57 protein-coding genes and 2 tRNA genes (1 of these 59 cut by a window edge) are annotated in these 56,722 nt (G+C 75.4%); 23 read left to right on the top strand and 36 right to left on the bottom strand.

All coding sequences use genetic code 11. The features are described from left to right. The 6 genes from aroA to MY526_RS08815 all read left to right on the top strand — a co-directional run. Positions 1-484 carry the 3' end of a 3-phosphoshikimate 1-carboxyvinyltransferase gene (gene aroA / locus MY526_RS08840; protein WP_436692749.1) on the top strand. Its footprint begins 785 nt before the window's first position, so only the last 484 of its 1,269 coding nucleotides appear in the window; its start codon lies beyond the left edge, outside the window; its stop codon occupies positions 482-484. Between the two features lie 88 nt (positions 485-572). Further along, positions 573-1,589, top strand: a complete 1,017-nt coding sequence (rsgA, locus tag MY526_RS08835) for a ribosome small subunit-dependent GTPase A (RefSeq protein WP_436692750.1) — start codon at positions 573-575, stop codon at positions 1,587-1,589. Positions 1,590-1,657: 68 nt separating this feature from the next. Then, complete coding sequence (locus tag MY526_RS08830) at positions 1,658-2,365, top strand: GntR family transcriptional regulator (RefSeq protein WP_436692752.1); 708 nt, start codon at positions 1,658-1,660, stop codon at positions 2,363-2,365. Positions 2,366-2,458: 93 nt separating this feature from the next. Beyond that, positions 2,459-4,291, top strand: coding sequence for an allophanate hydrolase (atzF, locus tag MY526_RS08825; protein ID WP_436692754.1), 1,833 nt, complete (start codon positions 2,459-2,461; stop codon positions 4,289-4,291). A gap of 45 nt (positions 4,292-4,336) precedes the next feature. Beyond that, positions 4,337-5,032, top strand: coding sequence for a cysteine hydrolase family protein (locus MY526_RS08820; RefSeq protein ID WP_436703726.1), 696 nt, complete (start codon positions 4,337-4,339; stop codon positions 5,030-5,032). A gap of 16 nt (positions 5,033-5,048) precedes the next feature. Beyond that, positions 5,049-6,713 (top strand): hypothetical protein, encoded by a 1,665-nt coding sequence (locus tag MY526_RS08815; RefSeq protein WP_436692757.1) that lies wholly within the window; start codon positions 5,049-5,051, stop codon positions 6,711-6,713. Positions 6,714-6,749: 36 nt separating this feature from the next. Here MY526_RS08815 and MY526_RS08810 read toward each other — a convergent pair whose 3' ends face one another. Further along, positions 6,750-7,286: a DUF2087 domain-containing protein gene (locus MY526_RS08810; RefSeq protein ID WP_436692759.1), complete on the bottom strand. Its 537-nt coding sequence runs from the start codon at positions 7,284-7,286 to the stop codon at positions 6,750-6,752. Between the two features lie 90 nt (positions 7,287-7,376). Here MY526_RS08810 and hisN point away from each other — a divergent pair, with 90 nt between their 5' ends. Further along, entirely contained in the window at positions 7,377-8,180 is an 804-nt protein-coding gene (hisN, locus tag MY526_RS08805) for a histidinol-phosphatase (protein ID WP_436692761.1), read from the top strand. 43 nt (positions 8,181-8,223) lie between these two features. Here the strand turns inward: hisN and MY526_RS08800 are convergent, their stop codons facing one another. From MY526_RS08800 to MY526_RS08785, 4 genes are all read right to left on the bottom strand, one after another. Next, positions 8,224-8,415, bottom strand: coding sequence for a hypothetical protein (locus tag MY526_RS08800; protein WP_436692763.1), 192 nt, complete (start codon positions 8,413-8,415; stop codon positions 8,224-8,226). An 85-nt stretch (positions 8,416-8,500) separates the two neighbouring features. Further along, a complete protein-coding gene (locus MY526_RS08795) occupies positions 8,501-9,877 on the bottom strand; it encodes a xylulokinase (protein ID WP_436692765.1) in 1,377 nt (458 codons plus the stop codon). Beyond that, on the bottom strand, positions 9,874-10,380 hold the full coding sequence (locus tag MY526_RS08790; protein ID WP_436692767.1) for an XdhC family protein: 507 nt from the start codon (positions 10,378-10,380) through the stop codon (positions 9,874-9,876). The genes MY526_RS08795 and MY526_RS08790 overlap by 4 nt, the downstream gene beginning before the upstream one ends. Beyond that, positions 10,377-11,393, bottom strand: coding sequence for an aldo/keto reductase (locus MY526_RS08785; protein WP_436703725.1), 1,017 nt, complete (start codon positions 11,391-11,393; stop codon positions 10,377-10,379). The genes MY526_RS08790 and MY526_RS08785 overlap by 4 nt, the downstream gene beginning before the upstream one ends. A gap of 153 nt (positions 11,394-11,546) precedes the next feature. Here MY526_RS08785 and MY526_RS08780 point away from each other — a divergent pair, with 153 nt between their 5' ends. Together MY526_RS08780 and MY526_RS08775 are read left to right on the top strand one after the other, a co-directional pair. Continuing rightward, a complete protein-coding gene (locus MY526_RS08780) occupies positions 11,547-12,941 on the top strand; it encodes a cystathionine beta-synthase (RefSeq protein WP_436692769.1) in 1,395 nt (464 codons plus the stop codon). Further along, entirely contained in the window at positions 12,938-14,086 is a 1,149-nt protein-coding gene (locus MY526_RS08775; RefSeq protein WP_436703724.1) for a cystathionine gamma-synthase, read from the top strand. Before MY526_RS08780 ends, MY526_RS08775 begins: the two co-directional genes overlap by 4 nt. A gap of 36 nt (positions 14,087-14,122) precedes the next feature. Here the strand turns inward: MY526_RS08775 and map are convergent, their stop codons facing one another. Then, the gene (map, locus tag MY526_RS08770) at positions 14,123-14,893 is read right to left on the bottom strand and encodes a type I methionyl aminopeptidase (RefSeq protein WP_436692773.1); all 771 of its coding nucleotides are present in this window, start codon (positions 14,891-14,893) and stop codon (positions 14,123-14,125) included. A 182-nt stretch (positions 14,894-15,075) separates the two neighbouring features. On the opposite strand from map, the gene MY526_RS08765 reads away from it, so the two are divergent. Beyond that, a complete protein-coding gene (locus tag MY526_RS08765) occupies positions 15,076-15,585 on the top strand; it encodes a VOC family protein (protein ID WP_436692775.1) in 510 nt (169 codons plus the stop codon). A gap of 20 nt (positions 15,586-15,605) precedes the next feature. Here MY526_RS08765 and MY526_RS08760 read toward each other — a convergent pair whose 3' ends face one another. The 4 genes from MY526_RS08760 to MY526_RS08745 all read right to left on the bottom strand — a co-directional run bounded on the left by MY526_RS08760 (position 15,606) and on the right by MY526_RS08745 (position 17,627). Next, the gene (locus tag MY526_RS08760; protein WP_436703723.1) at positions 15,606-16,127 is read right to left on the bottom strand and encodes an N-acetyltransferase; all 522 of its coding nucleotides are present in this window, start codon (positions 16,125-16,127) and stop codon (positions 15,606-15,608) included. Between the two features lie 5 nt (positions 16,128-16,132). Beyond that, entirely contained in the window at positions 16,133-17,101 is a 969-nt protein-coding gene (locus MY526_RS08755; RefSeq protein WP_436703722.1) for a cytochrome P450, read from the bottom strand. A 5-nt stretch (positions 17,102-17,106) separates the two neighbouring features. After that, positions 17,107-17,415, bottom strand: coding sequence for a hypothetical protein (locus MY526_RS08750; RefSeq protein ID WP_436703721.1), 309 nt, complete (start codon positions 17,413-17,415; stop codon positions 17,107-17,109). Positions 17,416-17,553: 138 nt separating this feature from the next. Continuing rightward, a tRNA-Met gene (locus MY526_RS08745) sits at positions 17,554-17,627 on the bottom strand. A 104-nt stretch (positions 17,628-17,731) separates the two neighbouring features. Here MY526_RS08745 and MY526_RS08740 point away from each other — a divergent pair. After that, the gene (locus MY526_RS08740; protein ID WP_436692780.1) at positions 17,732-18,097 is read left to right on the top strand and encodes a hypothetical protein; all 366 of its coding nucleotides are present in this window, start codon (positions 17,732-17,734) and stop codon (positions 18,095-18,097) included. Between the two features lie 56 nt (positions 18,098-18,153). On the opposite strand, the gene MY526_RS08735 is transcribed toward MY526_RS08740, so the two are convergent. Together MY526_RS08735 and MY526_RS08730 are read right to left on the bottom strand one after the other, a co-directional pair. Then, complete coding sequence (locus tag MY526_RS08735) at positions 18,154-18,351, bottom strand: class I SAM-dependent methyltransferase (protein ID WP_436703720.1); 198 nt, start codon at positions 18,349-18,351, stop codon at positions 18,154-18,156. Between the two features lie 144 nt (positions 18,352-18,495). Further along, positions 18,496-19,014, bottom strand: a complete 519-nt coding sequence (locus MY526_RS08730) for a GNAT family N-acetyltransferase (protein WP_436703719.1) — start codon at positions 19,012-19,014, stop codon at positions 18,496-18,498. 215 nt (positions 19,015-19,229) lie between these two features. Between MY526_RS08730 and MY526_RS08725 the strand changes: the two genes are divergently transcribed. From MY526_RS08725 to MY526_RS08715, 3 genes are read left to right on the top strand one after another with little or no spacing between them, the layout of a single operon-like run. Then, complete coding sequence (locus tag MY526_RS08725) at positions 19,230-19,550, top strand: hypothetical protein (RefSeq protein ID WP_436703718.1); 321 nt, start codon at positions 19,230-19,232, stop codon at positions 19,548-19,550. Between the two features lie 5 nt (positions 19,551-19,555). After that, positions 19,556-20,023: a hypothetical protein gene (locus tag MY526_RS08720; RefSeq protein WP_436703763.1), complete on the top strand. Its 468-nt coding sequence runs from the start codon at positions 19,556-19,558 to the stop codon at positions 20,021-20,023. After that, entirely contained in the window at positions 19,969-20,298 is a 330-nt protein-coding gene (locus MY526_RS08715; RefSeq protein WP_436703760.1) for a hypothetical protein, read from the top strand. The genes MY526_RS08720 and MY526_RS08715 overlap by 55 nt, the downstream gene beginning before the upstream one ends. A gap of 52 nt (positions 20,299-20,350) precedes the next feature. Here MY526_RS08715 and MY526_RS08710 read toward each other — a convergent pair whose 3' ends face one another. Next, the gene (locus MY526_RS08710) at positions 20,351-20,578 is read right to left on the bottom strand and encodes a hypothetical protein (protein WP_436692788.1); all 228 of its coding nucleotides are present in this window, start codon (positions 20,576-20,578) and stop codon (positions 20,351-20,353) included. Positions 20,579-20,800: 222 nt separating this feature from the next. Here MY526_RS08710 and MY526_RS08705 point away from each other — a divergent pair, with 222 nt between their 5' ends. Then, positions 20,801-22,579, top strand: a complete 1,779-nt coding sequence (locus MY526_RS08705; protein ID WP_436703717.1) for an alpha/beta fold hydrolase — start codon at positions 20,801-20,803, stop codon at positions 22,577-22,579. Here MY526_RS08705 and MY526_RS08700 read toward each other — a convergent pair. The 4 genes from MY526_RS08700 to MY526_RS08685 form a co-directional block, all read right to left on the bottom strand. After that, positions 22,551-22,691 carry a hypothetical protein gene (locus MY526_RS08700; protein ID WP_436692791.1) on the bottom strand — a complete coding sequence of 47 codons (141 nt, stop codon included), beginning with the start codon at positions 22,689-22,691 and terminating at the stop codon, positions 22,551-22,553. The genes MY526_RS08705 and MY526_RS08700 overlap by 29 nt on opposite strands. A 232-nt stretch (positions 22,692-22,923) precedes the next feature. Beyond that, positions 22,924-22,997 (bottom strand) — tRNA-Met (locus tag MY526_RS08695). Between the two features lie 97 nt (positions 22,998-23,094). Beyond that, positions 23,095-26,025 (bottom strand): UPF0182 family membrane protein, encoded by a 2,931-nt coding sequence (locus MY526_RS08690; RefSeq protein ID WP_436692840.1) that lies wholly within the window; start codon positions 26,023-26,025, stop codon positions 23,095-23,097. A gap of 223 nt (positions 26,026-26,248) precedes the next feature. After that, on the bottom strand, positions 26,249-27,271 hold the full coding sequence (locus tag MY526_RS08685; protein WP_436703716.1) for a YlbL family protein: 1,023 nt from the start codon (positions 27,269-27,271) through the stop codon (positions 26,249-26,251). 146 nt (positions 27,272-27,417) lie between these two features. Between MY526_RS08685 and MY526_RS08680 the strand changes: the two genes are divergently transcribed. After that, positions 27,418-28,776: a zinc-dependent metalloprotease gene (locus tag MY526_RS08680; RefSeq protein WP_436703715.1), complete on the top strand. Its 1,359-nt coding sequence runs from the start codon at positions 27,418-27,420 to the stop codon at positions 28,774-28,776. Positions 28,777-28,788: 12 nt separating this feature from the next. On the opposite strand, the gene MY526_RS08675 is transcribed toward MY526_RS08680, so the two are convergent. Next, a complete protein-coding gene (locus tag MY526_RS08675; RefSeq protein WP_436692796.1) occupies positions 28,789-29,445 on the bottom strand; it encodes a M48 metallopeptidase family protein in 657 nt (218 codons plus the stop codon). Positions 29,446-29,820: 375 nt separating this feature from the next. Between MY526_RS08675 and MY526_RS08670 the strand changes: the two genes are divergently transcribed. The 3 genes from MY526_RS08670 to MY526_RS08660 all read left to right on the top strand — a co-directional run bounded on the left by MY526_RS08670 (position 29,821) and on the right by MY526_RS08660 (position 32,636). Next, positions 29,821-29,973, top strand: a complete 153-nt coding sequence (locus MY526_RS08670) for a DUF5679 domain-containing protein (protein WP_012950213.1) — start codon at positions 29,821-29,823, stop codon at positions 29,971-29,973. A gap of 131 nt (positions 29,974-30,104) precedes the next feature. Further along, positions 30,105-31,190, top strand: a complete 1,086-nt coding sequence (locus MY526_RS08665; protein WP_436692799.1) for a ThiF family adenylyltransferase — start codon at positions 30,105-30,107, stop codon at positions 31,188-31,190. A 123-nt stretch (positions 31,191-31,313) separates the two neighbouring features. Next, positions 31,314-32,636, top strand: a complete 1,323-nt coding sequence (locus MY526_RS08660) for an ABC1 kinase family protein (RefSeq protein WP_436692801.1) — start codon at positions 31,314-31,316, stop codon at positions 32,634-32,636. Between the two features lie 59 nt (positions 32,637-32,695). On the opposite strand, the gene MY526_RS08655 is transcribed toward MY526_RS08660, so the two are convergent. From MY526_RS08655 to MY526_RS08635, 5 genes are all read right to left on the bottom strand, one after another. Continuing rightward, complete coding sequence (locus tag MY526_RS08655; protein ID WP_436692803.1) at positions 32,696-32,908, bottom strand: hypothetical protein; 213 nt, start codon at positions 32,906-32,908, stop codon at positions 32,696-32,698. A gap of 141 nt (positions 32,909-33,049) precedes the next feature. Continuing rightward, positions 33,050-33,214 (bottom strand): hypothetical protein, encoded by a 165-nt coding sequence (locus MY526_RS08650; protein WP_436692804.1) that lies wholly within the window; start codon positions 33,212-33,214, stop codon positions 33,050-33,052. A gap of 88 nt (positions 33,215-33,302) precedes the next feature. Then, entirely contained in the window at positions 33,303-33,527 is a 225-nt protein-coding gene (locus MY526_RS08645; protein WP_436703714.1) for a WhiB family transcriptional regulator, read from the bottom strand. Positions 33,528-33,784: 257 nt separating this feature from the next. Next, positions 33,785-34,096 (bottom strand): hypothetical protein, encoded by a 312-nt coding sequence (locus tag MY526_RS08640; protein WP_436692807.1) that lies wholly within the window; start codon positions 34,094-34,096, stop codon positions 33,785-33,787. A gap of 184 nt (positions 34,097-34,280) precedes the next feature. Then, on the bottom strand, positions 34,281-36,296 hold the full coding sequence (locus MY526_RS08635; RefSeq protein ID WP_436703713.1) for an ATP-dependent helicase: 2,016 nt from the start codon (positions 36,294-36,296) through the stop codon (positions 34,281-34,283). Between the two features lie 143 nt (positions 36,297-36,439). On the opposite strand from MY526_RS08635, the gene MY526_RS08630 reads away from it, so the two are divergent. The 3 genes from MY526_RS08630 to MY526_RS08620 all read left to right on the top strand — a co-directional run bounded on the left by MY526_RS08630 (position 36,440) and on the right by MY526_RS08620 (position 38,039). Beyond that, complete coding sequence (locus tag MY526_RS08630) at positions 36,440-36,703, top strand: mycoredoxin (RefSeq protein ID WP_436692811.1); 264 nt, start codon at positions 36,440-36,442, stop codon at positions 36,701-36,703. A 143-nt stretch (positions 36,704-36,846) separates the two neighbouring features. Continuing rightward, a complete protein-coding gene (locus MY526_RS08625; RefSeq protein ID WP_436703712.1) occupies positions 36,847-37,338 on the top strand; it encodes an ANTAR domain-containing protein in 492 nt (163 codons plus the stop codon). Between the two features lie 95 nt (positions 37,339-37,433). Continuing rightward, on the top strand, positions 37,434-38,039 hold the full coding sequence (locus MY526_RS08620) for a uridine kinase (RefSeq protein ID WP_436703711.1): 606 nt from the start codon (positions 37,434-37,436) through the stop codon (positions 38,037-38,039). On the opposite strand, the gene nudC is transcribed toward MY526_RS08620, so the two are convergent. From nudC to MY526_RS08590, 6 genes are all read right to left on the bottom strand, one after another. After that, positions 38,005-38,976, bottom strand: coding sequence for an NAD(+) diphosphatase (gene nudC, locus MY526_RS08615; protein WP_436692816.1), 972 nt, complete (start codon positions 38,974-38,976; stop codon positions 38,005-38,007). The genes MY526_RS08620 and nudC overlap by 35 nt on opposite strands. Then, positions 38,973-40,343, bottom strand: coding sequence for a M16 family metallopeptidase (locus tag MY526_RS08610; RefSeq protein ID WP_436692818.1), 1,371 nt, complete (start codon positions 40,341-40,343; stop codon positions 38,973-38,975). Before MY526_RS08610 ends, nudC begins: the two co-directional genes overlap by 4 nt. Beyond that, positions 40,340-41,650 (bottom strand): M16 family metallopeptidase, encoded by a 1,311-nt coding sequence (locus MY526_RS08605; RefSeq protein WP_436692820.1) that lies wholly within the window; start codon positions 41,648-41,650, stop codon positions 40,340-40,342. The genes MY526_RS08610 and MY526_RS08605 overlap by 4 nt, the downstream gene beginning before the upstream one ends. A gap of 141 nt (positions 41,651-41,791) precedes the next feature. Continuing rightward, on the bottom strand, positions 41,792-42,475 hold the full coding sequence (locus tag MY526_RS08600; RefSeq protein ID WP_436703710.1) for a hypothetical protein: 684 nt from the start codon (positions 42,473-42,475) through the stop codon (positions 41,792-41,794). A 90-nt stretch (positions 42,476-42,565) separates the two neighbouring features. Continuing rightward, entirely contained in the window at positions 42,566-43,450 is an 885-nt protein-coding gene (locus MY526_RS08595) for a DUF2510 domain-containing protein (protein WP_436703709.1), read from the bottom strand. A 35-nt stretch (positions 43,451-43,485) separates the two neighbouring features. Further along, positions 43,486-44,907: a M20/M25/M40 family metallo-hydrolase gene (locus MY526_RS08590; RefSeq protein WP_436703708.1), complete on the bottom strand. Its 1,422-nt coding sequence runs from the start codon at positions 44,905-44,907 to the stop codon at positions 43,486-43,488. A 57-nt stretch (positions 44,908-44,964) separates the two neighbouring features. Here MY526_RS08590 and MY526_RS08585 point away from each other — a divergent pair, with 57 nt between their 5' ends. Continuing rightward, a complete protein-coding gene (locus MY526_RS08585; protein ID WP_436703707.1) occupies positions 44,965-45,801 on the top strand; it encodes an alpha/beta fold hydrolase in 837 nt (278 codons plus the stop codon). A gap of 3 nt (positions 45,802-45,804) precedes the next feature. On the opposite strand, the gene MY526_RS08580 is transcribed toward MY526_RS08585, so the two are convergent. The 7 genes from MY526_RS08580 to MY526_RS08550 form a co-directional block, all read right to left on the bottom strand. Then, positions 45,805-49,116 carry an ATP-dependent helicase gene (locus MY526_RS08580; RefSeq protein WP_436692827.1) on the bottom strand — a complete coding sequence of 1,104 codons (3,312 nt, stop codon included), beginning with the start codon at positions 49,114-49,116 and terminating at the stop codon, positions 45,805-45,807. Next, complete coding sequence (locus tag MY526_RS08575; protein WP_436703706.1) at positions 49,113-52,298, bottom strand: ATP-dependent helicase; 3,186 nt, start codon at positions 52,296-52,298, stop codon at positions 49,113-49,115. The genes MY526_RS08580 and MY526_RS08575 overlap by 4 nt, the downstream gene beginning before the upstream one ends. 61 nt (positions 52,299-52,359) lie before the next feature. Further along, positions 52,360-52,692, bottom strand: a complete 333-nt coding sequence (locus MY526_RS08570; RefSeq protein WP_436692831.1) for an MGMT family protein — start codon at positions 52,690-52,692, stop codon at positions 52,360-52,362. Then, positions 52,689-53,702 (bottom strand): hypothetical protein, encoded by a 1,014-nt coding sequence (locus tag MY526_RS08565; RefSeq protein WP_436703705.1) that lies wholly within the window; start codon positions 53,700-53,702, stop codon positions 52,689-52,691. The genes MY526_RS08570 and MY526_RS08565 overlap by 4 nt, the downstream gene beginning before the upstream one ends. A 90-nt stretch (positions 53,703-53,792) precedes the next feature. Further along, positions 53,793-54,377 carry a TIGR03086 family metal-binding protein gene (locus MY526_RS08560; protein WP_436692835.1) on the bottom strand — a complete coding sequence of 195 codons (585 nt, stop codon included), beginning with the start codon at positions 54,375-54,377 and terminating at the stop codon, positions 53,793-53,795. A 124-nt stretch (positions 54,378-54,501) separates the two neighbouring features. Further along, on the bottom strand, positions 54,502-55,662 hold the full coding sequence (moeZ, locus tag MY526_RS08555) for an adenylyltransferase/sulfurtransferase MoeZ (protein ID WP_436692837.1): 1,161 nt from the start codon (positions 55,660-55,662) through the stop codon (positions 54,502-54,504). 174 nt (positions 55,663-55,836) lie between these two features. Next, a partial coding sequence (locus MY526_RS08550; protein ID WP_436703704.1) for a DUF3152 domain-containing protein occupies positions 55,837-56,722 on the bottom strand: 886 nt, incomplete at its 5' end.

The raw sequence follows: 56,722 nt of genomic DNA, 5'->3' as shown, positions 1-56,722 counted from the left end.
GACCACCCAGCCGGGGGCTCAGCTGGACCGGCTGCTGGCGGAGATGGGCGCCTCGGTGACGCGGACCGCCGAGGGGCTGCAGGTCACCGGTGGCGGCGCGGTCCGTCCGCTGGTCGCCGACCTGGGCCAGGTCGGCGAGCTGACCCCGGTGCTGGCCGCGCTGTGCGCGCTGGCCGACGGCCCCTCCCGGCTGACCGGCATCGGCCACCTGCGCGGGCACGAGACCGACCGGCTGCAGGCCCTCGACGAGGTGCTCACCGCGGTCGGCGCCGGCGTCGAGCAGCTGCCCGACGGGCTCGTCGTCACCCCCGGCCCGCGCCGGGCGGCCCGCCTGGACTCCTACGCCGACCACCGGATGGTCATGGCCGCGGCCGTCCTGGGGCTGGCGATCGAGGGCGTCGAGGTCGCCGACCCCGGCGCGGTGACCAAGACGCTGCCGGACTTCACCGACCGGTGGGCTGCGATGCTGGGAGCCGGGCACTGAGCCGCGCGATGACGACGGGCGAGCGGGCACCGCAGGGAGATGCCCGTCGCCGGCAGGGAGTGAGCATCGCAGCGGCCGGAGTCGAGCCGTGAGCCGACGCCACGACTCGCGCTCGGACGAGGACGACATCCGGTTCCGGCCCAACCCACGGGGTTCGCGGCCGCGCACCCGGACCCGCCCCAGCCACGACGACGCCGTCCCCGGCCTGGTGGTCGCCGTCGACCGCGGCCGGATGACGGTGCGGGTCGACGGGCCGGACGGCGGTCCGGTCGAGGTCACCGCGATGCGCGCCCGCGAGCTGGGCCGGCACGGGGTGGTCGTCGGCGACCGCGTGCGGATCGTGGGCGACACCAGCGGCCGTCCCGACACCCTCGCGCGGATCGTGGTCATCGAGGACCGGACGACCTCGCTGCGGCGCACCGCCGACGACACCGACCCCACCGAGCGGGTGGTGGTGGCCAACGCCGACCACCTGGTCGTCGTCACCGCGGTCACCGACCCCGAGCCGGCGCTGGGCTTCCTCGACCGCTGCCTGGTCGCCGCCTACGCCGGCGGTCTGGAACCGCTGCTCTGCCTCACCAAGACCGACCTGGACAGCCCGCAGCCGCTGCTCGACCGCTACGCGGGGCTGGACGTCGACGCCGTCCCGATGTCCCGCGAGACGTCCCTGGACGATCTCCTGGCCCGCCTGCAGGGGCGCATGAGCGTCCTGGTCGGCCAGTCCGGAGTCGGCAAGTCGACACTGGTGAACCGGCTCGTGCCCGACGCTCTCCGCGCCACCGGCGAGGTCACCAGGGTCGGCAAGGGCAGGCACGTCTCGTCGTCCACGGTCCTGCTGGACCTGCCCGGCGGCGGCACGGTCATCGACACCCCGGGCATCCGCTCCTTCGGGCTGGCCCACGTCACCGCCGAGGACGTCGTGGCCGCGTTCGACGACGTCGCCGAGGCCGCGGCCGACTGCCCGCCGGGGTGCGGGCACACCGCCGAGGACCCCGACTGCGCCCTGGACACGTGGGCCGACGCCGGCCCCCCGGCCCGCCGGGAGCGGCTGGAGAGCCTGCGCCGGCTGCTGGACGCCGTCGGCCAGCTCGGCCCCGGCTACTGACCAGGGCTTCCTACACTGGGTGCACCGGCCGGTCCCCGCCCGCGCCGGGCACACAGACGGGAGCTCCCGTGCAGCTGGACCACCTGGCCGGCGAGGCGCTGCTCGCGTCCGGGGCCCGGCTGCCCGCCGAGGCCGGCATCGAGCAGCCCAGCCTCGTCGAGCTGGCCACGGACCGGCTGCGGGCCGAGATCCTCTCCGGCGCCCTCGCGCCCGGCGAGCGCATCGTCGAGGACCAGATCCGGCGGCGCTACGGGATCAGCCGGGGGCCGCTGCGAGAGGCGCTCCGGCTGCTGGTCCAGCAGGGTCTGATCGAGCACCTGCCCCGCCGGGGCGCACGGGTGTGCGACTGGTCGCCGACCGACATCCGGCAGCTGTTCGGCATCCGGCACGTCCTGGAGCGGCACGCCGTCGCGAGCGCCCTCCCGCTGAGTGCCGAGGCCGGGGACCCCCTGGCCACCGTGCGGGACCGGCTGGCCGACATGCGCGCGGCCGAGGAGCGCGGGGACCGCCTGACGAAGGACGACGCGCATCGGGCGTTCCACGCCGCGGTCGTCGGTCTCGCCGGCAACCGGCAGCTCGAGCTGGCCCTGGCGCCGGTGCTCCTGAAACTGCAGCTGCCGATGGCGGTCAACCTGCGCCGGGAGGCCGAGCTGCACTCCCCCGGCCAGGGCCTGGACCGGCACGCGGCCATCCTGGCGGCGCTGGAGTCCGACGACGTCGACACCGTGCTCGAGGCGCTGGACCGGCACGGGGAGCTCACCTACCTGCCGCTGTGACCACCGCCCGCGGACGGCGCTGAGGACTCGCACATCCAGCCGTAACCCCGCGGGCACTGCGATCGAAACACTCGATTGTCGACAATCGACCGCATGCTCCAGGCGTCGTCCGGACCACGACCGGGCCCCACGATCGGGGCGCTGCTGACCCGCCTGCGCAGCGGCGCCACCTCCCCCACCGCGGTGGTCGACGAGGTCGCCGACGTCCTCGCCGCACGCGGGGACGACGGCGTCTGGATCAGCACGTACGACCGCTCCGCGCTCCGGGCCCGGGCAGCGCAGCTGGAAGCCGACCCCGCGGCGCGCGAGCTGCCGCTGTACGGCGTCCCCTTCGCGGTGAAGGACAACCTCGACGTCGCGGGGCTGCTCACCACCTGCGGCTGCCCGGAGTACGCCTACGTCCCGGACACCACCGCACGGGTCCTCACCCGGTTGCTCGACGCCGGCGCCGTCCTGGTGGGCAAGACCAACCTCGACCAGTTCGCGACCGGGCTCAACGGCACCCGCTCGCCCTACGGCATCCCGGCCAACGTGCACGGCGGCGACCTGATCCCGGGTGGCTCGAGCTCCGGGTCGGCGCTCGCGGTGGCCACCGGGCAGGTCCCCTTCGCGGTGGCCACCGACACGGCCGGCTCCGGCCGGGTGCCCGCCGCGCTCAACGGGATCCTCGGCGTCAAGCCGTCCCGCGGGCTGCTCAGCACCACCGGGCTGGTGCCCGCCTGCCGGTCCCTGGACTGCGTCAGCATCATGGCCACCGCCGTCGACGACGTCCGCCGGGTGCTCGACGCCGCGGCCGCCGTCGACGCCGCCGACCCCTGGTCACGGCCGCGGCAGCGCCGCTCGGTCCGCCGGCCCCGCATCGGCCTGCCACCCGCCGGCGACCTCGACTTCCTCGGCGACGAGCCGATGCGCCGGGCGCACACCGCGGCCCGGACCACGCTGCCGGCAGCGGGCGAGGTGGTCGAGGTGCCGCTCGACCCCTTCCTGCGGGCCGGCGACCTGCTCTACCAGGGCCCCTGGGTGGCCGAGCGACTCGCCGAGTTCGACCGCTTCCTCGCCGCGCACGCCGGCGCGGTGCACCCGGTCGTGGCCTCGGTCATCGAGGGCGGCCGGCGGTACACCGCCGTCGACGTCTTCCGCGCCCAGTACCGGCTGCAGGAGCTGCGGGCCGAGGTCGGCCGGCTGTTCGAGGACGTCGACGTCGTCGTCCTCCCGACGATCGCGACCACCTTCACCGTCGCCGAGGTACTGGCCGACCCGGTCGCCACCAACACCGCGCTGGGGCTGTACACGCACTGCGGCAACCTGCTCGACCTCTGCGCCGCCGCCGTGCCCGCCGGGTACACCGACGACGGCCGGCCGTGCAGCCTCATGGTCCTCGGGCCCGCCCTCGCCGACGACGTCGTCCTCGATGTGGCCGCGGGGCTGACCGGCGCCGCACCGACACCGGCCCCGGCACGGGTACCCACCGCGCCGACCGCCACCACCGAGCTGGCCGTCGTCGGCCACCACCTCGCCGGCCAGCCGCGCAACGGCGAGCTCGTCTCCCGCGGGGGCTCGCTGCTGGAGACCACCACGACGAGCGCGGACTACCGCCTGTTGCGCATCGGCGGCGCGGTCGCCGTCCCGGCGCTGCTGCGCACCGCGGCCCCCGGCGCGCGGATCGAGGTCGAGGTGTGGCAACTGCCCGCGGCTGCCCTCCCGGGGTTCCTGGCGGGACTTCCCGAGGTGCTGGCGCTCGGCCGGGTGCAGCTGGCCGACGGCCGGACGGTGTCCGGCCTGGTGAGCGACGCCTCGGTGCTCTCCGGCGCGACCGGCCACGACGTCACCGACATCACCGCGGCGGGCGGCTGGCGGCGCCACCTGGCCCGCGTGCCGGCGCCCGCCACCGCCCCGCTGCCACCGCTGGCCCTGCCCACCCCCTGAGCCGATCGCCGCTGCCTCTCCCGACCCCCGTCCCAGGAGCCTGCCGTGAGTCCATCCGTCACCGTCGCCGCCGACCCCGGTCCGTTCCCGCTGCCCGAGGCCCGGGTGGCACTCCTCGTCATCGACATGCAGCGGGACTTCCTGCTGCCCGGCGGCTTCGGGGAGAGCCTGGGCAACGACGTCACCCGGCTGCAGCGGATCGTCGCGCCCCTGGCCCGGCTGCTCGGTGCGGCCCGCGCAGCGGAGCTGTTGGTGGTGCACACCCGGGAGGGCCACCTGCCGGACCTCTCCGACTGCCCGCCGGCGAAGCTGAGGCGCGGCAACCCGAGCCAGCGGATCGGCGACCCGGGGCCCTACGGCCGGATCCTGGTCCGCGGCGAGTTCGGCCACGACATCGTCGACGAGCTCGCCCCGCTCCCGGGGGAGCCGGTGATCGACAAGCCGGGCAAGGGCGCCTTCCACGCGACCGGCCTGGCGGAGTTGCTGGACGGCCACGGCATCACCCACCTGCTGGTCACCGGCGTGACCACCGAGGTGTGCGTGCACACCACGGTCCGCGAGGCCAACGACCGCGGCTACGAGTGCCTGGTCGTCGCCGACTGCGTGGGCTCCTACTTCCCCGAGTTCCACCGCGTCGGCCTGCAGATGGTCAGCGCCCAGGGCGGGATCTTCGGCTGGGTCGCCGACTCCACCGCCGTCCTCCCCGCTCTCCTCGCGTCTCCCGCCCCCTCCCCCGTGTGAGTCAGGAGCCCCCGTCATGAGCACCGGAACCCCGGCACCGCCCACGTCCCCACCCGCCGTGACGGTCCCCTGGTGGACCCGAGGGGACACCAACGCCTTCTTCGGGCTGGCCTTCAACATCCTGGTGAACGTCCTCACCCTGACCGGGCTGATGATCGCGGTGGTCGGCCTGCCCGCCGGCGACGTCCTCGGCACGGTCCTGCCGGCCCTCGGCATCGCGCTGGTCCTGGGCAACGTCTACTACACGTACCTGGCCCGCCGGCTGTCCCGGCGCGAGGGCCGCACCGACGTAACGGCCCTTCCCTACGGGCCCAGCGTGCCGCACATGTTCATCGTCGTCTTCGTCATCATGCTGCCGATCTACCTGAGCACGAACGACCCGGTGCGGGCCTGGGAAGCGGGCCTCGCCTGGGCGTTCGTCATCGGCGTGATCGTCCTCATCGGCGCGTTCGTCGGCCCGATGATCCGCCGCTTCACCCCGCGCGCGGCGCTGCTCGGCACGCTGGCCGGCATCTCGCTGACCTTCATCTCGATGCGGCCGGCCGCCCAGATCTGGGAGTACGCCTGGATCGGCCTGCCCGTGCTCGCGATCATCCTCATCGGCTTCTTCACCGACGTCCGCCTGCCCGGGAACATCCCGGTGGGATTGGCGGCCCTGCTGGTGGGCACCGCGATCGGCTGGATCGGCGGCGCGATGTCGGTGCCCGACGTGACGGCGGCGGCCAAGGACATCGCGGTCGGGCTGCCCGACCTGCGCGTCGACATGCTGCTCCGCGGGCTGTCCGACCTCGCCCCGCTGCTGGCCACGGCGATCCCGCTCGGCGTCTACAACTTCACCGAGGCGATGAGCAACGTCGAGAGCGCCGCGGCCGCCGGGGACAGCTACAACCTGCGTAGCGTGCTGCTCGCCGACGGCACCGGGGCGATCGTCGGCTCCGCACTGGGCTCCCCGTTCCCACCGGCGGTCTACATCGGTCACCCGGGCTGGAAGGACGCCGGCGGGCGCGCCGGTTACTCGATGGCCAGCGGGGTGTTCATCGCGGTGCTGTGCTTCCTCGGCCTGTTCGGGTTGCTGTCGGCGCTGCTGCCGCTGCCGGCGATCGTGCCGATCCTGCTCTACATCGGCCTGCTCATCGGCGCCCAGGCGTTCCAGGCGGTGCCGCGCATCCACGCCGCCGCCGTGGTGATCGCGATCCTGCCCAACATGGCCTCCTGGGCCACCGGGCTGATCGACAACTCGCTGGCCGCGGCCGGGACGTCCGCAGCGGAGGTCGGCAACGAGGCCCTCGGCAACGCCGGGGTGGTCTACGGCGGGCTGAACACGTTCGGCCAGGGCGCGGTCCTGGCCGGCCTGGTGCTCGGGGCGCTGGTCACGTTCCTCATCGACAAGCGGTTCGTCGCCGCGGCCGCGGCGGCCGCCTGCGGCGCCGTCCTGAGCTTCATCGGCCTCGTCCACGCCCCGCAGGTCGACTGGGCGGCCAATCCGCCGGTCGCCCTCGGCTACCTGCTGTTCGGAGCGGTGTGCCTCGGCTACGGCCTGCTGGGCCGGAACCCTCAGCCGGTGACCGTGGCAGCCGAGCACGCCCCCACGCCCCCGGCCGCGGACGCCGCGCCCCTCGCCGACCCGACCGTGCCCGAGCCGCGGACGGTGCAGGGCGCGGCGACCGAGCCCACCGCCTGACCGGGAGCCTGCGCAGGCGCCCAGGAGGGGCCGTCCTCAGACGTCGACCCAGCCGCCGCTGCGCCAGTAGAGGCCGGCCTCGCGGGTGAGCAGCCCCTCGTCGACCAGGTGGCGGCGCAGCGCGGCCGTGTCGGGGTGCCAGACCGCGAGCAGCGCGTTGACCTCCCGCTCCGGGTACCGGACTCCGACGTCGAACACCCGCACCAGGTGCTCGAGCACCACCCGGCGCTTGCTCCGCTGGGCCGGGATCGAGACCAGCCGCCCGCCGCGCACGAACGCGGACAGGACGGCGTCCTCGGCTGGGTCGTCCGACAGCGGCTCGGGCGGCGGCGCGGACCGCGCGGCGGCCCGGGCGGCGGCGCCGAAACGGTCGGTCAGCAGCTCGAGGTCGTGCCGGTCACGGCGCACCAGGCCGGCGCGGGCCAGCCGCCGGGCGGCCAGGGCGACGTCCTTGAGGGTGAGCCCGCTGGCCTGCGCGACCTCCTCGATCGTCCCGGCACCGAGGGCGAGGGCGGCGACGACCTTGAGGCGGGCCGGGTCGGCGAGCAGGCCGGCGATCGTCGCGGCGTCCACGTCCTCGACGGTATCCGCGCGTGCCCGTATCGGGACGCCGCCGGATCAGCTGCGCGGTGTTCGACCGGCCGCCCGCTAGGTTCGGTGCCCATGACACCGGGCCGGGACTACACGGGGGACATGCACCTCGCGCACGTGCTCGCCGACCAGGCGGACTCCATCAGCCTCGACCGGTTCCGTGCGCTGGACCTCCAGGTCGACACGAAGCCGGACCTCACACCGGTCACCGACGCCGACCGGGCGGTCGAGGAGCAGCTGCGGATCACGCTGGCCCGCGCCCGCACCCGCGACGCGGTGCTGGGCGAGGAGATGGGCATGACCGGGCACGGCCCGCGGCGCTGGGTGCTCGACCCGATCGACGGGACGAAGAACTTCGTGCGGGGCGTGCCGGTGTGGGCCACGCTCATCGCGCTGTTCGACGGCGACGAGCCGGTGGTCGGCCTGGTCTCGGCGCCGGCGCTCAACCGCCGCTGGTGGGCGGCCAAGGGGGTCGGTGCCTGGACCGGACGGCGGCTGGAGTCGGCCAGCCGCTGCCGGGTCTCGAACGTGACCACGCTGGGCGACGCGAGCCTGTCCTACTCGAGCCTGTCGGGCTGGGAGGAGCGCGGCCTGCTCGGCGGCTTCCTCGACCTCACCCGGGCGATGTGGCGGACCCGCGCCTACGGCGACTTCTGGAGCTACGTGCTGCTGGCCGAGGGGGCGGTGGACATCGCCTGCGAGCCCGAGGTGTCGCTGTGGGACCTCGCCGCCCTCGACGTCATCGTGCGGGAGGCCGGCGGCCGGTTCACCGACCTGGCCGGCACCCCGGGCCCGGCCGGCGGCAGCGCGCTGGCCACCAACGGGGCGCTGCACGACGCCGCGCTCGGCCTGCTCCGCCAGCCGCACCCGGCCTGAGCCGGGGGGCGCCCGACCGGCCGGGAGCCGGCCGGGCGCCCGCTCAGTGACCGACCGGGCCGCTGCCGGTCCCCTGCCCGCGGCCGCCCTGGAACCGGCGCCGGGCCTCGTCGATCTTGGCCTTGGTCTTCGGGTCCTTCGCCAGCTGCTGGGCCTTCTCGGTCACCTGCCGGACGGCCTGCTTCCCCTTCGGGCTGTTGGCGAGCTGGGTGAGCTTGGTGAACATCGACGCCATGCGAACGCGTCTCCCTTCCGTTCGGCCGGGACCGTCGTCCGGTCCCGCTGCCCGTCCAACGGCGCGGGCGCTCCCGCCGTTCCGGTCACCCCGCGCGCCAGCGACGGGCGGCGTCCACCAGGGCCGGTGACGGCCGCGGCTCCACCGGCCGGCCGGGCTCCCGCCGCGGGACGACGTCCGCGCCGGTGCCCCGGGCGGCCAGCAGCGCCGCACCGACCGCGGACGCGCTGCGCAGGGGCAGGTACCGCACCGGGACCCCGAGGACGTCAGCGACCAGCTGCTGCACGACCGGCGCCCGGCCGCCGCCCCCGGTGAGCACGACCGGCCCGCCGCCGCCGAGCAGCTCCGCCGCCGCCCCCACGGCGAACACCACCCCCTCGACGGCCGCCCGGGCGAGATCGGCGCGGGTGGTGCCGGCCGAGAGCCCCGTCCAGCCGCCCCGGTCGGCCGGTCCCGCGACCCCGCCGCGCTCGCCGGTCAGGAACGGGCGGAACACCACTCCGCCGGCGCCCGGCGGCGCCGCCGCCGCGGCCTCGAACAGCTCGGCCGGCCGGAGGCCCAGGACGCCGGCGACCCACGACCACGCCAGCCCGCCGTTCTGCAGCGCGGCCATCGCGTACCAGCCGCCCTCGACGTCGGCGTAGCAGTGCACCGGCGGGTCGTCGGCCGGCGCCGGCGTCCGACCGGGCGCGAGCACCTGGACGCCGGTGCCCAGGTTCACCTGCCGGCCCGCCCGGGTGCCCGCCGCGAGCAGCGCCAGCGGCGTGTCGGCGCCGCCGACGACGATCGGCACCTCGCCGACCGCGAGCGCGGCCGTGCCGGCGACCTCGGCCGACGGCCGCACCTCCGGCAGCAGCACCGGGTCGATCCCGGCGGCGGCGCAGGCGGGCGGCGACCAGCCGTCGGCGACGACGTCCCACAGCAGGGTGGCCGAGGCGTCGCTGCGGTCGGTGACCCGGACCGCGTCCGGGACGAGGGCGGCCCGCAGGGCGTCCTTGGGCAGCAGCACCGCCTGCGCCCGCCGGAGCAGCTCCGGCCGGTGCGCGGCCAGCCAGGCGAGCACCGGGCCGGTCATGCCGGCGACCAGCGGGTTGGCCAGCGCGGCGCGGGCGTCGTCCGGCAGGGCGCGCCAGCGGGCCACCTCGGCGGCGGCGCGCGCGTCGGGCCACAGCACGGCCGGCGCGAGGGGGGTGCCGGCGGCGTCGACGAGGACGGTGCCGTGCATCTGCCCCGACAGCCCCAGGCCCCGCACCCGGCGCCCGGCGACGGCGGGCGCGATCCGTGCCAGCGCGGCGTCGAACGCGCGCCGCCAGAGAGCGGGGTCGGTCTCGGCCCAGCCCGGCCGAGGGCGGGCGAGGTCGTAGCCGGACTCCTCCTCCGCCACCACCGCCCCCGACTCGTCGAGCGCGACCAGCTTGAGCCCGCTGGTGCCGACGTCGGCACCCAGCAGGACGTCGCTCACCGGAGCCGGTGGACGGTGCCGCCGCTGCGGCCGTTCCGGTCGGCGAGCAGGCCCGCGAGGGTGCTGAGGGCGATCTCCGGCGGGGTGCGGGAGCCGATGTCCAACCCGATCGGCCGGTGCACCCGGGCGACCTCCTCCGGCGGCACCCCGAGCGCGGCGAGGGCCGCGACGTGCGGGCCCTCGTGCCGCGGGTTGCCCATCACGCCCACCCACCGCACCGGCCGGGCGAGCGCGTCGCGCAGCACCTCGCCGAGCTCGGGCCGGTGGTGGTCGGTGACCACGACGTCGGCGTGCTCGAGCTCGAGCAGCCCGTCCAGGTCGGCGAAGCCGGCCGCCTCGCCACGGGTCGGGTCGGGGTCGAGCACCAGCGTGCGGAAGCCGAGCTCCGGGCCCCAGCGCCGGAGCACCTCGGCGACCGGGGAGGCGAAGACGGCCACGAGGACCCGCCCCGTCGCCTCGGCGGACGGCGCACCGTGGGCCACCCCGCAGGTCGGGTCGCTCATCTCACCGGCTCCGGGCTGTCGCCGTAGGCGTACGACGAGTCCGGGTACCGCCCGCCGACCGCGGCCCCGGGGGGCGCGATCCGCGCCAGCCGGTCCAGCTCGTCGGGCGACAGCTCCAGGGCGACCGCGCCGACGTTCTCCTCCAGGTAGCGGCGGCGCTTCGTGCCCGGGATCGGCACCACGTCGTCCCCCTGCGCCAGCACCCACGCCAGCGCCAGCTGCCCGGGCGAGCACCCCTTCTCCTCCGCCATGGCGCGGACGGCGTCGACCAGTCGCAGGTTGGCCTCGAGCGCCTCCCCAGTGAACCGCGGGTGGCCGCGGCGCCAGTCGTCCTCGGCGAAGTCGTCGGGGCCGGTGATGGCCCCGGTGAGGAAGCCACGGCCCAGCGGGCTGAACGGCACGATGCCGATCCCGTGCTCGCGGGCCACGGCCAGGACCTCCCCCTCGACGTCGCGGGTCCACAGCGACCACTCGCTCTGCAGCGCCGCGATCGGGTGGACGGCGACCGCGCGGCGGACCGAGGCGGCGCTGGCCTCGGACAGCCCCAGGTACCGGACCTTGCCCTGCTGCACCAGCTCGGCCATCGCCCCGACGGTGTCCTCGATCGGCACCCGCGGGTCCACCCGGTGCTGGTAGTAGAGGTCGATCACGTCGACGCCGAGCCGGCGCAGGCTCGCCTCCGCGCAGGCGCGCACGTTCTCCGGGCGGCCGTCGATGTCCATGCCGCCGCGGTCGTTGCGGGACAGGGTGAACTTGGTGGCCAGCTGCACCTCGTCCCGCCGGCCGGCGATCGCCTCGCCCACGAGCTGCTCGTTGTGCCCGTCGCCGTAGACGTCCGCGGTGTCCAGCAGCGTGACGCCGAGGTCCAGGGCGCGGTGGAGGGTCGCGACCGACTCGTCCCGGTCGGCCGCGCCGTACATCTGGCTCATCCCCATGCAGCCCAGACCGAGGGTGGAGACGACCAGGCCGTCGCAGCCGAGGGTGCGGGTACCGACCTGAGGGTTCGCAGTCACCTGCGCATCCTCGCCCGGCCCCTCCCCCGTCGCCACCGCCCCGCAGGCCCGTCGGCGGGGCTGCGACGTGCGGGCGGTCGAGAAGTCCCCGCCGAGTGGTGGGATGGGAACGAGCCAGGGCACCGGAGGTCGGCGCCCGCGAGGAGGGTCCCCGTGCAGTACGCCGAGTCCGTGATCGACCTGGTCGGCAACACCCCGCTGGTCCGGCTGACGTCGGTGACCCGCGACCTCGGCCCGGACGCGCCCCTGGTGCTGGCGAAGGTCGAGTACCTCAACCCGGGCGGCTCGGTGAAGGACCGGATCGCCGTGCGCATGGTCGACGCCGCGGAGGCCAGCGGGGCGCTGGAGCCCGGCGGCACCATCGTCGAGCCGACCAGCGGCAACACCGGCATCGGGCTGGCGCTGGTCGCCCAGCAGCGCGGCTACCGGTGCGTCTTCGTCTGCCCCGACAAGGTCGGCCAGGACAAGATCAACGTGCTGCGCGCCTACGGCGCGGAGGTCGTCGTCTGCCCCACCGCCGTCGACCCCGCCGACCCGCGCTCGTACTACTCGGTGTCCGACCGGCTGGCCCGCGAGACCCCGGGCGGCTGGAAGCCCGACCAGTACTCCAACCCGGCCAACCCGCAGTCGCACTACGAGACGACCGGCCCCGAGATCTGGGCCCAGACCGACGGGCGGGTCACCCACTTCGTCACCGGCATGGGCACCGGCGGCACCATCAGCGGCACCGGGCGCTACCTCAAGGAGGCCTCCGGCGGACGGGTCCGGGTCATCGGCGCCGACCCGGAGGGCTCGGTCTACTCCGGCGGCACCGGCCGGCCGTACCTGGTGGAGGGCGTCGGCGAGGACTTCTGGCCCTCGACCTACGACCGCGGTATCGCCGACGAGGTCATCGCCGTCAGCGACGGCGACTCCTTCGCCATGACCCGGCGGCTGGCCCGCGAGGAGGGGTTGCTCGTCGGTGGCTCGTGCGGGATGGCGGTGGTCGCCGCGCTGCGCGTCGCCCGGGGGCTGTCGGGGGACGACGTCCTGGTCGTCCTGCTGCCCGACGGCGGCCGGGGCTACCTCGGCAAGATCTTCAGCGACACGTGGATGGCCGACTACGGCTTCCTCGACGCCGCGGGCGGCGAGACCGTCGGCGAGCTGCTGCGCACCAAGTCCGGGGAGACGCCGGAGCTGGTGCACACGCACCCGAACGAGACCGTCCGCGAGGCGATCGACATCCTGCGCGAGTACGGCGTGAGCCAGCTGCCGGTGGTCCGCGCCGAGCCGCCGGTGACCGCCGGCGAGGTGGTCGGCGCCGTCGACGAGAAGACGCTGCTCGACGCGCTGTTCGAGGGCCGCGCCCGGCTGGGTGACCGGGTGGAGAAGCACATGTCGGCGCCGCTGCCGATCATCGGCTCGGGCGAGGGGGTCGACGCCGCGGTGGCCGCGCTCGGCTCGGCCGACGCGCTGCTCGTGCACGTCGACGGCAAGCCGACCGGAGTGGTCACCCGGCAGGACGTGCTGGGTCACCTGGCCGGGCTGACACCTACGGTGGCCCCGTGAACGCGCCCTCCCCCGGCTTCAACACCCGAGCGATCCACGCCGGGCAGGAACCCGACCCGGCCACCGGCGCGGTCGTCGTCCCGGTGCACCTCACCACCACGTACAAGCAGGACGGCGTCGGCGGGCTGCGCGGCGGCTACGAGTACAGCCGCAGCGCCAACCCGACCCGGACGGCGCTGCAGGAGGCGCTGGCCGCCCTCGAGCAGGGCACGCACGGGATGGCGTTCGCCTCCGGGCTGGCCGCGGAGGACACCCTGCTGCGGACGGTCTGCGAGCCGGGCAGCCACGTGGTGCTGGGCGGGGACGCGTACGGCGGCACGTTCCGGCTGATCTCCAAGGTGGCCGCGCGCTGGGGGGTCGAGCACACGCCGGCCGACCTGAACGACGTCGACGCCCTGCGCGCGGCGATCCGGCCGACGACGCGGGTGATCTGGTGCGAGACGCCCACCAACCCGCTGCTCAACATCGCCGACATCGCGCTGCTGGCCGAGGTGGCGCACGCGGCGGGCGCGCTGCTCGTCGTCGACAACACCTTCGCCTCGCCCTACCTGCAGCAGCCGCTGACGCTCGGCGCCGACGTCGTCGTGCACTCGACGACGAAGTACCTGGGCGGGCACTCCGACGTCGTCGGCGGGGCGCTGGTCGTCGCCGACGCGGACCTGGCCGAGCAGCTGGCCTTCTCCCAGAACGCGATGGGCGGGGTCGCCGGCCCGTTCGACGCCTGGCTGGTGCTGCGCGGGATCAAGACCCTCGGCGTCCGCATGGACCGCCACCAGGCCAACGCCGCCCGCGTGGCGGACTTCCTGCTGGGCCACGCCGCCGTCGCGTCGGTGCTGTACCCCGGGCTGCCCGACCACCCCGGGCACGAGATCGCCGCGAAGCAGATGTCGGGCTTCGGCGGGATGCTGTCGTTCCGGCTGGCCGGTGGTGAGGAGGCGGCGCTGCGGGTCTGCGAGCGCGCGCAGCTGTTCACGCTGGCCGAGTCGCTCGGCGGCGTGGAGTCGCTGATCGAGCACCCGGGCCGCATGACCCACGCCAGCGCAGCCGGATCGCCGCTCGAGGTCCCCGCCGACCTGGTGCGGCTCTCGGTCGGCATCGAGGAGGTCGACGACCTGCTCGCCGACCTCCAGCAGGCGATGGACTGATCAGCGCGGCGGGGCGAGCCTCTGCCCGGGGCCGGTTCAGCGCGGGAGCGTGAGGATCCTGGGCCCGTCGTCGGTGACGGCGACGGTGTGCTCGACGTGGGCGGCGCGGCTGCCGTCGGCGCTCCGCAGCGTCCAGCCGTCGGCGTCGACGCGGTAGGCGTCGCTCCCGCCGGCCAGGAACCACGGCTCGATCGCGATCACCAGCCCGGGCTTCAGCGGCACCCCTCGGCCCGCCCGGCCCTCGTTGGGGACGCTCGGCGCCTCGTGCATCGTCCGCCCCACGCCGTGCCCACCCTGGTCGGTGTTGATCCCGCAGCCGCCCGCGCGTCCCGCGGCACCGATGGCCGCCGAGATGTCGCCCACGCGGTTGCCGACGACGGCCGCCGCGATGCCGGCCGCCAGCGCACGCTCCGTGGTCGCCACCAGGTCCAGGTCCTCCGCACGCGGCGTGCCCACCGGGAACGTGATCGCCGCGTCGCCCACCCAGCCGTCGAGGGTCGCGCCGGCGTCCACGCTCAGCAGGTCACCGTCGTCGAGCACCTCGGGCGTCGGGATGCCGTGCAGCGCGACGTCGTTCACCGAGAGGCACACCACACCGGGGAACGGAGGCGTGGTGGCCAGCGGGGCGTACCCCAGGAAGGGCGACCCGGCGCCGGCGTCGGCCAGGACGTCGCGCGCCACCGAATCGAGCTGCGTGAGCCGGACGCCGGGTGCGGCCGTCGCCCGCACGGCGGCCAGCATGTCGGCCACGACGGCGCCCGCCGCCCGCATCGCGTCCAGCTCGCCGGGTGTCCGCAGTTCGATCATGACGCCGCCGCCTTCCGGTCCGACCGTCCCGGTCTTAGCAGGTGGCGCAACGCACGATCGACACCGGCCGGGTGCCCGCCCGCCGGCGACACCGCGCCCACGGTCTGAGGTCGGCGGCGGGAAGCAGATCCACCACGTCGCGGTTGCGTCCGCCAGACGGCCCGACCGAGGAGGATCCGAGCGTGAGCACGACGGACAGCACCCGCGACCAGACCGCCCTCGAGCAGGAGCGCGCCCGCATCCGCGAGGCCCACCTGAAGCCGGCCGGCGAGCGACCGGCGTCGACCGCGCGGGGACTGCACCACACCGCCCTGATCAGCTCCGACGTCGAACGAACCGTCCGCTTCTACCAGGACGTCCTCGGCTTCCCGCTCACCGAGCTGATCGAGAACCGGGACTACCCGGGCTCCAGCCACTTCTTCTTCGACATCGGGCACGGCAACCTGCTGGCCTTCTTCGACTTCCCCGGCCTGGACGTCGGCCAGTACGCCGAGGTGCTCGGCGGCCTGCACCACATGGCCATCAGCGTCGATCCGAAGCACTGGCAGGAGCTCGTCGAGCGGCTGACCGACGCCGGCATCGCGCACGAGGTGCACAGCGGCGTCTCGGTCTACTTCCGCGACCCCGACGGCGCCCGCATCGAGCTCATCGCCGACCCGCTCGGCGAGATGTACGGCCACCACGTCCTCTGAGACCGGCGGCCGGAGCCGCGTCAGGCCTGGGGCGCGTCCACGAGGTCGGCGTAGTCGGGGTGCCGCTCGATCCAGCCGCGGATGAACGCACAGCGCGGGACCGCGCGCAGCCCGCGGGCCCGGACGTCGTCCAGCGCGCCGCGGGCCAGCGTGCCGCCCACCCCGTTGCCCTCCTGGTCCGGGTCGACCTCGGTGTGGGTGAACACCACCTGGTCGCCCTGCCGGCGGTAGGCGGCCAGGCCGAGGACACGGTCGCCGTCGCGGACCTCGTAGCGGTCGGCTCCGGGCACGTCCCGGACGGTGAGCTCCATGGTCGCGGCAACCGCCGCCGCGCCGGTGCTGTTCCGGGACCGGTCGGCCAGAGCCAGCGCTCCGGTCGGGCACTGCCCGACGGCGTCCCGGACGTCGGCCTCCTCTCCCGGCGCCACCTCCGGCCGCAGCACCCGGACGACGCCGTCGTCCCCGACCTCGAAGACGTGGGGCAGCAGGGCCTCGCAGCTCCCGGAGCCGACGCAGCGCTCGCGGTCGACGACGACGCGCACCGGTCTCAGCCCGCCAGCCGGGCCGGCAGCCGCTTGATGCCGTTGACGAACGACGAGCGCAGCCGGTCGGGCTCCCCGGTCACCTCCAGGTCGGGCAGCTGGTCGAACAGCGCGCGGAAGGTCACCGCGAGCTCGCGGCGGGCCAGGTGTGCGCCCAGGCAGAAGTGCGGCCCCTTGGAGCCGAAGCCGACGTGCGGGTTGGGGTCACGCGCCAGGTCGAGCACCTCCGGGTCGCGGAAGACCTCCGGATCGCGGTTCGCCGAGCCGTAGAGGAGCAGGAACTTGTCGCCGGCGGCGAACCGGTGGCCGTTGACCTCGCCGTCCCGCGTGGCCGTGCGCCGCATCCAGGTGACCGGGCTGGCCCAGCGCACGATCTCCTCGACGGCGGTGCGGTCCAGCCCGGGATCGGCTCTCCACCGCGCCCGCTGGTCGGGGTGCTCGTGCAGCGCGAGGACGCCCTGGGAGATGGCGTTGCGGGTGGTCTCGTTGCCCGCCACCAGCAGCAGGATGAAGAACGAGGCGATCTCCTGGTGGGAGAGCTTCTCGCCGTCGACCTCCGTGGTCACCAGCGCGGTGGTGAGGTCCTGCCGCGGGCGTTCCAGCCGCTCGGCGGCCAGCCGCTCCATGAGCCCGGCCAGCTCCATGCCGGCCAGCAGGAAGGCGTTGAGCGGGTCGTCCTGGTCCTCGATGAGATCGGGGTCCCCGCCGGACAGGATGATGGTCGACTGCGCCAGCACCATCGCCCGGTGCTCCTCGGGGATGCCCATCATGTCGCAGATGACCCGCAGCGGGATCGGCGCGGCGATGTCCGCCACGACGTCGATCGCGCCGCCGTTCGCCGCCGCCGTCCGCCGGGCCCGGGCCAGGACGTCGTCGACGACGCCGCGCACCGAGTCGAGCAGCTGCTCGAGCATCCGCGGGGTGAAGGCCTTCGAGACGATCCGGCGGATCTTCGCGTGGCGGGGGTCGTCCATGCTGATCAGCGACCCGTAGAACTCGTTGAGGTCGGCCGGGATGTCCTGGATGGAGACCGCCCCCGCCCGGAGCAGAAGACGGCGGGCTGCGAGCTGATCGCCTCGACGTCGGCGTAGCGGGTGACGGCGACGTAGCCCGGGCCCACCGGCAGCATCGGCATGACCGGCTCGGCGTAGAAGGCGAACGGCCGCTCCCGGCGCAGCGCCGCGAAGGTCGCGTACCGGACCGACGGCGGGCCGGCCCACCACTCCCGGTCGGAGAGGTCGACCGCGTCGAGGTCGACGGTTCCGGGTGCGGGGGTCTCGACGGACACGGGCGCTCCTCGTCGACGGTCAGCGGTGACCGTCAACGCTAGAGAGGCAGCCGGGCGAGGCACAACACTCCGTCGGCGCCGTCCCCGTCGAACGACAGAGGGCCCGGTCACCGTGGTGACCGGGCCCTCTGCCAGGAGTAGCGGGGACAGGATTTGAACCTGTGACCTCTGGGTTATGAGCCCAGCGAGCTACCGAGCTGCTCCACCCCGCGTCGCACCTCCACCATACACGCGTTCGGAACCGGTGCCGGAGCCGGCCGGTGCCGGAGCGCGCGCCTCACCGTCGGCACCCGCGTGGGCGCTTAGAGTCCCGGCCGTGAGCGCGGAGGTGGCGACCAGCAGCTTCCTCGGTGAGCCGCAGCCGGTGGAGGTGTTCCACGCCGGTGTGTGGTTCCCCGGCGAGCTGCTGGGCTGGCGGTTCGACGAGACGGGGACCTGCCGCGTGCGGGTGCGCTGCATCGTCGGCGGCCTCCGCCACACGGCCTGGACCTACCTGACCCACCTGCGCCTGCCCGAACCCCGGCCGGTCCCGGCCCCGTCGGTCGAGGTCCCCACCCCGGCCCGGCCCGCCGGCGACCCGGGGCCGCACCTGCTCCTGCCGCCGCGTGACCGGCACCCGCTGGGCGCCCCCCTCCCCCGCCCGCGCCGGGCCGGCCTGGTGGAGTGGCTCGGCACCGTCTGAGCCCGTCCGGCGCCGATCGCTCCGGCGGCGGGCTCACGATCTGCAGCCCGTACCGCCTAGTGGATCGCCGGGGCCGGCCGGCGCCAGGGGGGCGCGAACTCCGGCGAGTCGCTCCGCGCGATCGCCGACGCCAGCAACGTCCCCCCGGGCCGCAGGACCCGACGGACCTCCCGCAGGGCCGGGCGCGGATCGGCCAGGTGGCAGAGCCCGCAACGCGCCGTCGGCGCAGCCGACGTCCAGGACCCGCCGGACACCGAGCCCGACCAGCCGGGACGCGACCTCCGCGTAGAGGCTCACCGCGGAGCGGGCCCGGGCGACCGACATGCCCAGTTGACAGCGCTCCGGCGCCGAGTCGTAGTCGAAAGCCACGCCGCCCACATCGGACAGCCTGGCACCGCTCAGGCTCCTGTCGCTCCGGGGAGCGGTTTGCGCAGGTGGACGAGGTGCCCCGCACCGATGTCCTCGCGGCCGGTCTCGACGTACCCGGCCGCGGTGTACAGCCGCAGGTTGCTCCGCATCCGTTCGTGCGTGTACAGCCGCATCGCGGGCAGCCCGAGTCGGCGCGCCTCTGCCTCGGCGAAGGCCAGGAGCCGGCGCCCGAGGCCGCGCCCCTGGACGCGCGGATGGACCGCCACGTTGTCGATGCACAGAGTCCTGGGCTCGGGTCTCAGCACGACGAGTCCCTCCAGGCTGCCCGCGGGCGGCAGTTCCGCCAGGCCGGTCACGAACACCACTCCCTCGGCGAGGATGGCCGCGTGGTCGGCCGACAACGGCGCCGGGCGGGTGCCGATGATCGGCACCCAGGGCAGGTAGGCCGCCTCGACCACGTGCACGATCGCGGGCAGGTCGGCGGCCACTGCGGGACGCACCCAGCCGGCGGCCTGCGGTCCTCCACCGGTCATCGCCGCGACCGCCACCGCGGCAGGGCGCCGGCGAGTCCCTCGACGGACAGGACCAGAGGCAGGCCGACCACCGTCAGCGTGGGTGGTGTGATCTCGGATGGAGCAGGGATGGAGGTCATGGCTCGAGGATCTGACCGGTTGCTCGACCTGGCCCGACGAGGAGTTCGATCCCAAGGACCGGACCACGACGTCCGGCTCACCGTGCCCACGTCCACTGACTGCACAGACCCGTGCACGGAACGACCGGCCGCGCCGCCGCCGACGCCACCCGCGCCGCCTTCCTGACCGGCTTCACCACCGCGATGTGGGTCGCCACCGCCACCGCCGCCATCGTCCTCGCCGGCGTGCTCGCTGCCACGGCCCTACGTCGCGGCCGGCCGGAGATCTCGGCCGACCCCGAGGCGACCAGGTCCCGGACGGACACCGGTTCGCACTCCCGAGATCCGATCGACGCAGCCGACGCCGACGGCTCCACCGACGCGACCGGCCCGGCGTCGGCAGCACCCGACACCTCGCGGGGTGGCGCACTCAGCAGCGCCGGACAGAGGTGACCACCATGCCCGGCACGTCCACGCACCGCGTTCGCACCGTCCTCGGCCGGTCCGCAGGCTGGCTGGTCGTCGGACTCAGCACCCTCTACGCCGTGATCGCGGTCGGCATGGCGGTCACCGAGCTGCTCGCACTGCTCGGCGCCGCCCCCGACGCGAAGCCACGCGTGGTTCCGCCGCTGTTCGTGCCGCACGCGCTCACCGGCGCCGTCGCCCTGGTCACCGGGGCGGTCCCGCTCCAGCTCGGCCGCCCCAGCTCATCCGGCCATGCGCGGGCCCACCGCACCATCGGCTGCTGCTACCTGGCCGCGGCCTGGACCACCAGCGTCGCCGGCGCGGCGACCGCGGTCGTCTTCGACGTCGGCGTCGCCGGCCAGCCGGGTTCGCCGTCTGGTCCGCGTCGTGGTTCCCCACGACCACCATCGCGCTGCGGCACATCCGGGCCCGCCGCGTGCGCGCGCACCGCGACTGGATGATCCGCAGCTTCGCGCTCGCCTTCGTCTTCGTCACCTTCGACCCCGTTCGCCAGGCGCTCGAGAGCGCCGGGCTGCCCCGGACGGTGGTCTACCCGGTGGCCCTCGCCGGCTGCGCGATCGTCGACCTCGCCGCGGTCGAGGTGTGGCTCCGCCGTGATCGACCCGGCGCTCCCCCGAGCCGCGGGCGGCCGTACGCGACACCCCGGATGGCGGCGCGACCCTGCGAGCCGGACGGTAGGTGCGGCAGCGGCAGGAGCGCCCCTGCACCGACGTGACCGGGCCGAGGACCCATCCGTCACGTCGTCGGGTGTCGTGCAGCCGTCGGATCTAGCGGGTCACGGGAGGCCGAGGCTCCCGCCACCCCTGGAGGAACGACTGGCCGAGCGTGATGGCCGAACGCACCACGACGGTGGTCACGATGACGACGAACAAGAAGCCGCCGACGTTGCTGGGCCAGGGGTCGGTGAAGGAGGGCAGGGCGGTGAACGCGGCCAGGACCCCCACACCCAGGGACAGCCGGAGGGACCGGCTGCACCCCGTGATCCACCCCGGCATGGCGGCAGTGTAGGAGTGTGCGGAGCACCCGTGTAGTGGTGCACCACGGGTGAACCGCCGCCCTCGGATCGGGCCGACACCGGCACCGGCCCGGCGCCGGCCGCGCGGGATGCCGACGACACGCCGAGCAGGGCGTTGAGCCGTTCGGCAGGGACTCCCCGGGTCTTCGTTCCCTGATCCTCCTCCACCCCCCGCCGCCACCATGCCCGGACGGCGCCACGCGTGCGCAGCACCATCCGTCCGTTCCAGCCGGAGGCCACCCCCGTGCCCGAGTCCTCGTGTTCGCCGTCGATCGCCGCGCGCACCGCCCGCACGCATCTCCTCGACGGCCACCCGTGGCGGATCCTGCGCAGCGGCGTCGGCTCGCACGTCGTCCTGCTGCTGCCCGGCGGCGTCGGGCAGGCCGAAGCCGAGTTCCAGGTCATCCGGGCGCTCGAACCTCACGTGCAGGTCCTCGCCGTCACCTATCCCGCGCTGACGTCCATGGCGGCGATGGTCCGGGGCCTCATGCGGGTTCTGGACGCCGAGGGCCTGACGACGGTGGACGTGTGGGGGAACTCCTTCGGCGGGATGGTCGCGCAGGCGCTCGTCCGCGAGGCCCCGCACCGGGTGGGCAACCTCGTGCTCGGTCGGACCGCCGTCCCCGACCCCGCCCGCCGGCGACGGGCCCAGGCGCAGGCCCGGCTGCTGGGCGCCCTCCCAGATGCGGTCGTCCGGCGACTGGTCCGCGCCGCCTTCGCCCGCCGGATGCGCGACCTGCCGGACGACGAGCGAACCTCGTGGGTGTCGTACCTGGAGGACCACTTCCTCTCGGAGGCCAAGCAACGGATGGCCTCGCTGTCGGCCCTGGCCGCCGACTTCCACGCCCGCGCAGACATGACCGCCGACGACCTGGCCGGGCGGCCGGGGCGGGTGCTGCTGCTGGAAGCGGACGGGGACGAGCTCTACGGGGGCATGACCTCCCGGCTCCACGAGCTCTACCCCGCGGCCGCCGTCCACCGGCTGACCAGCGGTGGGCACGTCTCCGACGCCGCACGGGTGCGCGAGGAGGCCGCCGTGGTGGTCCGGTTCCTGGCGGATCCGGACTCCTTCCCGGCTCAGCTGCGGATCCGGTCCGACGGCGTCACCCTCGCCGCACGCCGGTTCGGCTCCGCCGGTGACGTCGTCGTGCTGCTGCACGGCGGGCCGGGGTGCCCGGACTACCTGGAGCCGGTCGCCCGGCACCTCGCCTCGAGGTTCCGAGCCCTCACGTTCGACCAGCGCGGGGTCGGGGCCTCCACCGCCAACGGCCGGTACGGCCTCGCCGACCACGTCGCGGATGTCGAGGCGATCCGCCGGTCGCTGGGCGCCGACGGCGTCCACCTCTTCGGCCACTCCTGGGGCGGTCTGCTCGCGCAGCTGTACCTGCGCCAGCACCCACAGCGGGTGCGCAGCCTCGTCCTCGCCAACTCCTCCGCCGGCGTCGGGGCCGAGTGGATCCGGATGCAGCGCGAGGTGATGGCCTACAACCGGCGTCAGAGCGGAGCAGCCGGATTCGCGGCCCTCGGGGCGGAGTCGCTGATCGCCCGGCTCCCGGGCCGGCTGGGCGACGCCGCCGGGCAGCGTGTGCTGGCGCGGATCTGGGCCAACTACTTCCCCGACCCGGCCACGGCACCGCCGGCCGACCGCTCCTGGCTCCGTGGCGCGCACGGCCGCCCCGCCCGGGCCACGGTGGCCGCGATCCGCACCGCGCCGGCGTCGGTGCTCGACGGTCCCGGCGCGAGGACCGACCTCCCCGTCCTGGTCGTGTACGGCCGGGACGACATCTACGGCTCCAGCGTGGACGCCGTCCGGCGGCGGTTCCCAGGGGCGCAGGACGTGGTCCTCGACGACTGCGGCCATGTTCCCTGGCTGCAGGCCAGCGACAGGTTCTCCGCCCTCCTCGACGCGTTCTACGCCGGCGTTCCACGCGGCCCGCACGCCGCGCCGACGCTCACGACAGGCCCCCGGCTCGAAGGCTGAGCGCGACGAGGGCACCGGCGGCGAGGGCGCCGCCGGGAGTGGCCAGAGCCAGCAGCGGCCGGCGCAGCCTCCGGAACTCGGCCACCACGTCCCGGTCCCTCTCCTCGATCATGCGGTGGAGCTGACGCGGGACGGTCAGCGAGCTGCCTGCGGCGAGACGCCTCGGCCAGCTCCACCGGAGAGAGCACGGCCGTCGCCTCCGCGACGACGTGCGCCGGGTCGACCGCAGAGGGGTGGCCCAGCCGATCCGGAGATTCGTCCGGAAACCGGCCCACGACGCAGCGAAGACCGGCGCGATCGCGCCGGTCTTCGCTGTCAGGGACCGGTTTCCGGACCCTGCTGAGTAGCGGGGGCAGGATTTGAACCTGCGACCTCTGGGTTATGAGCCCAGCGAGCTACCGAGCTGCTCCACCCCGCGTCGGTAGGACCAGCCTACCCCGCCCCGGCCCGGGTGTGCACCCGGCTCCGGGGTGTCCCCCACCACAGGAGGCGGGGTCCCCGCCCCCTGTGGTGGCTCAGCCGCCCGGCTCGGCGGCCGCGGCCCCCTGCGCGGTCTGGTAGGCGTCGACGGCGGCCTGGAGGTCCTCGAGCGCCTGGCCCTGCGCCGCGAAGTCACCCGAGCGCTGCGCGTTCTCGAGCGCCTGCAGCGCCGAGTTGATCGCGTCGACCGCCTGCTGCAGCGCGGACGCGTCCCCGCTGTCGGCCGGAGGCGGGGTGGTCGGGTCGGTGGGCGTGGGTTCCGTCGGCTGCTGCGGGGCCGGCGCGTCCCCGCTGTCGGTCGCCGACTCCCCCGCCCCGGCGCCGAACACCTGGTCCAGCGCCTCGGCCAGGGTGTCCGCGTAGCCGACCCGGTCGCCGTAGTTGACCAGCACCTTCTGCAGCAGCGGGAAGGAGTTCTCCCCCGTGCCCTCCACGTACAGCGGCTCGACGTAGAGCAGTCCGTCCTCGCCGATCGGCAGCGTCAGCAGGTTGCCGAACACCGCCCGCGACTCCTGGCTGTTGAACAGGGTGAGGTCCGGTCGCACCTGGTTGTTCGTGATGAACGACTGCTGGACCTGCTGCGGACCGCGGAAGGGCGTGTTACCCGGCAGGCGCAGCACCTGGATCTCCCCGTAGGTCTCCGGGTCGCTCGACGCGGAGATGAAGGAGGACAGGTTCTCCCGGCGGAACGCGTTCAGGGCGCTGGTGAGCTGGAAGCTCGCCGCCTCGTCGCCGGGCCGCTGCGCCAGGATGTAGTACGGCGGCTGCGCCTCCTGGGTCTCCTGCGTCGGGTCGGCCGGCACCTGCCAGCGGTCGTTCTGGTTGTAGAAGTCGACCGGGTCGCTGACGTGGTAGCGGGTCAGGATGTCCCGCTGCAGCTTGAACAGGTCCTCCGGGTACCGGACGTGGCCGACGAGCTCCTCGCTCATCGCGTCGCGCTCCTCGATGACGCCGGGGAACGCCTTCATGTAGGTCGCGAGGACCGGGTCCTCCTCGTCCCAGGCGTACAGGTGCACGGTGCCGTCATAGGCGTTCACCGTGGCCTTCACCGAGTTGCGGATGTAGTTGAACTGCTCGTTGGGCAGCGCCGTCGTCCCGGTGCCGGTCAGCGCGTCGGACGTCGCCTCGCCCAGCTCCATCGGCTCGGAGTACGGGTAGGAGTCCGACGTCGTGTAGCCGTCGAGCACCCAGACGATCTGGCCGTCGATCACTGCCGGGTACGGGTCCCCGTCGACCTCCAGGAACGGCGCGGCCTTCTCCACGCGGTCCCGCGGGTCGCGCACGTAGAGCACCCGCGACGCGTCGTTCACCGCGCTGGAGAGCAGGAAGTTCCGCTCCCGGTAGTAGATCGCGAAGGTCAGCTGCCGGAAGAAGCTGCCGATCGCGACGCCGCCGCCGCCGTCGTAGGTGTTGTTGATCTGCCCCTCGTCGGAGCCGTCCTCGGGCTGGTCGAACTCGCGCGGGGTGGCCCCCTCCGGCGCGCCCACGACGGAGTAGTCGTCGATCAGCTCGCCGTAGTAGATGCGCGTCTGCTCGACGTCGATGGTGCCGACCGTGGGCAGGTCCCGGGTGGTGAAGTTGGGCTCGCCGCCCTCCTGGCCGGCGACCACCTCGTTGGCCGGCGCGGCCACGAACCCGTTGCCGTGGGTGTAGACGGTGTGCCGGTTGATCCAGGTGTCCTGGTTCTCCGACAGGGCGTCGCTGTTGAGCTCGCGGACGGCGACGACGTAGTCCCGGGTCTCCCCGTCGATCGTGTACCGGTCGATGTCGAGCTTCTCGGGGAAGCCGTAGACGTTGCGGATCTGCTGGCGCGCGGTGAACGTGTCGGACAGGACGTTGGGGTCCAGCAGCCGGGCGTTGGGGATCGTCTCGGTGTCGTTGCGCAGGGCGGCGAGCGCCGCGTCGGTGTCGACCTCCTCGCCGGTGCTCTCCTGGGCGTAGTTCACGTACTCGACCTCGGTGAGGTCGTAGGCCGCCCGGGTCGAGGCGGTCGCCCGCTCGATGTAGTCCGACTCCCGCTGGTCGGCGCTGGGCCGGACGACGAACTGCTGCACGATCGCCGGGTAGGCCACGCCGATGACCAGGCTGGAGAGCAGCAGCAGCACCAGCGCGGCGGCCGGCAGCCGGAAGTTGCGGACGGCGACGTTGGCGAAGAACGCGATCGCGCAGACCGCCGCGGCGAAGACCAGGATCGTCTTGGCGGGCAGCAGCGCGTTGACGTCGGTGTAGCTGGCGCCGCTGAACAGCTCGCCCCGGTCGGAGTAGACCAGGCCGTAACGGTCCAGCCAGTAGGCCAGCGACTTGAGCGCCACGAAGAGCCCGAGCAGCACCGACAGCTGGACCATCGCCGCCGACGTGAGCTTCTGACCCGGCGTCTGCAGCCGCAGCCCGCCGAACACGTAGTGGGTCAGCAGCGAGCCGATCAGCGACAGCAGCACGATGGCGAAGCCGAAGCCCAGCAGCAGCCGGTAGAAGGGGTAGTCGAAGACGAAGAAGGAGATGTCCAGGCCGAACTGGGGGTCGGTCTGGCCGAAGTCGGTGGCGTTCCGGAAGGTCAGCCACGTCTCCCAGTTGCCCTGCGCGGTGAACCCGGCGAACAGGCCCAGCACGACGCCGACCGCGGTGAGCACCAGGGTGCGGCGCGGCTCGAGCGACTGGCGGTAGCGCTCCAGGTTCTGCTGTTCCAGCGACATCGGCCGGAACGTGGGCCGGAACCGGTAGGCGAGGTAGATCGCCAGCGCCGTCAGGCCGCCGGTGGCGATCCCGGCGACGGCGAACAGCAGCGCGCGGGTCTGCAGTTCGGTCCAGAAGACCTCGGTGAAGCCGGTCTCGTCGAACCAGAGGTAGTCGACGTAGACGTTGGTCAAGGTCCCGATGGCCGTGAACAGCACCAGCAGCACGGCGATGGCCCCGATGACCACCTTCGCGCGCCGCGAGAGCGTCGGCACGGACACGGGGGGCCGCATGGCCACGAGCGGTCTCCTTCAGTTGCGGTCGTGGCGGGCAGCCACGTTCGTTCCCGGCCGCGGACGGCCGGGAGGACGCGGACGGGCGCTCCCGGCAACCGGTCCGGTCAACCCAGACCAACGCGCGGGACCGCACCGGGTTCCCGGTGTCCGCTCCACCCGACAGCTTCCCCCACGCGGGCCCGGCGGTGCGGCTGCCGGGGCCCACGGCGGGGCCGCGGCGTCAGCAGGACTCCGGCGTCCGCCCCGCCCGGAGGTCCTCGAGCGCCTGGAGGGCGTCGTCCAGCGTGGCCACCCGGGCCACGGGCAGGCCCGGCTGCGGTGCGGCCAGCGCGTCGGCGCAGTTGCCGGCGGGCACGAGGAACAGCTCGGCGCCGATCTCCCGGGCGGCGACCATCTTCAGCTGCACGCCGCCGATCGGGCCGACCTCGCCGGCGGCGTCGATGGTGCCGGTGCCGGCCACGGCCGCGCCGCCGGTGAGGTCGGTGTCCCCGACGAGGTCGAGGATCCCGAGGGCCAGCATCAGGCCGGCCGACGGGCCGCCGACGTCCTCCACCCGGATGTCGACGTCGAACGGCGCCGAGGGCTGCTCGCGGATCAGCACGCCGAGCAGCGAGCCCGCGCGCTGGTCGGCCGCCCGCGTGGTGATCGTGGTGGTCCCCGGCTCCCCGAGCCGGGTGTAGGCGACCGGTACCGAGGACCCGCCGGGGATCGAGGCCAGGACGGCGTCCAGCGTCGCGGCGTCCGGCGTCGCCCGGCCGTCGACGCTCTCGATCGCGTCGCCCTCCTCGAGCCGGCCCTCCGACGGCGAGTCGTCGGCCAGCCCGCGCACGACCACCTTCACCGGGTAGTCCAGCGTCGACAGGGCGGCGGCCTCGGCGGCCTCCTCGGAGGTGAGGAACGCCTGCCGGTTGGCCTCGCGGGTCTCCTCCTCGGTGCGGTCGGAGGGATAGACCGACTCCTCCGGGACGACGCTGACCTCGTCGTCGAACCAGCCCTGCACCGCCTCGACCAGGCTCAGCCCGGCACGGCTGACACCGACCGTGGTGAGCGTCAGCTGCCCGTCGACGTCGTTGCGCTCCCGGCCCTCGACACCGATCACCGGCTCGCCGTCGATCTCGCCCAGCGTGTCGAACGTCGGCCCGGGCACCTGCGCGACGTAGGGCACCGGCACCGCGGCGCCGAGCACGCCGAAGACCACCAGCAGCACCACACCGACGCTGAGGACGGCGATCCGACGTGTCACAACGGGCCAGCTTAGGAGAAGGACCTCCGTGCCCCCCACGGCTCGCGAGCTCGCCGCGGGGCCCTGCACGGAGGCCGCCCGTGCTCTCCAGCGCTCACAGGCTCGCGGTCGGGCTGCCACGAAGATCACGCGTCTACCGTGGAGACATGAGTGACCTGCCGTTCGGCTTCGGATCCCCCGACCGCGATCCCGAGCGTCGCGACGAGACCGGCCCGGGCGCCGGCAACGACCCGTTCGGGTTCGGCGCCCTCTTCGGCGGCGCGGGCGGCACCGGCACGCCGGAGGAGCTGCTGGGAAAGATGCCGCTGTTCGCCGAGCTGCAGAAGCTGATGAACTGGTCCGGCGGCCCGGTCAACTGGGACCTCGCCCGGCAGGGCGCGATCAGCACGCTGGCCGCCGGGTCGCAGCCCACGTCCGCGGCCGAGCGCACCGCCGTCGCCGAGGCGCTGCGCCTGGCCGACCTCTGGCTGGACCAGGTCACCGAGCTCCCCTCCGGCGTGGACCGGACGCTGGCCTGGTCGCGCGTGGAGTGGGTCGAGCAGACCCTCCCCGCCTGGAGCGCGCTGATCGACCCGCTCGCCGAGCGCGTGGTCGCGGCGATGACCAGCGCCCTGCCCGCCGAGGCCGCCGCGATGGCCGGTCCGCTGGGCGGGTTGATGGGCCGCATGGGCGGGCTGATGTTCGGCGCTCAGGTCGGTCAGGCGCTCGGGCGGCTGTCCGGTGAGGTGCTCACCAGCACCGAGATCGGCATCCCGCTCGCACCGAGCGGAACCGGCGTCCTGCTGCCGCAGAACGTCGCCGAGTTCGCCACCGGCCTCGACCGCCCCGCCGACGAGGTCCGGCTGTTCCTCGCGCTGCGGGAGGCGGCCTCGCTGCGGCTGTTCGCCCACGTCCCGTGGCTGCGCCAGCAGCTGCACGACGCCGTGCACGCCTACGCCCGCGGCATCAACGTCGACCGCGAGGCCATCGAGCGCGGCATCAACGAGGCGATGAGCTCGATGGGCGGCATCGACCCGAGCAACCCGGAGAGCATCCAGCAGCTGCTCGGCAGCGGACTGCTCGAGCCCGAGGAGACCCCGGAGCAGCAGATGGCGCTGCGCCGGCTGGAGACGCTGCTGGCGCTGGTGGAGGGCTGGGTTGACGCCGTCGTCGCCGCGGCCGCCGGCGACCGGCTGCCCGGGCACGGCGCCCTGGCCGAGACGATGCGCCGCCGCCGGGCCTCCGGCGGCCCGGCCGAGCAGACCTTCGCGACGCTCGTCGGCCTGCAGCTGCGCCCCCGCCGGCTGCGCGACGCCGCCACCGTGTGGGGCGCCATGGCGCAGCGGTACGGCAGCGCCGAGCGGGACCGGCTGTGGTCGCACCCCGACCTGCTGCCGACCTCCGACGACCTCGACGAGGCCCTGGACTTCGTGGCCCGCCAGGGTGCCGACGACGAGCTGCGGGCGCTGACCGAGTCCGACGAGGAGCAGGGGGACGAGGAGCAGGGCGGCGACGACCGGGGGTGACCCGGCCCCGGTTCAGTCGACGAGGTCCTCGCCGGCCGGCGTCGCCTCGCCGGCGTGCCGGCCCAGCTCGACCCCCTCGAGGAAGCCCCGGGCCCGCTCGGCCCGGGGGTAGCGGGCCACCAGGGCCCAGAACCGGGCGTCGTGGCTGGGCTCGATGAGGTGCGCGAGCTCGTGCACCAGCACGTAGTCGACGACGTACTCGGGCATGGCCCGCAGCCGGCTGGACAGCCGGATCGTGCGGTCGGCCGGCGTGCACGAGCCCCAGCGCCGCTGCTGGTTGTCCACCCACCGGACGCTGGCCGGCAGCGGCACGTCGTCGAAGTGCGCCGCCGACAGGGCCCGCGCCCGCTCCATCAGCTCGTCGTCCCCGCCCAGCGACCGGTGCCGCCGCTCCTCGCGGGTCTGCAGCTTGGCCACCATCTGCGCCACCCAGCGGCGCTCCTCGGCCGGGCTGAACGCCGCCGGGATGAGCACGATCGTGCGTCCCGACTCCCGGTACGCGGTGACCGTGCGGCGCCGGCGGGCGCTGCGGCGCACCTCCACGGCGCCGTCCGCCGGTGCCGCCGAGGGAGCCCCGTCCGAGGGGACGGGTCGGGCGCCCCGGCGGCCCTGGGTCGGGCGGCGGGCCGGGGCGGGGCTGCGCGAGGCGTCGGGGATCGATCCGGGCACGGAGGCACCGTAGTTGGCGGGCGGCGGCTGTGCGCTGTGCACCTCCACCCGCACGGGTCCATGTCGCACGGACGGTGGACACGGGGGCGCTCGTTGCGGGGATCGACGGGACCGCTCGCCGTCCACAGCCCCGGCGGCGGTATCCGCGCAGGTGGGAACGGCGCGTCGCGGGTCGGTACCGGCCGTTCGTGGTCCGCCCGTCCCCCGCTTCCACACAGCGACACGCCCAGGCGTCCCCACCCGCTCCACAGGTCTGTCCACAGGCTGTGGGGAACCGCTCCCCCGCCAGCCCGAATGGGCCCGCGACGCACGGGTAGCGTTCCCGGAGACGGCGCCCGGCGCGGACGCCGAGCAGTCCTGAGAGAAGGAGGCACCGTGGCGGAGAGCTACAACGGCTACTGCGTGAAGTGCAAGGAGAAGCGCGACTTCGACGGCGAGGTCAAGGTCAGCGAGTCCGGCCGCCGCATGGCGCAGGGCACCTGCCCCGTGTGCGGCACCAAGATGAACCGGATCCTCGGCAAGGCCTGAGCTCCCTCCGGCCACGGACGGCGGTGCCCGCACGGCGGGCGCCGCCGTCGTCGTCTGCCGGACCTGTGGACGCCGCCCGCCGCTGTGGACGGCCACGGGGCACCGGCCCGCGGCGGTGTCACCCTGCCGGGGTGGACGACCAGGCACACCCCCTCCTCCCCCCGACGGTGCCGCTGCTGCGGCTGGCCGGCCCCGGGGGGACCGCCGTCCAGGTGGGCGGCACCGACACCGCCGACGGGGTGCTGATCACCCCGGGCCCCGACGAGCTGACCGCCCTGCTGCGCGGCCTGGACGGCCGGCGCACCCAGCGCGCCGTCGTCGCCGAGGCCGCCCTCGCCGGTCACGAGCCGGCCGCCGTCGCCGCGCTGCTCGACGGGTTGCGGAGCACCGGCCTGCTGGTCGACCTCGATGCCGCCGACCTGCTGGCCTCGGACGCGGGCCCGGCCGCCGCGGCCCGCACCCGCGCCGAGCTGCCCGCCGCCGCCCGGGATCCCGAGTGGGACGCCCGGAAGTCCCCCTGGCGGGCCCGCCGGTCGGCCGCGGTGGTGGTCGAGGGGGCGACGCGCACCGGGGTGCCGCTGGCCGCCGTCCTGGCCGCCAGCGGCGTCGGCCGGGTGAGCGTCCGCGACACCGGTCTGACCGTCGCCGGGGACGCCGTCGTCGGCGGCCTCGACGCCCGCGACGAGGGTCGGCCGCGCGCGCTGGCCGCGGCCGACGCGATCCGCCGGGCCAGTCCGCTGACCGACCTGCGGCCCCTTCCGGCCGGCTCGACCGGCGACCTCGTCGTCCTCACCCGGCCGTGGGCGGCCTCCGACCCGCTCGCGCACGGCCTGCAGCGCCGCGGCGTGCCACACCTGGTCGCCACGGTCCGCGGGGAGACGGGGGTCGTCGGCCCGCTCGTGGTCCCGGGGACGACGAGCTGCCTGCGCTGCGCCGAGCTGCACCGGCGGGACGCCGATCCCCGGTGGCCGGCACTCGCCGCGCAGCTGACCGCGGGCGAGGCGCCCAGCGGCGGGGCCACCGTCACCTGCCTCATGACGGCGGTGACCGCGGCGGTCCAGGTGCTCGCCTACCTCGACGGCACCGCCGCTCCGGTGACCCTCGGGACGACGCTGGAGCTGCGCCCGCCGGACCTCACCTGGTCGATGCGCCGGTGGCCCGACCACCCCGACTGCGGGTGCGCGGCGGGTCCCCCGGGCCCCGTTGGGGGGACATGAGCACGCCGCCCGGCGCTGCACCCGCCCATCGGGGGACAATGGCGGCAGAGTGCGCCCTGCCGGCCCGGCGGGGGCCCGGGCTGCCGTCACCGCGGCCGACGAGCGCCAGCGAGGAGGACGCGCGTGTCCGATACCGGACGCGGGATCCCACGGGGCTCGGTCTCGCGGACCGCACGACTGGCCTCCCTGCCGCTGGGCGCTGCGGGGCGCGCCACGATGGGGATCGGCAAGCGCCTGTCGGGCCGTCCCGCCGACGCGGTGACCGCTGAGTTGCAGCAGCGCACCGCCGAGCAGCTGTTCGCCGTCCTGGGCCAGCTCAAGGGCGGGGCCATGAAGCTGGGCCAGACGCTGTCGGTCTTCGAGGCCGCCGTGCCCGACGAGGTGGCCGCGCCGTACCGCGAGGCCCTGGTCAAGCTGCAGGAGGAGGCGCCGCCGATGCCGGCGCGCACCGTCCACTCGGTGCTCTCCCAGCAGCTCGGCGGGAAGTGGCGGGAGCGGTTCCGGCACTTCGACGACGCCCCGGCGGCGGCGGCCAGCATCGGGCAGGTGCACCGGGCGACCTGGCGGGACGGCCGGGACGTCGCGGTCAAGATCCAGTACCCGGGGGCGGCCACCGCCCTCATGGCCGACCTCAACCAGCTGTCCCGGTTCGCCCGCCTGTTCGCGGCGCTGTTCCCGGGCATGGACGTCAAGCCGCTCATCGCCGAGCTCAAGGCCCGCGTGGTGGAGGAGCTCGACTACGCGCTCGAGGCCGACGCGCAGCGGACCTTCGCCGCCGCCTACGTCGACGACCCGCAGATCGTCGTCCCCCGGGTGGTCGCCAGCGCGCCCAAGGTGATCGTCTCGGAGTGGCTGGAGGGGACGCCGCTGTCGAAGATCATCGCGTCGGGGACCCGGGAGCAGCGCGACCGGGCCGGCTACCTGATGTCGGTGCTGCACTTCTCCGGGCCCCAGCGCGCAGGCCTGCTGCACGCCGACCCGCACCCGGGCAACTTCCGGCTGGTCGGCGACGGCCGGCTGGGCGTCATCGACTTCGGCGCGACCGCCCGGCTGCCCGACGGGCACCCCGAGCCGATCGGCCGGCTGGTGCGCTGGGCCCTGGAGGGCCGGGCGGAGGACGTCCTGGCCGACCTGCGGGCCGAGGGCTTCGTCCGGCCCGGCATCGAGGTGGACGCCCAGGGCGTGCTCAAGTACCTGCGCCCGCTGCTCGAGCCCGTCGAGAGCTCGCACTTCCACTTCACCCGCAGCTGGATGCAGGAGCAGGCCGCCCGGATCGCCGATCCGCGCAGCGAGGCCAGCCGGCTGGGCCGGATGCTCAACCTCCCCCCGGCCTACCTGCTCATCCACCGGGTGACGATCGGGTCGATCGGCGTGCTCTGCCAGCTCGACGCGGCCGGTGACTTCCGGAGCGTCATCGAGGAGTGGCTGCCCGGCTTCTCCGGCTGACTCGGGTCACCGCCTGACTCGGGTCACCGCCTGACGGGGGGTGACCGCCCTGACCGGCCTCAGGGCTCCGGGTCCAGGCGCGCCTCGACGTCCCGCACCGAGCGCCGCAGGCAGTCCGGGCACAGCGCCGTGACGCGGGCGGTGGCCGCCGTCCGCTCCTCCTGCTGAGCCCCCGTGGGCCGCGGTGGGACCGCCAGCGACCAGCCCCTCGCGACGTCGGCCGCGGTGCCCCGTCGCCCGCACGCCGCACAGACGATGCCCTCGTCCTGCACGCGTGCAGCCTCCTCCTGACCGGGGCCGAGGGACAGGAGGAGGCCGGGTCCGGACGCACCGGGAGCGTCCGGACCCGGCCTCGGTGGCGCCGTCCGGAGGCTCGCCCCGAACGGAGCGAGGGGTGAGGACGGGCTCCTCTCTCAGTGGACGGCGGCGCTGGCCCGCGCGGCGCGGCGCGACGCGTACTCCGCGCGACGGGCCCAGCGGCGAGCCGCACGCACCCGGCGGGCGCGGGCGTCGGCGGCGGCCTGGTTGCGCAGCTCGCGCAACCGGTCGACGGCCAGGTCGTACTCGATGGCGTTCACGGCAGGTCCTCGGGTTTCTCGGGTCGAGCCCACGGGGCCGCGGGCCGGGATGTCGTTCGTCGGGTGGATGGGGTCGGGAGGTCCTCCCTCACGCGACGGCCACCTTGCGGGGGCGACCACGCGGGCGCTTGCGTGGGATGACCACGCCCCGCTCGAAGATCTCCCCGCCCCAGACGCCCCACGGCTCGCCGCGGTCCAGGGCGCCGGCCAGGCAGGCGTCACGGACCGGGCACTCGGCGCAGAGGGTCTTGGCCTGCTCCAGCTGGGCCGGGCTCTCCGCGAACCACAGGTCGGGGTCGTTCCGGCACGGCAACGGGCGCCGTACCGGTGCCGGCGCCGCGGGGGCGGCCGGCCGTCGGGGAAGGGAACCGCCGGTCCGGGGGAGCCCGGGTCGGCGGTGGGACGTCGGGCGGTCGATCGTCTGCTGCACTGCCGCTCCTCCTCGTACTCGTCGTCCACGGCCGGCGGGGGCCCGCCGACCGGAGGTCGGGGCCGGGTGCCGCGGACAAAGAGAGAGGCCGCGGTACCCAGGGTTCGGGTTCCGCGGCCTCGAGGAGGACCTGGCGAGCGCTAGCTCAGCGGTCTCCTCGAGGGGTGGATCCCGAGGGTGGTGCCGGTGTTCTGCTGGATGTGCTTCGGGCCGAAGGTGGCGCCGAGGGCATCGGGCGTGCGGGCGTCGTCGCCACGGCCGGTGGGCACGAGGTCGAAGGCGGGCACGATGCCGCAGCCGGAGGTGCCGAGGACGCGCGGGACGGCGGTCATGGGCAGGGTGCGCAGGCGCGCGGTCATCGGACGCTCAGCGGGAACGGCGACCGGACGCACGACGAGGCTCCCCGACCCGGAGACCCCGGCGGGGGCAGCGATCCACGTGGTGCTGATCATCGTGTCCCCTCCTCCCGGGGTCGGATCCCGGCCACTCGGCCGGTCTCAGGTCTGGTGCGGCTCGGGGCGGTGCCCCGAGCGCGAGATGGACAGTAGGGGGACCGCGTGAAGGGGGTCAACGCATTTAATCCCGCCGTGTCGGCGGCACCGCGGTCCCCCGTTGGCCGTCACGTCGGGTGAGAGCTCATGAACCGACGGTCGCCAGAACGTCCTCGCCGTACAACTCCAGCTTCCGCGCGCCGATGCCGGGCAGGGCCGCGAGCTCGCGGAGACTCGCGGGCCTGGCTTCGGCGATGGCCTGCAGCGTCGCGTCGGTGAACACCACGTAGGCGGGCACCGAGGCGGAGGCGGCCGCCTCGCTGCGCCAGGTGCGCAGCCGTTCGAACAGCTCGCCGGCCTCGCCGTCGAGCACGACCTTGGCCTTCTTCTGCTTCCGCACCGGCGCGGCGGAGGGGGTGGACTCGGGGACCAAACCGGTGAGGAAGCGGCTGCGCGGCCGGGCCCGGCGCCCGCCCGGGTTGCGGGCCAGGGACCACGACAGGGTCAGGTGTTCCCGGGCACGGGTGACGGCGACGTAGAGCAGCCGCCGCTCCTCCTCCACCGCCTCGGGCCGGCTCAGCGACTGGGAGATCGGCAGGACGCCGTCCACCAGTCCGACGACGAAGACGGCGTCCCACTCCAGGCCCTTCGCCGCGTGCATCGAGGCCAGCGTGACGCCCTGCACCGTGGGGGCGTGCTGGGCGTCGGCCCGGGCGGCCAGGTGGGCCACGAATCCGGCGAGGTCGATCGTCGGGTCCTCGGCGACCAGGTCGACGGCGAGGTCGACCAGCGCCGCGAGGGACTGCCAGCGGTCGCGGGCGGCCCCGCCGGGCGGCGGGCGGTGCTCGACCCAGCCGGTGGAGGCCAGCACGTCGCGGACGGTGGGCACCAGCGCGCCCGGCTCCGACCCGCCCGCCGCGGCGCCGCGCAGCAGGAGGACCGCCTCGCGCACCTCGGGCCGTTCGAAGAACCGCTCCCCACCGCGCAGCACGTACGGGACGCCGGCGTCGGTCAGCGCGTTCTCGTAGACCTCGGACTGGGCGTTGATCCGGAACAGCACCGCGATCTCGGCGGCCGGCATCCCGGCCTCGATCATGGCCCGGCAGGCCTGGGCGACCGCCGCGGCCTCGGCGGGCTCGTCGGGGTGCTCGAAGAACCGCGGGGCCGGGCCCTCGACGCGCTGGCCGAGCAGCCGCAGGCCGGGCAGCCCCTTGCGCCGGGGCGCCTGGCCGATGAGCTTGTTGGCCAGCGCCACCACCTGGGGTGTGGAGCGGTAGTCGCGCTCGAGCTTGACCACCTCGGCGTCGGGATAACGGTCGGCGAAGCCCAGCAGGTAGTCGGGGTCGGCGCCGGTGAACGAGTAGATGGTCTGGTTGGGGTCGCCGACGACGCAGACGTCGGCCCGCCCGCCGAGCCAGGCGTCGAGCAGCCGCTGCTGGAGCGGGTTGACGTCCTGGTACTCGTCGACGACGAAGGTCCGGTACTGCGCCCGCACCTCGCGGGCGACCTCCCGGTGCTGCTCGATCGCGAAGGCGGTGACCAGCAGCAGGTCCTCGAAGTCCAGGGCGCCGTCGCGCTGCTTGGCCGACTCGTAACTGGCGTACACCTGCGCGACGGCGGCCGGCTCGAACGGCGGCTCGCGGCCGGCGGCCTGCGCGCGGGCCGGGTAGTCCTCCGGCGTGGCCAGCGTGGTCTTGGCCCACTCGATCTCGCTGGCGAGGTCGCGCAGGCTGGTGCGGTCGGTGGACAGCCGGGACCGTGACGCGGCGGTGGCGACCAGCCGCAGCTTGTTCTCGACCAGCCCGGGCATGGGGCCGCCGAGCACGCGGGGGGCGAAGTAGCGCAGCTGCCGCATCGCCGCGGCGTGGAAGGTGCGGGCCTGCACCCCGCCCACGCCCAGCGCGGCCAGGCGGGTCCGCAGCTCCCCCGCGGCCCGGGCGGTGAAGGTCACCGCGAGCACCTGCTCGGGAGAGAAGGCACCGGTGTGCACGCCGTAGGCGATCCGGTGGGTGATGGTGCGGGTCTTGCCGGTGCCCGCACCGGCGAGGATGCACACCGGTCCGGACACCGCCTGCGCGGCGGCGCGCTGCTCGTCGTCCAGCTGCGCGAGCACCGCGTCGGCACCGCGGATGACGCCCGGTGCTCCGGCGCTCTGCGACATCAGGCCCCCCGTCTCCTCGTCGGCCGTCGACCATCCTCCCAGCCGCGGACGACAGGCGGGGGAAGCATCCCCAGGGGCGTTGCGTTGTCCCCAACAGAAGCCGCGGTCCCGCGGCGAGCCCGTACACCTGGAGGACCTGCTCGATGAGCGCTGCCACCGCCGCCGTGACGATGTACACCACCACGTGGTGCGGGTACTGCGTGCGACTCAAGAAGATGATGCAGCGCGAGGGCATCGAGTTCGCCGAGGTCGACATCGAGCGCGATGCGGCCGCGGCGGACCTCGTCATGCAGGCCAACGGAGGCAACCGCACGGTCCCGACGCTGGTCTTCCCCGACGGCAGCGCGCTGACCAACCCGAGCATCGACCAGGTCAAGGCCCAGCTGGTGCAGGCCGCCGGCGCCTGACGGGCGACGACGCACGGCCTGACGGCGAGTGATCCCGGCACCGCTGTGCGCGACCAGGCATGATCGGGCGCCAGGGACCGCATCCGCGGCCCCCGGAGACCCCGGCCGGCCGGCCGGGCCAGCCCCGCGCGGAGGCCCCCGTCGTGAGTTCGAGCGTCGAGCACGCAGCCTCCGCGGCCGCCTGCCCTGACGACGCGCTCGGGTCGGACGGGCCTGCGGTGATGGTCGTGCGCACCGGCCGTGGGTGGGCGGTGCTCTCCCCCGGCCGTGCCGAGGACGTCGGCGACCTGGTCGAGGGCATGTCGCTGGCCGACCTCGTCGCCGAGGAGGCCGGCGCGCTGGTCGAGCCGGGTCGCTCCGCCCGCCGGGCCGCCCGTGGCGCGCCCGGGGAGGCCTCTCCGGACGCCGATCCGCGGGACGCCCGCCTGGCCGCCCTGGAGCGGACGGTGGCCCAGCTGGAGCACGCGCTCGCCGCCCGGGTCGCCACCGAGCGCGCGATCGGCGTGCTCGCCGAGCGGCACGGCACCACGCCCCGCGCGGCCTTCGACCAGCTCCGCGGCGCGGCCCGGTCGCAGGGCCGGCCGGTCGCCGAGCTGGCGCGCGAGGTGCTCGAGGAGCTGGAGAGCCGGTCCTGATCCGTCCGGAGCCGCTCACCCCGGCGGCGCTGGCCGACCGGCTCGCCGCGCTGCTGGCCGGGCTCGCTCCCGAACCGGCGGCGACCGCGCTGCGGGTGGCGGTCGACGGGCCCGACGTCGCCGGACCGGAGGACCTGGCCCGGTCGCTGGCCGAGCGGCTCCCGGCGCTGGGCCGCGCCGCCGTCGTCGTCCCGGCCGGGGGGTTCCTGCGGCCGGCGTCGCTGCGGCTGGAGCACGGGCGCACCGATCCCGACGCCCGCTACACCGACTGGCTCGACGCCGGCGCCCTCGCCCGCGAGGTCCTCGACCCGGTGGGGTCCGGCGGGTCGGGCGAGTACCTGCCGGTGCTGTGGGACGTCGAACGCGACCGCGCCGCCCGCGCCCGCCCGGAGCCGATGCCGGCCGGCGGGGTGCTGCTGGTGCCCGGCTCGCTGCTGCAGGGGCTCGGGCTGGCCTTCGACGTCGTCGTCCACCTGCGCGTCACCCCGGCCGCCCGGCGGCGGCGCACGCCCGGTGGGCAGGCCTGGGAACTGCCGGCCTTCGACCGCTACGACGCCGAGGTGGACCCGGCGGCGCTGGCGGACGCGGTGGTCCTGGCCGACTCCCCCGACCACCCTGCCCTGGTGCTGCAGGGCCGGTTCGCCCAGCCGCCCGCGCCGCTGGGCTTCAGCCGAGCTCGCCGGCCACCCAGCGGTCGATGATGTGCCGGGCGATGGAGACCGCCGGGGGCAGCATCCGCGGACCGGTGCCCGAGCGCAGCTCCTCCCGCGTGAACCAGTGGGCCTCGTCGATCTCGGTGGGGTCCAGCCGCAGTGTCGGGTCACCCTCGACGCGGGCGGTGAAGCCGAGCATGAGCGACTGGGGGAACGGCCAGGGCTGGCTGCCCACGTAGCGGATGTCCCGCACCCGCAGGCCCACCTCCTCGGCGACCTCCCGCGCGACCGCGCCCTCGGCGGACTCCCCCGGCTCGACGAACCCGGCGAGGATCGAGAAGCGCCCGGGCGGCCAGACCGCCTGCCGGCCGAGGACGCATCGGTCGCCGCCGTCGTGGACGAGCATGATCACGGCCGGGTCGGTGCGGGGGAACAGCTCCGCGCCGGTGTGCGGGTCGCGCTGCACCCAGCCGGCCCGCTCGATCGTCGTCGCGGCGCCCGAGAGCGGGCTGAACCGGTTGCGGTCGTGCCACTCGAGGATGCCGATGGCCTGGGCGAGCAGGCCGGCGTCGAGGTCGCCGAGGTCGGCGCCGACGTCGCGCAGGCCGGCCCAGGTGTCGACCGGCCGGCCGGAGACGGTCAGCCGCCGGTCGCCCCGCACCACGGCGTAGGGCACGCCGTCGGCCTCACCGAGGTACACCGCCCCGTCGGGCAGCTCGGGCCGTTCCTCCCAGACCAGCCGCGGGCCGCCCTCCGCCTCGGTGACCGGCACCGTCAGGCGCTCGTCGACGGTGAGCACCAGCACGGCGCGACCGCCGGTGGGGTCGGGCAGCGCGCGGGCCAGGTGGCCGCGGTCGTGCGCGGACCGGGACAGCACCGGGATCGGGCCGGGCGCCGACGGCGCGCTCTCGGGCCAGGAGATCCGCGCCGGGTCGTCGGCGGGCGGGTTGTCGGCCGGGGTGCTGCCGCCGGCCGGGACCGTCACGGGGCCACCTCGTCCACCGGCGCGGCGGAGGCCTGGACGTCGACCGGACCGAGCGCGCGCAGCTCGTCGGCCACCCGCGCGGCGTCGCCGACGACGACGGCGGTCAGCCCGATCGGCTGCAGATAGCGGCGGGCCGCCGCCTGCACCTGCTCCACCGTCACCTCGGCCAGCGCGCGCTGGTGCTCGGCGAGCCACCCGGGCGCCAGGCCAGCGCCGACCAGCGCGGACAGCGTGCTGGCCAGCCCGGCGTGCGTGGCCGTGGCCAGCGCCATGCTGCCGAGCACGTACCGGCGCGCGCCGTCGAGCTCCTCGGCGGTGACCGGCGTCAACGCCATCCGGCCCAGCTCGTACCAGGTCTCCAGGAGCGCCGGCGCGGTGACCTCGGTGGCGACGTCGGCCTCGACGAGGAACGAGGAGGCGGCGGCCAGGTGGTCGACCGAACTGCGCGGGCTGTAGCTGTACCCGCGCCGCTCGCGGATGTTCTCCACAAGCCGCGAGGAGAAGTAGCCGCCGTAGACCATGTTGGCCAGCCGGACCGCCGGCAGGTCGGGGTCGGTGCGGCTGGGCGCGGGGCCGCCGAGCCGGAGGTTGGACTGCACCGCCCCCGGCCGGTCGACGACCTCCAGGTGGCCGGGCGCCAGCTGCGGCGCCGGCGGGGCGGCCACCGCCGTCCCCTCCCCGGTCCAGCCGGCCAGCGCGGTGCCGACGGCGTCGACGGCGGCGGCCGGGTCCAGGTCTCCGACGAGGACCAGTGTGCTGCCGGCCGGCAGCACCCGGTCCCGGTGCAGCTTGCGCAGCGCCTGGCTGCGCACGGCGCCGACGAGGTCGACCGACGGCAGCTGCTCGGCGTACGGGTGCGTGCCGTAGCGCCGCGCGGCCAGCGCGGTGCGGGCGATGACCCCGGGCTGGGAGCGGGCGATGGCGATCCGCTCGGCGACGCGGGCGCGCTCGGCCTCCACCAGGTCGGCCGGGTAGGTGGCGCTGGTGAGCACCTCGGCGAGCACGCCGAGCACTGGGGCGAGGCCCTCGGCCAGCAGCGTCGTCGAGAACAGCAGCCGGTCGGGGTCGGTCGAGACCGACAGCTCGCCCCCGTGGGCCTGCACCTGCTGGGCGATGCCGGTCGCGTCGTGCGCGCTGGTGCCGAGCAGGACGGCGCCGGAGAGCACGGACGCCCGGGCGGTGTGCTGGGCGGCCGCGCGGGCGGTGGCCGCGGCGAAGGGCACCCGCAGCCGCAGCTCGACCAGCGGGACGCCGGGCCGCGGGACGACGACCAGCCGCAGTCCGCTGGGCAGGGCCGCCTCGGTGACGGCCAGCTCCGGCTGCGGGCGGGGCTCGCCCAGCGGCGGGATCAGGTCAGGGGCGGTCACCGTCGTCCTCCCGTGGCACGCAGTTCCAGCACCGCGGCGGTGCCGGGGTCCAGGCCCCGGGCTGCGGCCTGGACGAGATCCGGCGTGACCGCGGCCAGCCGGGCGGCGAGCTCGCCGGCCAGCTCGGCGCGGCCGTGGACCAGCTCGGCGGTGGCGAAGGCCAGGGTCCGACCGAGCACCGAGTCCGCCTGGCGGAGCAGCTGGGCCTCGGTGCGGGCCTGGACGCGGGCCAGCTCCTCGGCTCCGACGCCGTCCTTGGCGATCCGGCCGACCTCGTCGTGGACGGCGGCGAGCACCTGCTCCGCGGTCACCGCCGCCGGGTGGTGCACCTGGGTAGTGAGCAGGGTGGCGTCCCGGACGTCGAACGGGTCGCCGAACAGTCCGACGTAGCTGCTCTGCGCGACGGCGAGCTGGTCGTCGTGCACCAGCCGGCGCTCCAGGCGGGAGGCGTCGCCCTCGCTGAGCAGCTCGGCCAGCAGCACGGTGCCGAGATAGGTGTCCAGGTCACCGACCGGGTCGGGCACCCGCCAGCCGATCGCGACGGCGGGGGCCGGGGCCAGCCGGTCCTCGACCACGCCGGTCCGGGCCGTCGCCGGCGAGGGCTCGCCGGTGGCCGGCGTCGGCGGCACCTCGCGCGCCTCGATCGGGCCGAACCAGCGGCGCACCAGGCGCTCGGTCTCCTCGACGTCGAGGTCCCCGCCCAGGCACAGGACCGCGTTGCCCGGCGCGTAGTAGCGGTGGAAGAAGTCGGCGGCGTCGTCGACCGTGGAGGACTCCAGGTCGACGAACGAGCCGTAGCCGTCGTGGGTGTTGGCGAAACTCTCGAAAGCGATCTGCGGCAGCTGCAGCCACGGGAACGCGCCGTAGGGCCGGTTGAGCACGTTGACCCGGATCTCCTCCTTCACCACGTCGATCTGGTTGCGGAGGTTCTCCTCGGTGATGGCCGGCGCCGCCATGCGGTCGGCCTCGAGGAAGAGCGCGCGCTCCAGCGCCTCGGCCGGCAGCGCCTCGTAGTAGTTCGTGTAGTCCTGGTGGGTCGAGCCGTTGAAGGTGCCCCCGGCGGCCTGCACCAGGCGGGCGTGCTCCATCTTGGGCACGTTGGCCGAGCCCTGGAACATGAGGTGCTCGAAGAGGTGGGCGAATCCGGTGCGGCCCTCGGGCTCGTTGCGCATCCCGACGTCGTAGGAGACGGTCACGGCGACCACCGGCACGCTGCGGTCGGGCGCGAGCACGACCCGCAGGCCGTTCTCCAGGCGGAAACGCTCCACCGGGTGCCGGAGGGTGAGGTCGGCCCCAGCTGCTGTCACGTCCCGACACTAACCGGGCCCGGGGACCTGCCGTCGTGCGGTCGACCCTCCGGCGTCGCGGCGGCCTCCCGGCGCCGCGCGACCGCCGGACCCGGTCGGGCCCGGCGATCGCCGCGGGGAGGGACGGCGGAGCGGGCGGCGTCAGTCGTCGCCGCCGCGGCCGCGGCCACGCCCGCGACCCGAGTCGTCACCGGGGCCGTCGTCGGAGCCGTGCCCACCGCCGACCCGGCCGGCGGAGTCGTCACCGGGGCCGTCGTCCGATCCGTGCCCGCCGCCGACCCGGCCGTCCGAGTCGTCGTACCCGCGCCCGGTCGTCGGCGCCGACGGCGCCGTGGTGGCCGGGGAGTCGTCGCCGCCGCGGCCGTCGTCGCGCGGTCCCTCGACGGAGAACTGCGGCGTCCCGTCCACGCAGGTGACCTTCACCTCGAGCTTCTGGGAGCCGTACTCGAACTCCACCTCGCCGGGGCGCGGAGAGTCGTCCAGCCACCACCCGGGTGCCGGAGCGCCCGCGTAGGAGAGCGCGCCGCCGTCGCAGGTGGCGGTGACCGTGCCGGCGACGGTCACCTGCTCTCCCCCCGAGGAGGCCGGCGGCGCCGGCGCCGGGGCGCTCGACGACGGGTCGCTCGACGACGAACTGCTCGACGACGGGTCGCTCGACGACGAACTGCTCGACGACGGGGCGGACGGCTGGCTCGAGGTGGCCGAGGCCGGCCGGGTGTCGGGTGCGGCGTCGGCGTCGACGACCGCGACGGAGAGCAGACCGAGGCCGACGGCTGCCGCCGCCGACGCGGTCCAGAGGACTCGGGGAGCGAGGGTTCGTGTCATGGCGCAGACGATGTCGCCGGCCTGGTCAAGGCCCCGCTAAGGGAACGTCAAGGGCCGGTGCGGATCCGTGCGCGGCGCCGGGAGGAGCGATCAGAGCACCTCGACGCCGTCGACGACCTGGTCGATCACGCCGTACAGCTCCGCGTGGGTGTTCGGGATGGACACGTAGAGCAGCGCCGGCGCCGGACGGCCGACGTCGACGAGCAGCAGGGCGGCCCGCTCTCCCGTCGCGTCGTAGCCCTCGACGTCCCACGACAGGTCGAACTCGAGCAGGTGCGCCCGGGCGCCGTCGACCGTGCGGGCCTCGTCGCGCAGCACCCGCCGCTCGTTGGGCCGCGGGTAGTAGTTGACCCGCACGCTGTCGGCGACCTGGGCGACGGTGCCCTGCAGGCTGTCCGGACCGGCGTACCCGAACCCGGACGCCAGCGGCCCCGAGGTGCACTGGGCGATGAAGGTCCCGCCGTCCGGCGTGAGGTCCTGCGTGGTGAAGAACTGCCCGGCGACCGAGGTCGTCTCGAAGACCGTGCCGAGGCTGTACTCGTACCAGCCCTCGAGGTGCGGGTAGGCGATGCCGGCCTGCTCGTCGACGATCCGGACGGTGCCCGGCGGGAAGGTCGGCCCGGGCGGCGTCGTGGCACCGGGGCCCGCGGCCCCGGCGGCGTCCTCCAGCGGAGCCGAGGGGCGGCCGACCAGCAGCGCGATGACGACGACCAGCACGAGGCCGAGGACCGACAGGCCGACCACCCACGCGGTGCGCCGCCCGGACGGGGACGGCGCGGAGGGCTCCGGCGCGGTCTCCGGCGCGGCGGGAACGGCGGGCGACGCCGGGGGCGCCTGCACCCGCACACCGGGGCCGACCGGTGTGGTGACGTCGGACCACGTCGCGCCGTCCCACCAGCGCACCATGCCGGGGGTGCCGTCCGGGTCGGGGTACCAGCCCGGCGGTGCGCCTCCCGTCTGCCCTGCTGCCGTCACGCCTGCACCCTAGGACGGCGAGGCCGCCGGCCCGGTCAGCGCCGGGCGGGGAACGGCACGGCGGCCAGCTCCCGCCACAGGTGCGCCGCCGCCTCCGCGCCGCGGTACAGCATCGGCAGGAGCACCCGCTCGTTCGGCGAGTGGATGCGGTCGGTGGGCAGCCCGGCGCCGAGGAACAGCAGCGGCGCCCCGAGGGCGTCGACCAGGTCCGCTTCCGGTCCGCTGCCGCCCTCGCGGGTGAAGAGGACGTCGCCGGGATCCCGGTCGAAGGCGCGCCCTATCGCGGCGATCAGGGTCGCCATCGCCGGGGAGTCGAGGTCGCTGGCGCACGGCGAGACACCGCCGGCCGGGACGTGCACGTCGGCCTCGATGCCCTCGGGGGTGTGGGCCGCGACCCAGGCGCGGACCTGGTCGCCCAGGTCGGCCGGGTGCTGGTCGGCGACCAGCCGGAAGGTGATCTTCGCGTGCGCCTCGGCCGGGATGATCGTCTTGTGGCCGGGGCCGGTGTAGCCGCCCCACATGCCGTTGACCTCGGCGGTGGGCCGGGCACCGATCCGCTCCAGCGTGCTGAACCCGGCCTCGCCGGCGGCCACGCGGGACGCCGCGGGCCCGGCCAGCCAGGCCTGCTCGTCGAACGGCACCCGGGCCATCAGCTCCCGCTCGCGGTCGGTGAGCGGCCGCACCTTCTCGTAGAAGCCGGGCAGGGTCACCCGGCCCTGGTCGTCGTGCAGGCCGGCGATCAGCGTCGCCATCGCGTGCAGCGGGTTGGGGACGCCACCCCCGAAGGAGCCCGAGTGCAGGTCGACGGCGGGTCCGCGCAGCGTGATCTCGGCGTCGGCCAGCCCGCGCATCGCGACCACCGCGCTCGGCACGTCCGGCGCCGCCATCCCGGTGTCACTGACGACGACGACGTCGCAGGCCAGCCGGTCGGCCTGCGCGCGCAGCAGGTCGGCGAAGTGCGGGGAGCCGGACTCCTCCTCGCCCTCGATCAGCAGCTTGACGGTGACCGCCGGGGTGTCCCGGCCGGTCGCGGCGAGGTGGGCGCGGATGCCGAGGAGGTGGAAGGCGACGTTGCCCTTGTCGTCGATCGCGCCACGCGCGTGCAGCTCGGGACCGTCGGGGCCCTCGACCCGCGTGGGCTCGAACGGCGGGTGCTGCCACAGCTCCACGGGGTCGACCGGCTGGACGTCGTGGTGCCCGTAGACCAGGGCCACCGGAGCGCCCGGTTCCGCCGCGGGCCACTCCGCGAAGACCGCGGGTGCCCCGGGGGTCGGCCAGACCTCGACGGCCGGGAACCCGGTGCGGCGCAGCGCGCCGGCCAGCCACTCGGCGCTGGCCGCGACGTCAGCGGCGTGCACCGGGTCGGCGGAGATGGAGGGGATGCGCAGCCAGGCGTCGAGGTCGGCGTGCAGGTCGTCGAGGTGCGCGGTGACGAAGTCGCGTTCGGGGCTGCTCACGGGCGCCGACGCTAGCGCCGGGCGCGGTGGCACCCGTGCGCGGCTACCGTCGCGGTCATGGCGGGACAGCTGCTGCGGGTGGACGTCGGCGACCTCACCTTCGACGTCCGGGCCGACGGGCCCGACGACGGCCGGCCGGCGCTGCTGCTGCACGGGTTCCCCGAGACGTCGCTGTCGTGGGCGGCGGTCACCCCACGGCTGACCGAGGCGGGGCTGCGCACCTACGCCGTCGACCAGCTCGGCTACTCGCCGGGCGCACGGCCGGCCGAGGTCGGCGCCTACGCGCTGCCGAACCTGGCCCAGGTGACCGCGGACCTCATGACCGCGATGGACGTGCCCCGCGCCGACCTCGTCGGGCACGACTGGGGCGCCAACGTCGCCTGGGCGCTCGCCGCCTGGCACCCCGACCGGGTGCGCTCGCTCACCGCGGTCTCCGTGCCGCACCCGACGGCGTTCACCGCGGCCTGGCGCTCGGACCCCGAGCAGCAGGAGCGGTCGGCCTACATCCGGCTGTTCTGGCAGGAGGACAAGGCCGAGGAGGTGCTGCTGGCCGACGGCGCCCGGCGGCTGCGGCGCATGTTCGGCGGCGACGTCCCGGCCGAGGCGGTCGACGAGTACGTGGCGGTGCTGTCGGCGCCGGGCGCCCTCACCGCGGCGCTGAACTGGTACCGCGCGATGAGCTCGGGCGCCCCGGTGGAGCACGTGGCGGTGCCGACGACCTTCGTGTGGAGCGACGCCGACGTCGCGATCGGCCGGACGGCCGCCGACGGGTGCGCCGGCTGCGTCACCGGCGACTACCGGTTCGTCGAGCTCCCCGAGGTGAGCCACTGGATCCCCGAGCAGGCGCCCGACGCGCTGGCCGCCGCGATCCTCGACCGGGTCGCCTCGAGCTGAGGCTCAGCGGCTGGTTCCGGTGACCAGCCCGAGCAGGCCGGCCTCGTCGAGCAGGTCGACCGGGCGGACGGTGACCCCGGCCGCGACGTGGTGGAAGCCGGCGCTGACCCGCTCCACCGGGACGCCGGTCAGCCGCGCCCAGCCCAGCCGGTAGGCCGCCAGCTGCACCCCCGCCGCGGCCAGCTCCGCGCCCGACGGCGGCGGGCCGGTCTTCCAGTCGACGACCTCGAAGCCGCCGTCGGCGTCGGCGAACACCGCGTCGATCCGGCCGCGCAGGGTCAGCGGGCCCAGCGGCGTCTCGAACGGCACCTCGACCTCGACCGGCTGCCGGTCGGCCCACTCGCTGGCGAGGAACGCCTCCTGCAGCTCGGCCAGCGCGCTGTCGGGGGCGGCGAACTCGTCGCCGGAGCCGGGCAGGTCGTCGAGGTCGACCAGCCGGGCGGCGCCGAACCGCTCCTCCAGCCAGGTGTGGAAGGCGGTGCCGCGGCGGGCCTGGGGGGCCGGTGCCGCAGGCATCGGGCGGCGCAGCCGGCGGGCCAGCTCGGCCGGGTCGCGGCGGAGGGTGACCAGAGCCGACACCGACAGGTGCGAGGGCAGCGGGACGTCGACCGTCGGGCGGGCCGCGGCCGCCCGCTCGCGCAGCAGCAGGTCGGCGTCGCGCACCCACTGGTCGACCAGCGGGTCGGGCTCACCGAGCCGCAGGTCGGGGTCGAGGGGGTGCGGAGCGGCACCCGCGACCAGCTCGGCCGCCGCGGTCAGGGCACGGCGGCGTCCGGACGAGAGCGGGTCGGCCGGCCACACGCCGACCGGCCACTCGGCGAGCGCCGGGTTCTCCGCACCCTCCTCCGGGGCCGGCGCCCACTGGACGACCGTGCCGGCCCCGGCCTCGCAGGCCTCGCGGACGGTGTGCAGCAGGGACGACGGCCCGCACGGGTTCACCCCGTCGCGCCACCAGCTCCCCGAGCAGAGCAGCAGGTGCCGGGCGCGGGTGACGGCGACGTAGCCGAGCCGGATCTCCTCGCCGGTGCCGAAGGCCTTCCAGTCCTCGACGTACTGCTCGAGGGCCTCCTTGACCACCGCCTGGTCGCCCGAGCCGGGCACCGGCAGCCGGAGCCGGGGCAGTTCCTCGCGGTCGACGGTGCGCAGGTCGGCCGGGACGGCGCCGGGGTCCTTGATCCAGGAGTCGCTCGCGCCGGGCTTGGCCGGAAACTGGTCGACGGTCATGCCCGGGACGGCGACGACGTCCCACTCCAGGCCCTTGGCCGAGTGCCCGGTGAGCAGCTGGACCGCCTCGGGGTTGACGGTGACCTCCCCGGGTTCCAGGCCGCGCTCCCGCTCCTCCGCGTCGCGCAGGTAGCCGAGGAAGGCCGGCAGCGAGGGCAGCTCGGCGAGCTCGGTGAACTGCGCGGCGACGGTGTGCAGCGCATCGAGGTGCGCGCGGGCGCCGGCCGGGCTGACCTCGGGCGCGCTGGCCAGCTCCGTCTCCAGGCCGAGGGTGCGGGCGACCTCGTCGACCAGGTCGGGCAGCGGCTCCCCCAGCCGGCCGCGCAGGTGGGCCAGCTCCGCCCCCAGCCGCCGCAGCCGCCGGTACCCCTCGGCCGAGTAGGCGTCGGCGTCCCCGAGGTCGTCGAGCGCCTCGACGATGCTGCCCCGCTCCTGCGGCGCCTCGGCCGCGCCCCCCTCGCTCTCGCGGGCGGGGCGGCGGGAGTGCACGAGCGTGCGGGCGCGGGCCTCCAGGGCGGCGAGGTCACGGGGGCCGATCCGCCAGCGGGCGCCGGTCACGAGCCGGCCGAGCGCGTCGCCGGCGGTCGGGTCGACGAGCACGGTGAGGGTGGCGACGACGTCGGAGACCTCGGGCACCTCGAGCAGCCCGCCGAGGCCGACGACCTCGACCGGCAGGTCGCGCGCCCGCAGCGCGGCGGCGATCCCGGGGAGCTGCTTGCGGGTGCGGGCCAGCACCGCGACGGTCGGCGGACGGCCGTCGGGGCGGCGGCCGACCACCGGGTCGGTGCCGTGCCAGCAGGCGGCCAGCCGGTCGGCGAGCGCGGCGGTCTCCTCGGCGACGGTGCCGTAGAGGCCCACGCCGACCGACCCCCGCGCGGCCGTGGGTGACGGTGCGAGGTCCGGCAGCGGCACGTCCGGCGGGGGCAGCATCGCCGAGACGGCGTTCGCGACGGCCAGCACCGACTCGTCGTTGCGCCAGCTGGTGGCCAGCGTGAGCCGCTCGGCACGGCGGTCGCGGACCCCCGGGAAGGTGCGGGTGAACCGCTCGATGGTGCCGGCGGACGCGCCGCGCCAGCCGTAGATGGACTGGCGGGGGTCGCCGACGGCGAGCACCGGGTGACCGGTCTCCCCACCGAACAGCGCCTCGAGCATGCGCAGCTGGCCGACGCTGGTGTCCTGGTACTCGTCGAGCAGGACCACCTGCCAGCGGGCCCGCTCGCGGCGGCCCACCTCGGCCGAGCTGACCGCGATCCGCGCGGCGTGGGCCACCTGGTCGGCGTAGTCGATCGCCCCGGCGGCGCGCTTGCGGGCCTCGAAGGCCTCGACCAGCGGCAGCAGCGCCACCCGTGCCCGCTGCCGGGCGAGCACGTCCAGCACGTCCTTGTAGGGGCCCTTCTTGCGCGGCGCGTCCGGGTAGCCGGCGACCTGCGCCTCGAGCCGGGCGGTCCAGGCACGCAGCGCGGCCGGTGTGACGTCGTGCTCGCCCATCTCCGCGGCGAGGGCGAGCACGTCCTCGACCGTGGTGAGCAGCGAGAGCGGGACGTCCTCCATGTCGCCGGTGTAGGCGGCCACCACCTGGGCCGCCTGGCCCCAGCACATCGCCGGGCCGAGCACCCCGGCGCCGGGCTCGACGCCGATCCGCAGGCCGTGCTCGGCCACCAGCGCGGCCGCGTAGCCGTGGTAGGTGGCGACCGTGGGCTGCGCCACCTCCAGCCGCGCGCGCAGCTCCTGGTCGGTGTCGCGGTGCCGGGCCAGCGCGCCGAGCCGCAGCTGGACGCGCTCGTTGAGCTCGCTGGCCGCCTTGCGGGTGAAGGTCAGGCCGAGGACGGCCTCGGGCTCCACGACCCGGTTGGCGATCAGCCAGGCGACCCGGGCCGCCATCGTCTCCGTCTTGCCCGAGCCCGCGCCGGCGACCACCACCAGCGGCCGGTCGGCGGGGGCGGCGACCACCCGGGCCTGCTCCTCCGACGGCGCGTAGGACAGCCCGCACCGGAGGGCCACCTCGGCCGGCGTCAGCAGCCGCCGGGGGGCCGGCTCGGACGCGGTCTCCTCGCCGAAGAGGTCGTCGAAGGACAGCTGCTCGGCGGTCACGCGGTCACCTGGCGGCCGCGCTCGTGCATCGGGCAGCTGCGGCGGGCCGGGCAGCGCTGGCAGTGCGGGCCGGTGCGCACCTCGAACGCGCCGCCGCCCATCCCCTCCGCCACCGCGGTGATCAACTCCCCGGCCACCGTCTGCTCCAGCGGCACGTCGGCCGGCAGCGGCTCCTGGTGCTGCTCCTTGGCCTTGGCGCCGCTGCCGACCTGCAGCAGGGCGGCGCCACCGGGGACGGTGCCGTGGGCGGCGAAGCCGCCGGCGGAGACGGCGACCTGGTAGGCGGCCAGCTGCCCGTGCTCCTCGACGTTGCGGGCCACCGTCCTGCCGGTCTTGAGGTCGACGACGACCAGCCGGCCCTCGGCGTCGCGCTCCAGCCGGTCGACCTGGCCGCGCAGTCGCGCGCGGCCGACGACGACGTCGAAGTCCTCCTCCGCCGCCACCAGCTCCCGCCGGTTGGCCCCGTGCCAGCGGAGGAACCGCTCGAGCATCTGCTGGGCCGTGGCGCGCTGACGCTGGTCGGACCAGCCCGGACCGAGGTCGAGCCGGTCGAGCTCGACCGCCAGCTCGTCGGGTGCCTCGGCCGGGGGCAGCCCCTCGGCGACCCGCTGGGCCACGGCGTGCACCGCCGAGCCGACGGTGCGGGTGGCGTCCGGGGAGGCCTCCGCGCCGACCGCCCCGAGCACCCAGCGCAGGGGGCAGCGCTGGAAGGTCTCGATCGCCGAGGGCCGCACCCGGACCGTCGCCTCGGCGGGCACGAGCGGGGCGTCGTCGGAGAGGGGGGCCAGGCCCCACCAGTGCCGGGACGCCGCGCCGGGCACGCCCTCGTCGGCCAGCCGGCGGAGCACCGCCGCGGCGGCGGACCGGCGGGCGGCCGGGGTGTGCGGGTCGGTCACCGCCCGCCGCAGCTCGGCCACGAGGGCGGGCAGGGTCAGCGAGCGGGGCAGCTCGGTGAGCGGGCGGCCGTCCTCCGGCGGCGGGACGACCAGGTCGAGGAAGCGGGAGGCGGTGGCGCCGGCCTCCGCGCCGTCGAGGGCGCCCTGCACGGCGGTGACCACCAGCCGGCTCCGGGCCCGGGTGCAGGCCACGTAGAACAGCCGCCGCTCCTCGGCCAGCGCGAGCGTGCGCCGGTCCACCGCGGCCCCGTCGATGCCGGCCGCGCGCTCCACCAGTGCCTCGGTGCCGAGGAGGGACCCACGATCCCGGAGGTCGGGCCACACCCCCTCCTGCACGCCGGCCACGCAGACGACGTCCCACTCCAGGCCCTTGGACGCGTGGGCGGTGAGCAGCCGGACGGTCTCGTCGGTGGCCGCCCGCGCGGCGCCGGTGTCACCGGGCAGCTCCTGTGCCGACAGGTGCCCGACGAAGGCCCGGACGTCGGCCGAGGGCAGCCGGTCGACGAAGCCGGCGGCGGCGTCGAACAGCGCGACGACGGCGTCCAGGTCGCGGTCGGCGACGGCGCCGGCGGCGCCACCGCCGGCACTGGCCCGCGCCCACCGGCCGGCCAGCCCGCTGCGCTGCCACATCGCCCACAGCACGTCCTCGGCGGTGCCGTCGGAGGCCAGCGCCACCCGGCCGGCGGCCAGCACGCCGGCGACCCGGAGGGCCGGGCGGGCCACGTGCTCGTCCAGCGTGTCGAGCAGCAGCTCGTCGGTCAGCGCGACCGCCAGCGGGGTGCCGCGCTCGGCGGCGTCCACGCCCTGCTCGGCCAGCGCGATGCGGACCGCGCGGCGCAGCCGGCGCAGGTCGAGCACCGTGGCGCCGCCCAGCGGGGAGGCCAGCAGCGCCTCGGCCGCAGGCTCGTCGAGCCCCGCGGGCTCCCCGTCGTCGCCGGGGAGCAGCGCGGCGAGCGCGCCGAGGAACGGGGCGACGGCCGGCTGCGCGGCCAGCGGCAGGTCGTCAGCGGAGATCGCCGCGGGGACCCCGGCCGAGGTCAGCGCACGGCGCAGCGGCCCCAGCGCGGCCGCCGTCCGGACGACGACGGCCATCCGCGACCACGGCACCCGGTCGAGCAGGTGGGCGCGGCGCAGCACGTCGGCGAGGTAGGCGGCCTCGACGGCGGCCGCCCCGAAGACGTGCACCTCCGCGGCGCCGTCGTCGGTGCCCTCGACCGGGCGCAGCCCGCGGTGCTCCCAGGGCCCGGGCAGCCCCTCGGCCACCTTCCGGCTGATCCGCAGCAGCTCCGCGCCGGAGCGCCGGCACACGCCGAGGGAGAGCCGGTCGGCACGGCGGCCGTCGGCGTGCCGGAACCGCTCGGGGAACTCGACGATGCCGCGCGGCTCGGCTCCGCGGAAGGCGTAGATGGCCTGGTCGGGGTCGCCGACGGCGACGAGGTCCCCGCCGCCGCCGGCGAGCAGCTCGAGCAGCTCCACCTGGGCGGGGTCGGTGTCCTGGTACTCGTCGACGAACAGCCAGCGGGCCCGCTCGCGCTCCTGGCGCAGCAGCTCGGGGTCACCGGCCAGCTCGGCGATGGCCTCGCGGACCAGCTCGGCCGGGTCGTACCCGGAGGCGTCACCGCGGCCGGCGGTGGCGAACGCCGTCACGGCCTCGTACTGCTCCTGGAAGGCCGCCGCGTGCACCCAGGCCTCGTGCCCCAGCTCCCGCCCCCACGCGGCCATCTGGTCGGCGTCCACGCCGCGCTCGGTGGCGCGCAGCAGCAGCTCGCGCAGCTCCGTGCGGAAGCCGGCGGTGGCCAGCGCCGGGCCGAGGGACGGCGGCCAGCGGACCGCACCCTCCTCCTCGACGTCGCCGCGCAGCAGCGAGGCGACGACGGCGTCCTGCTCGGCGGCGGTCAGCAGCCGGGGCGGCGGCTCACCGCGCAGCAGGGCGGCCCGGCGCAGCACGCCGTACGCGTACGAGTGGAAGGTGCGGGCCAGCGGCTCGCGGATGGTGCGGGCCACGCGGGCCGTGATGCGGGTGCGCAGCTCGGCCGCGGCCTTCCGGCTGAAGGTGAGCACGAGGATCTGCTCGGGGTCGACGCCGCGGTCGATGCGCGCGGCGACCGCCTCGACGATCGTCGTCGTCTTTCCGGTGCCGGGGCCGGCCAGCACCAGCAGCGGCCCGCCGGCGTGGTCGACGACGGCCTGCTGCGTGGGGTCCAGCCGGGGTGGCGCCAGGGGTGCCGGGTCGGTCTGCACGAGCCGGTAGACCGGCGCACCGTCCGCCCCCCGCAGTGCCGCCACCCCTCGATGACACCACGGGTGACCGACAGGCTCGGAACAGGTGGGGCGCGTGTGGTGGAAATCAGGGCCAGCCGACGGCGGCCAGGTCGACCCGGCCGTCGCGCACCGGGACGCCCTCGGTGGCCAGCAGCTCGAGCTGGCGGACGCGCACGGGCTCGGCGACCGAGCCGTCGGCGCGCACGACGCGGTACCAGGGGACCGCTCCCCCGCCCTGCGACAGCGCCCGCGCCACCCGGCGGGGCCCGACGCCGACCAGCCGACCGATGGCGCCGTACGTGCTCACCCGGCCGGGCGGGATGCGCTCGACGGCGTCGAACACCGCCTCGTCGACGTCCTCCGGATGCGCGGAGGCGCCCGGGGACGACTGTCCTCCGGGCGCCTCCGGCGAGGTCACAGCTGGTAGTCGCTGTTCGCGGTCCACCACGTGTAGAGGGCGCCGAGGTCGGCCTGGGTCGTTCCCGGGGCGCTGACCAGACCCTCGACGAGCGCGTTGTCGTCGGTCCAGAGGATGTTGACCGCCCCCTCCTCCGTATCGATCCAGCAGGCGGCGAGGCCGGCGTTGGACGAGGTGGTCCAGGCCTGGATCCCGGGCCCGGTGCTGCAGTCCTGCCCCTCGGGGAGCTCGGCGAGGCCGAGGGGGGTGACGTCGGTGAAGAACACCGTCTCCATCGCCTGCTGGTCCGGGTACAGCCAGAACCCGCCGGCGGCGGGGCCCGGCTGGGTGGCACTCGGGCCGCACACCGCGTGCGCGGTGGCGCCGTCGGAGCCGGGGTCGTCCTCGGCGCAGCCGGTCATCTCCGTCGGCAGGATCGCGAGCAGGTCACCGCCGGGCGCCGGGGCGTTCGACGGGGCGGAGCTGCTCGTCGACGAGCTGGACGACGACGAGCTGGACGACGACGAGCTGGACGACGAGCTCGCGGAGGTGGAGCTGCTCGCGGCGGTGTCGGTGTCGTCGTCGCCGCCCAGGGTGAAGAAGAGGATGGCGGCGACCGCGATGGCGGCGACCAGGGCGGCGGCGACCCCGATGACCAGACCCCGCTTGCCCTTGCCCGGCTGCTGGCCCGGCTGGCCGTACTGACCCGGCTGGCCGTAGGCGCCCGGCTGGCCGTACTGCTCCGGCTGCCCGTAGGGACCGGGCTGCCCCGGCTGGCCGTACGGGCCCGGCTGGCCGTAGGGGCCGGGCTGCCCCGGCTGGCCGTACGGGCCCGGCTGGCCGTAGGGGCCGGGCTGCTGCCCCGGCTGGCCGTACGGACCGGGCTGCGGGCCCGGCTGGCCGCCCTGTGGCTGTCCCCAGCCGCCCTGCCCCGGCTGGCCGCCCTGCGGCTGTCCCCAGCCGCCCTGCCCGGGTGGCTGCCCCGGCCCGCCGGGGCCGTAGGGATCCTGGCCCGAAGGGGGCTGACTCATCGATGACACCTCTCCTGCTGGGAAACGAGCGCACGCAGACTAGAGCGCCCGGTGCCCGTCCAGCGGGAAACCGCGGGTGCCGGGCGCGGCTCAGCCCCGGCGGCCGAGGCGGGCCAGCAGCCGGCTCTGCGGCGAGGCGGTGGGCGGCACGTCCAGCGGCGGGGCGAACAGCCCCGGCACGCCGTCGGCCGGCAGCCGCCCGGCGACGACCAGGCCCGCGGTGACCAGCACGGGGTCCAGGTCGGCGTCCCCGCCCGTGGCGCGGGCGAGATCCCAGGAGTGCACGGTCAGGTCGGCGGTCAGCTCCTCGATGTAGACGGCCGCGGACGTCGGCCCGCGGGACAGGTGCACCGTGTGCAGCAGGGCGCGGTCCGCGGCGAACGCGGTGAGCGCGGCGTCGGCGGCGGTCTCCCAGCCGGCCAGCGGATCGTCCCCGAGCAGGTCCTGGGTCGCGTCCGGGAACCGGCCGTCGATCAGGTCGTGCGGCTCGCCGGCCAGCAGCGGCGGCACCCAGAGCGCCTCGTCGACCAGGTGGGCCACGAGGTCGGCGACGGTCCACCCCGGCAGGGCCGGGTCCTCCCACTGATCGGGCTTGACCGCGTCGACCCGGTCGGTGAACGAGGCCTGCGCCCGCTGGTAGAGCTCGAGCAGTTCTGCAGCCGAGAAGTCGGACACGCAGTCAGTAGACAGCGCGAGGGCCCGGGCCGCCCCAGCGGGGGGACGACCCGGGCCCTGCGAGGTGGTGCAACGGCCCGCTGCGGGGTCCCGCCGCGGAGCTCGCGAGCAGCGGGGTCCTCGCTCAGTAGGTGGGCAGCGCCTTGTCGATCCGCGTGGCCCACGCCGTCACGCCGCCCTGGACGTGGACGGCGTCGGAGAAGCCGGCGTTCTTGATCGCGGCGAGCACCTCGGCGGAGCGGACGCCGGTCTTGCAGTGCAGCACGATCGGCTTGTCCTGGGGCAGCTGCGACAGCGCCCGGCCGGAGAGGATCTCGTCCTTGGGGATGAGCGTCGCGCCCGGGATCGAGACGATCTCGTACTCGTTCGGCTCACGGACGTCGATCAGCTCGAAGTCCTTGCCGGCATCCATCATGTCCTTGAGCTCGTCGACGGTGATCGTCGAGCCGGCGGCGGCCTCCTGGGCCTCGACCGACACGACGCCGCAGAAGGTCTCGTAGTCGATGAGCCCGGTGATCGGCTCGGCCTCCGGGTCCTTGCGCACCTTGATGGTGCGGAAGGTCATCTCCAGGGCGTCGTAGACCATGAGCCGGCCGAGCAGCGTCTCGCCGATGCCGGTGAGCAGCTTGACCGCCTCGGTGGCCTGGATGGCGCCGATCGTCGCGCAGAGCACGCCGAGCACGCCGCCCTCGGCGCAGCTGGGCACCATGCCGGGCGGCGGGGGCACCGGGTAGAGGTCGCGGTAGTTGGGGCCGTGCTCGTTCCAGAAGACCGAGACCTGGCCGTCGAAGCGGTAGATCGAGCCCCACACGTAGGGCTTGTTGAGCAGCACGCACGCGTCGTTGACCAGGTAGCGCGTGGCGAAGTTGTCGGTGCCGTCGACGATGAGGTCGTACTGGCTGAAGATCTCCATCACGTTGTCGCTGTCCAGCCGCGTCTCGTGCAGCCGGACGTCGACCAGCGGGTTGATCTCCTTGATCGAGTCCCGCGCGCTCTCGGCCTTGGACCGGCCGACGTCGGACTGTCCGTGGATGATCTGGCGCTGCAGGTTGGACTCGTCGACGGTGTCGAACTCGACGATGCCCAGCGTGCCGACACCGGCCGCGGCCAGGTACATGAGCACGGGCGAGCCGAGACCGCCGGCACCGACGGCCAGCACCTTGGCGTTCTTCAGCCGCTTCTGCCCGTCCATCCCGACGTCCGGGATGATCAGGTGCCGGCTGTACCGGCGGACCTCGTCGATCGAGAGCTCGTCGGCAGGCTCCACCAGGGGTGGCAGGGACACAGGTTGCTCCTCAGTTCCTCGACAGCGACCCGCGTGGGGTCGACGTTCGACGGAGCAACACCCTGACACGCGCCCCTGATTCCCGAGCCGGGCGGTCCTCCTCGGGCATCGGTGTGCGCTGACGCGCAGTTCCGTCGCCAGGAACTGCGCCCCAGCGCACACCGTCGGCCCGCGTCAGGGATACGGCCAGGCGTTCTTGGCGCAGCCGTCGAGGCCGAGGGTCTGCTGCTGCATGACCGGCGCGAGCTGGCCGATCCCGGGGCAGCTGCGGTGCCCGTTGCCGAGCGCGTGCCCGACCTCGTGGTTGACCACGTACTGGCGGTAGGTCGGGACGTCGCCCTGGTAGTCGGGGACGGCGGTCTCCCAGCGGGCCAGGTTGATGACCGCGCGGTCGCCGTAGCGGCAGGAGGTGTAGCCGCCGGTGCCGACCCCGGGGCAGTAGGTCTCCATGTTCAGCGGGCTGATCAGGGTGACCTTGAACTCGTAGGTGCCCGCCGCGGCCTCGTCGACGCCGACCCGCTGGAACGACATCCGCCCGCCGTTGCCCCACGACCGGGGATCGCCGAGCGTGGCCTCTACAGCGCCGGCGAAGGCGGCGGCGTCCACGCCGATGCCGTCCTCCACCTCGACCACGAAGCGGTGCAGGGGGCCGCTGCCGTACACGGCGGAGTTGCCCGGCACGACGCTCACGGTGCCCACCCCCTGCTGCACGAAGGTCGGCGACCCCTGCGGCGGCGGACCGGTCTCGGTGGGTGCGGCGTCGATCTCGGCCGACGCCGGGGACTCCGCCGCGGCGGGCGGGGTGCTCGCCGGGGTGGTCGGGGGCGCGGACGAGGCGGCGGTGCCCGTCGTCGTCGTGGGGGTCGTCGGGTCGAGGCCGACGACCAGGTCGACCAGGGTGAGCACGGTGGCCAGGGTCAACAGCGGGATGGCGTAGGCCCGCCATCCCCACCGGGTGAGGAACCGGCGCAGCCGGCCGCGCGGCCGGCTGCGGAGCGCCGGCGTGGCCGGCGGACGGCGGACCCCCGGCTCCCGGGTGGCGACGGCGCCGCGCGCCGCC

Source organism: Geodermatophilus sp. CPCC 205761 (assembly GCF_051383655.1).
In the GTDB taxonomy this organism is placed as follows: Bacteria; Actinomycetota; Actinomycetes; order Mycobacteriales; family Geodermatophilaceae; genus Geodermatophilus.
Note: the sequence above shows the minus strand (reverse complement) of the source record. Positions and strands in the feature narration are given on the sequence as shown.

Bases quoted from the DNA above. Each gene is read 5' to 3' on its own strand.
- atzF (WP_436692754.1), top strand. From the start codon at position 2,459: ATGCTCCAGGCGTCGTCCGGACCACGACCGGGCCCCACGATCGGGGCG.
- MY526_RS08815 (WP_436692757.1), top strand. From the start codon at position 5,049: ATGAGCACCGGAACCCCGGCACCGCCCACGTCCCCACCCGCCGTGACG.
- hisN (WP_436692761.1), top strand. From the start codon at position 7,377: ATGACACCGGGCCGGGACTACACGGGGGACATGCACCTCGCGCACGTG.
- MY526_RS08800 (WP_436692763.1), bottom strand. From the start codon at position 8,415: ATGGCGTCGATGTTCACCAAGCTCACCCAGCTCGCCAACAGCCCGAAG.
- MY526_RS08790 (WP_436692767.1), bottom strand. From the start codon at position 10,380: ATGAGCGACCCGACCTGCGGGGTGGCCCACGGTGCGCCGTCCGCCGAG.
- map (WP_436692773.1), bottom strand. From the start codon at position 14,893: ATGATCGAACTGCGGACACCCGGCGAGCTGGACGCGATGCGGGCGGCG.
- MY526_RS08755 (WP_436703722.1), bottom strand. From the start codon at position 17,101: ATGGACGACCCCCGCCACGCGAAGATCCGCCGGATCGTCTCGAAGGCC.
- MY526_RS08720 (WP_436703763.1), top strand. From the start codon at position 19,556: ATGCCCGGCACGTCCACGCACCGCGTTCGCACCGTCCTCGGCCGGTCC.
- MY526_RS08710 (WP_436692788.1), bottom strand. From the start codon at position 20,578: ATGCCGGGGTGGATCACGGGGTGCAGCCGGTCCCTCCGGCTGTCCCTG.
- MY526_RS08700 (WP_436692791.1), bottom strand. From the start codon at position 22,691: ATGATCGAGGAGAGGGACCGGGACGTGGTGGCCGAGTTCCGGAGGCTG.
- MY526_RS08690 (WP_436692840.1), bottom strand. From the start codon at position 26,025: ATGCGGCCCCCCGTGTCCGTGCCGACGCTCTCGCGGCGCGCGAAGGTG.
- MY526_RS08680 (WP_436703715.1), top strand. From the start codon at position 27,418: ATGAGTGACCTGCCGTTCGGCTTCGGATCCCCCGACCGCGATCCCGAG.
- MY526_RS08640 (WP_436692807.1), bottom strand. From the start codon at position 34,096: ATGATCAGCACCACGTGGATCGCTGCCCCCGCCGGGGTCTCCGGGTCG.
- MY526_RS08635 (WP_436703713.1), bottom strand. From the start codon at position 36,296: ATGTCGCAGAGCGCCGGAGCACCGGGCGTCATCCGCGGTGCCGACGCG.
- MY526_RS08630 (WP_436692811.1), top strand. From the start codon at position 36,440: ATGAGCGCTGCCACCGCCGCCGTGACGATGTACACCACCACGTGGTGC.
- MY526_RS08600 (WP_436703710.1), bottom strand. From the start codon at position 42,475: ATGACACGAACCCTCGCTCCCCGAGTCCTCTGGACCGCGTCGGCGGCG.
- MY526_RS08585 (WP_436703707.1), top strand. From the start codon at position 44,965: ATGGCGGGACAGCTGCTGCGGGTGGACGTCGGCGACCTCACCTTCGAC.
- MY526_RS08565 (WP_436703705.1), bottom strand. From the start codon at position 53,702: ATGAGTCAGCCCCCTTCGGGCCAGGATCCCTACGGCCCCGGCGGGCCG.